The following is a 54,593-nucleotide window of genomic DNA, read 5'->3' on the forward strand; positions in this document are numbered from 1 at the left end:
TACGGCGCTTGGTCTTTCGCCGCTCACCGCCAAGGACGAGGCGGACCTGATGAGCGTCGTCGAATGCGCCGACATGATCGGCTATTCCTTCGTCAGCCGGTCAGAGGATATCGATCTTCTGGAGGAAGCTCTTCGCCGCCATGACGGCGCAGAGGCTGGCCGCGCAGAGGGTGCGGGGGCCAGAAAAGGCAGGCTGGGTCTCGTGGCCAAGATCGAACAGCCGGCTGCGGTGCGCAACCTTCCCGTCCTGATCGCCACGGCGCTGCGCCACCAGCGCCCCTTCGGCGTGATGATCGCGCGCGGGGACCTGGCGGCTGAAATCGGCTTCGAGCGCGTGGCGGAAATGCAGGAGGAAATCCTGTGGATCTGCGAATCGGCCTCCGTGCCGACCATCTGGGCGACCCAGGTGCTGGAAGATCTGGTCAAAACCGGCCTTCCCTCGCGCGGAGAAATGACCGATGCGGCAATGGCGGCGCGGGCCGAATGCGTCATGCTGAACAAGGGGCCGGCGGTGGCTGAAGCCGTCACCCTGCTCGACACTCTCCTCGCGCGCATGGACGGCCATATTTTCAAGAAAACGCCGATGCTGCGGGCACTGCAATCCTGGCCGGACTAACCGCGTCCCGTCTCCAAGGCGCCGCCGTCAAAACACCTTGGCGGCGGTCACCTCTACCTCGACCAGAAATTCCGGCCGCGTAAAGCCGCCAACGATAATCAGCGTGGATACCGGCTTCGGGTCCAGCGTGTAGCGATCGCGCACCGCCATATAGGGCGCAAAATCCTCCCGCCTGGTGACGAAGCCGGAAATGCGGATGACATCGGCAAAGCTCATCCCGGCCTCATCGAGAATCGCCCGGATCGCCTCGAAACACAGCTCCACCTGCCCCGTCACATCCGGGGGAATGCTGTCATCGGTCGCGATGCCGAGCTGCCCCGACGTGACGAGAAGCGACGCGCCCGGCGGCACCAGAAGGCCGTGGTTATAGTGTCCGAACGGCTTTCGAACCGAAGGAGGGTTGAAGACCTGTTTTGCTGCTGACGTCATGCCGTTGCCTTATCGATTCCCGGTGATCAAGCACCACTATAACCGGGTCGGGAGGCTCTGGAAGAGCTTCCGCACTCAAATGCACCCGCCTTCAGGCCCGCGTCGGCATCGCCGGGAATGCGGTCAGCGCAGGATCGATGACGTCCCAGGCTTGGGCTGCATCGGTCCAGGTCACCATGGAGGGCGTGTAGCGGGCGGGATCATCGAGACTTGCCGCACGGATGATGAAGATATCCGGCATGGATGGAAAGGTCATGTAGACGGGCGAGCCGCACACCGGGCAGAAGGCGCGCCGCTTGACGGTACCGCTGTCTCCGGTCAGTTCCCACTCCGTTGCATCGCCCCCTTTTAAGACTTCGGCAGCCTGAAAGACCAGATGCGATTGGTGACCGGTTCCACTTTCCCGCTGGCACTGCCGGCACTGGCAATCGACCATGGCGGCCGGCTGGCCTTCAACACGGTAGCGAAGCGCGCCACAGGCGCAGCCTCCTGTATAGGCATCGCTCATCACTGTTCTCCTTCGTCGGGGGCTTGCTGAACGTCGTCAAGCAGCGGAGAGATGCGGGGAACCACCGTCTTCCATCCTCCGCTCATGTTTGCGTAGGCCGTTTCGTTGCGGGGAAGGTCGAAGCCCGAGTGGACAAGCCGCAGCCGCGTGCCTTGCGTGGTCGGGGCAAGCGTCCAGGTCACGACCGTATCGAGGCGCGAGCCATAGCCTGTATTGGCGTCGTCGCCGCCTTTCCAGGAGTAGGAGAAGCGCTCGTTCGGAACGACCTCCAGCACCTCGCAATGGATGGTGCCGTCCCAGGCGCCGGCCGCTTTCGTGTGAAAGGTAAAACGCGTGCCCGCAACGGGGTGGAAACCGGTTGGCGGCATCAGGAAGCGGGCAATCAGTGCGCCATCGGTCAGCGCGCGCCAGATCACCTCGGGAGAGTGCGGAAAGTTTTCCTCCACGACGATGCTCCGGCTGCCCGGCATTCCACCCATCCCGTTCATGGATCGATCTCCTTCAGGATATCCCTCAGATGTGTGAAGCGTTGGCGCCAGAAGGTGTCGTAATGGCTCATCCAGTCGGCAAGAGAGGCAAGCCCCTCCGGTTCCACGCGGTAGTAAACATTGCGCCCGTCGGGCCTTTCATTGACGAGGCCTGCCAGTTTCAACGTCTTGAGATGCTGCGAAACCGCTCCTTTGGTCACGCCGCTGCCAATGGTCAACTGCGAGACGGAAATCTCGTCGCTCCTGGCAATTCGTTCGAAAACCGCCCGGCGGGTAGGATCTGCCAGAGCGCGCAGGATGCTGTTGATTGGATCGGGCTGGTTCATTCTAAAAAGATAGTGGGCGCTAAACGTTTAGTCAATACTAAACTTTTAGCGCCCACTCGCAGGCTTGGGAATCGGCGGGAATGGCCTTGCAAAAGCACCCGAACGGCGCGCGAACCGTTACGCGCCGTAGGGCAGAAGAAAAGCCTTCAGCGCGTCGATCTCGTTCGGACGGATTTCGTGGCCGCCCGGGTGCCAGTCCAGCGTCACGTCCTCGCCCTGAGCGGTAAAATAATCCGCCAGCGCCTTGGTGAGCGGCACCGGGCAGATCGGGTCCCTCTCACCCGCGGTGATCAGCACCCGGGATGTGCCGGGGCGCGGCGCGGGGTGGAAGGGGATCAGCGGATGCATCAGCACGGAGGCGGCAAAGAGGTCCGGCTGTTCGATGACGACATTGGCCAGAATGTTGGCGCCGTTCGAAAAGCCGAGGCCGATGACCGGTCCCGCCTGGTATTTGTCGCGGTTGGCGGCAACGAAGTCCGCCATCCGCTTGGTTGCGCGGGAAAGGTCATCGAGGTCGTAGAGGCCCTCTGCCTTGCGGCGGAAGAAGCGCGCTGCGCCGTGTTCGGAGACATCGCCTCGCGGCGAAATCACAGTGGCTTCCGGCAAAAGCCGGCCGCCGAAATCGAAGAACTGGTTTTCATCGCCCCCCGTGCCGTGAAACACGAAGAGGATGGGAGCGCCCGGTTTTCCCGGGCGCACGCGGTGCAGATAGCTTTCGGTGCTCATGACAGCGTCCTCTTAGCCTTCCAGCTTTTCCAGATGCTCTTCGAGGTAAGAGCGCAGGTGGCGGTGCTGGTTCGGCAGCTGCAGGGCTTGCCCCAGATGCGCGGTATCCTCGTCGCGGTCAAAGCCCGGCTCGTTGGTGGCGATTTCGAACAGGACGCCGCCCGGCGTGCGGAAATAGATCGCCCAGAAATAATCACGGTCGATGACCGGGGTCACCTGGTAACCGGTATCCATCAGTGCCTTGCGCACTTCCAGCTGCTTTGCGCGGTTCTCAACGGCAAAGGCAATGTGATGCACGGAGCCGGCGCCCTGCTGGGCACGGGCAATGTTCGGCATGGTTTCGATGTCGATCGTATCGGCGCCATTGCCGCCGGGGATGGCAAGACGGGTGACGCCATCCTTGCGATCGACTTCCTGATAGCCCATGAACTTCAACAGTTCCACCGTTGCCCCTTCGTCGCGAAGACGCATGGAGGCGGAATGAAAGCCGCGAATGGCGTGATCGGCATCGACGCCATTGCCGGTCCAGCCGGTTCGGGCATCGTTCTTGACTTCGGCAAGCGCAAAGCCGTCGCCATCCGGACCGAAGAAGTTCAGGCGCTTTTCGCCGAACGCCTCGTCGGCCTTCATTTCCAGGCTGCCCTTGGCGGCCAGGCGGTTTGCCCAGTAGCCGAGCGAGCCTTCCGGAACGGCAAAGACCGTGGTGCCCACTTCGCCGGTGCCCGGACGACCCCTGGCGATGTGCGGGAACGGAAAATAGGTCATGACGGAGCCGGGCGTGCCGACCTCATCGCCATAGTACAGATGGTAGACATCCGGTGCGTCGAAATTGACCGTCTGCTTGACGCGGCGCAGGCCGAGCGTATCGGTGAAGAACTTGTTGTTGCCGCGGGCGCTGGCGGCCATGGACGTAACGTGATGCAGGCCCTTGATCTGGTCAATCATCTTGAAAACCCCTTTGTTCCTGCGAGACCGTCAACCGGCTCGCTTGTCTGGGGTGAAGATGGCCCTCTTCCGCCAAATTGGATAGAGTGAACAATCAGAACGCATTGTTCACAAAACAGAGCTAGACGGTGTCAGGCACTCTCGGCAGCGATGGCGGGCAGTTGCCAGTCGATGGGATCGCGGCCGTTGGACATCAGATAGGCATTCGCCCTGGAAAAATGACCCGAGCCGAAGAAGCCGTTATGGGCAGACAGCGGCGAGGGATGCGGCGCCTTCAGCACCAGATGCCGGCGCTGATCGACGAAGGCTGCCTTCTTCTGCGCATAGGCGCCCCAGAGAAGGAAGACGACATGCCTGCATTCGTCATTCACCGTGCGGATGACGGCGTCGGTAAAGCGTTCCCAGCCCTTGCCCTGATGGGCGGCAGCGCGCCCCTCCTCCACCGTCAACACGCTGTTCAGGAGCAGCACCCCCTGGCGCGCCCAATGCTCCAGAAAGCCGTGCGCCGGCTGTTCGATGCCGAGATCGCTGCGCATTTCCTTGTAGATGTTGACGAGCGACGGCGGCACGCGCACGCCGGGGCGCACGCTGAAGCACAGGCCATGCGCCTGCCCTGCCCCATGATAGGGGTCCTGCCCGAGGATCACGACCTTCACCTCTGCCAAGGGCGTGAGATCGAGCGCGCGGAAGTAATCGGAACCCCTGGGAAAGATATGTTTTCCCGCCTGTTTTTCTAAGAGCAGGAATTGGCGAAGTTCGGCCATATAGGGCGCCTCGAACTCGCCCCTCAGCGCCTTTTTCCAGCTTTCCTCCAGCTTGACGCTGCCCATATCCGCCATCGCGGGTCCCCGTCTCAGTTCAGATGAAAATTCGCCTTGGAATGCCAGTCCCAGGCCGAGCGGATGATGTCGTGCAGCGTGTATTGCGGCTCCCAGCCGAGCACGGCCTTTGCCTTGTCATTGTTGGCGACAAGCGTGGTGGAATCGCCATCGCGACGGCCGACATATTCGACCGGGAACGGCTTGCCCGAAACTTCGGAGATCGTCGCCAGCAGCTCCTTCACCGTGGTGCCGGTGCCGGTGCCGAGGTTCAGTTCCACCGTCTCGCCGCCATTCAGCAGGTAATCGACGGCGCGCACATGGGCGTCAGCGAGATCGAGCACGTGGATATAGTCGCGCACGCAGGTGCCGTCACGCGTGTCGTAATCATCGCCGAACACCTTGAAGCCCTGGCGGCGACCAAGCGCTGCCTCGATGGCAAGCGGAATGGCGTGGGTTTCCGGCGTATGCCATTCGCCGATGCGGCCTTCGAAATCGGCGCCGGCCGCGTTGAAATAACGCAGCATGACCGAGCGCAGGCCCTTGTAGGTGCCGTAATCCTTCAGCGCCTGCTCGATGATGAATTTCGTGCGGCCATAAGGATTGATGGGCGCCTGCGGATGGGTTTCATCCATCGGCACCTGCACCGGCAAGCCATAGGTGGCGCAGGTGGAGGAGAAGACGAAGGCTTTCACGCCAGCATCCATGGCGGCCGAGAGAAGCGTCAGCGCCCCGATGACATTGTTGTCGTAGAAGGCCACCGGGTTCTTCACCGATTCGCCGACTTCGATCAGGGCCGCAAAGTGCAGGACGGCATCCGGCTTGTACTTTTCAAACACCTCGTCCAGCCGTGCCCGGTCGCGGATATCGCCCTCTTCCAGCGGTCCCCATTTGGCAAATTCCGCATGGCCGTTCGACAGGTTGTCGAAGACGATCGGCAAATAACCGCGCTCTGCAAGAAGAAGGCAATTATGCGAACCGATATACCCGGCACCACCGACAACCAGAACCTTCTTTTGCGACATGGGCACTTGCAACTCCGTTGATGTTGCGCGGCAATATAACGGTCCGAAACAGGATTACCAGCCGGCAGTTCCACTGAGCCGGTTCGTCATCATCCGAACAGGCCTTACAGCAACACACTCGTGACAGCGCCCTGATCGGCCACCGGTGAAAGGAACCGCAGAGCGTGCGGACGGTTTCGCAGGCCCGATGTTTCCGCTAGGGTGCGGACCTCAGGTTTTGGGATTTATCCACCATGCGTTGGTTGTTTATGGGCCTTGGCTGGCTGTTCGTGGCACTGGGCGTGATCGGTGCGTTCTTGCCGGTGATGCCGACCACGCCGTTTCTGCTGCTGGCCGTTGCCTGCTTCACGCGCTCCTCGCCGCGGCTGGAAGCCTGGCTCCTCAATCATCCACGGTTTGGAAAGCCGCTGCGCGACTGGCGCCGGAGCGGCGCGATTTCGCGCAAGGCCAAGATTGCCGCCGTCTCGCTGATGAGCGTCAGCTACGCCATCTTCTTCTTCGGCACGGCGCCACCGCTCTGGCGGGCGCTGCTGGTGGCAGCGGTGATGGTCGGCTCATCGATCTTCATCCTGACGAGGCCGGATGCGGCCTGATCTCTACAGCGCTGCGCGGTGGCGCGATTGCGGCAGCACGAAGGGGATATGGGCGGCCGGCATGCGCCCGACGGCACCGGCAATACCATAGACATCGGCAACGACCGTATCGTTCAATGTTTGCGCCGCCGGTCCTTCCGCAACTACCCTGCCCTTTGAGAGCACCACGACCTGGTCGGCAAATTCGGCGGCGAGGTTGAGATCGTGCAGGATGGCAAGCACGGCCCCACCCTCGCGGGCAAAGCGGGCGGCAATTTCCAAAACGGAAATCTGGTGGCCGAGATCAAGGCTTGCGGTCGGCTCATCAAGGAAGAGCGCCCGCGGCCGGCCGCCTTCCACCGGGTGAGGCACCTGCGCCAGCGCGCGCGCAAACTGTACGCGCTGCTGCTCGCCGCCGGAGAGCGACGGATAGGGCCGCCCCTCGAAACCGGCAAGACCGACACGGGCAAGTGCCCGCCGCGCTTCGGCTGCCGGATCAAGCGCCCCTCTTGCGACCGCCCCCATGCGCACGATTTCAAGCGCGGAAAACGGAAAGGCCAGTTCGCTTGCCTGCGGCAGCACGGCCCGGCAGGCCGCAAGCTTTCTCGGGTCGAGCAGCGACACATCGATGCCATCGTAACGGACATGCCCGTCGGACACCGTGATCTCGCCGGAGAGCGCCTTCATCAGGGTCGACTTGCCGGCGCCGTTCGGGCCGATCACCACGGTCACTTCGCCGGGGCGAAGGGTGAGCGACACCGCGTCAATCAGGCGGCGGCCAGCACGTTCGACCGTGAGCGCGTGAGCACGGATCATCACAAACCTCCCATGCCGGCGCCGCCCTTGCGGCCCAGCAGCAACATCAGGAAAACCGGCGCACCGAACAAAGCGGTGATGATACCGATTGGCAGTTCGGCGGGCGAGACGATGGTGCGTGCGACACTATCGGCAATGAGAAGCAGCGCCGCCCCGCCAAGGACCGAGCCCGGCAGCAGGAACCGGTGCGACGGGCCAATCACCAGCCGCAACAGATGCGGCACGACGATGCCGACAAAACCGATGGAGCCGGCAACGGCAACCGTTGCACCACAAGCGGCAGCAACGGCCAGGATCACCAGCCGCTTCAGCCGCTGCACCGGAATGCCCATGTGAAAGGCGGCCGCATCCCCCAGAATCAGCGCATCGAGCCCGCGCGCGACGAAGGGAATGATGCCGGTGACGACCGCAACGAAGGGCAGGATGGAAAGGACGCGGGTAAAGGTGGCGCCGCCGAGCGAACCGAGGTTCCAGAAGGTGATGTCGCGCAATTGCCGGTCATCGGCCATGAAGATCAAGAGCCCCATGGCGGCAAGGCTCAATGCCCCGACAGCGATGCCGGAAAGAATGAGCTTCGACGTGCTGGTCTCGCCATCGCGGGTGGCGATGAGGTAGAGAACCCAGGTATTCAAGAGCCCGCCGAGAAAGGCCATCAGCGGCAGGAAATGGCTTCCGAGCAGCATCGAGACGGGCGCCAAAACCGACGCGCCGAGCACGATGCCGGCAACCGCAAAGAGGGCAGCACCCGAGGTGACGCCGACAATGCCGGGATCGGCGAGCGGATTGCGAAACAGGCCCTGCATCATGGCGCCGGAAACGCCAAGACCGGCACCAACAAGAACGCCAAGCGCCGTGCGCGGCAGGCGCACCGCCTCCAGGACCACCCGCTCCTGCACCGCAAGCTCTGCGCTTCTGCCGGTAAGATAAAGCCAGAGATGGCCAAGATCGGCGCCGGTCGGGCCGCTGCCGAGCGAAACGAGACAGGCGATCACCAGAAGCAGCGTCAGAACGACCAGCATGGCCATGCCAAGCCGCGAACGGTCGCCGTTATCCTCGCCCAGATGGAAGGGAAGCGTCAGGCTTTTCATCCCGGAAACGCTTCCGGGTAAAGATGGGCGGCAAGGGCGCGCCCCGCTTCCGGTGTGCGCGGACCAAAGCCTAGGAGCAGCAGGCCATCCATCTGGATCAGCGATCGGGTTGCGGCTGCCGGCGTCGACTGGAAGGCGGGCAGCGCAAACACCTCGTCCGGCTTTACGCCGTGGTTGCCCGATTGCATCACGAGGATGACATCGGGACGGGCGCCGATCACCGCCTCGTCGGTCAGCGGCTTGTAGCCGGAAATGCCGTCGGCCGCATTGATGCCGCCGGCCATTTCGATGATGGCGGCCGCTTCCGTCTCCTTGCCGCCGGCCATGATGCGCCCACCGGCAAGCGACAGAACAAACAGCACGCGCTTGCGCTTTTCGGGCAGCTTTGCCACCGTTTCGGAAAGCGCCTTCAAATCGCGATCGGTCTTGTCGGCCAATACGGCCGCCTTCTCGTCCAGCCCGACGGCGTGGCCGACATCGCGGATCTTCTTGGCGATGGCAGATCCTTCCGGCGGCGTGTCGATGGTGACGACCGGGATTTCGCTGGCCTTCAGGATGGACAGAGCATCGGGCGGACCGGCCCCGTCTTCGGTGAGGATGAGATCCGGCGTCTTGCCCAGAATGCCTTCGGCCGAGAGCGCACGCATATAGCCGACATCGGCCTTGCCCCTGGTGCCCGGCGGATAGCTGCTGGTCGAATCCACCGCGACAATGCGGTCCTCGGCGCCGAGCGCGTAGAGGATTTCGGTGACCGTGCCGCCGATGGAGACGATGCGCTGCGCCTTCGGATTTTGTCCGTCCGAGGCAAACGCCGCCGCGCCCGGGAGCGGTGCTGCCAAAAGAAGCGCCAGAAAACCTGTTTTGAGAAAAGCCTGCATCGTCCTATCATCCAGCACAATTCGGAGGCGCCCCAACCGACCCGACCGCGACGCCCCCACATAACATGAGTGTTGGCGACAAGAATTAGGGCTTTTCAACCGACGGGGCAACAGATATCTTGAGCCATTCGCACTAGTTTAAAGGATCTGCCATGTACATCGCCATGAACCGTTTCCGCGTCGTGCCGGGTTTCGAGGAGGCTTTCGAAGAGATGTGGCGCAGCCGCCAGCGTCATCTGTCGACCGTGCCGGGCTATATGGAATTCCACATGCTGAAGGGGCGCACGCACGAAGATCACACGCTCTATGCGTCGCACACGGTCTGGGAAAGCCAAGAGCATTTCACCGCATGGACCAAGTCGGAACAGTTCCGCGCCGCCCATGCCCGCGCCGGTGAAAATCGCGGCAAGGTGGAATATCTGTCGGGCCCGCATTTCGAAGGCTTTGACGTGATCATCCACGAAGGTCGTGACGGAAACGCTGCGGAGGCCGCATGAGCGCGGCGCTCTCCCCATCCCTCGACGAGGCCGAGACACGCCGGACGCGCGCCATGGCAGCCCTTGGCGAGAAGCCGGATGGCGTGGTGGAGGCGATTGCCGCAACGGCTGCGGTAACGCCCGCCGAAATTCTGGCGCTGCTGCCAGCGGGCGCCGCCACCCAGGCGCCGGAAGCTGCATTCGAAGCGATCTGGGCGGCGATGACCGGCTGGGGCGAGGTTCTCTTCATCGTCCACACCGACGATATCGTTCTGGAGGCCGAAGGATCTCTGCCGGCCGGCAGCGAGGGCCATGGCTGGTTCAACATCCATGGCGACAGCCCGATCGGCGGTCATATCCGCAAGGAGAACTGCGCCGGCATCACCTTTGTCGACCGCGCCTTCCATGGCCGCCGTTCCTGTTCGGTCTGGTTCATGAACCGGAAGGGGGCCGCCATGTTCAAGCTCTTCGTCAAGCGGGATGCCGCCCGCGAACTGATCGCCGAACAGCTCGCCCGTTTCGAGGCGCTGCGCGACAGCTATGCCTGAACGCGTCCGGAGCGGTTCTGCCGCTCCGGCATGCATTTAAGGTCAGGCACCGACGTCTTCCGACGTCCTGTTCTCCAGGATATCGGAAAGAACCGCGCAGTTCGGATCGTTCCGGTCGAGGAAGGACGACGGCGCCGTCCAGCCGAAGGTGACGCCGAGCGCCGTGGTCACCGCCCAGACCGGTTCCTGGCCGGCGCGTTCGATGAGGCGCGGGCCCTGCGTTGCAAGGCACTGCTGGGCCTGACGCACAGTCTGCGTCGAGGCGTTCATCTGCTGCAGATGCGACTGCAGTTCAGCCTGCACCGGGGTGATGACGAACATGGTCATGAACCACGCGAAAATATCGGAAATCATGTCTGGCTCTCTCAATCGACGGAAATGTCGTTATGAGGTCCGACATCGTGAAAGCGTCGATCCCTTTCACCAGAGGGGCCCGGACCACCGGGTCCGCTCAGATATGGGGATTGCCGCTTGCCGTTCAAGATGATGATCGGATGTCATTACCGACCTGAAAGCCAGCCTAAAGCGCCGGCACCCACTTCCACATCACCGCTTCCTTACGCTCGGGATAGTGCTTGAACTCGCAGTCATGGCGCCTTGCAAAGGCAGCGGCCTCATCGAGCGCTGCCGCGGTGACCGGATCCATTCCCGTCCCCGGCGCGAACCAGTCCTCCAGCAGGTCATCGGGCACGTAAAGCCCGATCCGGAGCGGCAGCGCCTCGAGCGCCCGTGACAGGGCAGACAGTTCCTCTTGCGTTGCCGGCACGTTCATCGCCACCGTCATGATTTCCCCGCATGCTGCGGCTTGCCGGTGCGTTTGGTGGCGGCCATGTCGTGCAATTCCTTTTCCGACATGGATTTTTCCATGCTCTTCGAGGCGCCCTGAAGCGCGCTCTTCTTGATATCGCCGCGTTTGGCGGCAAGCGCTGCCCCTGCTGCCTTCTGCTGTGCCTTGGATTTTGCCGGCATCGTCTTCTCCTTTGGCTGCCCGCTCTTGCCCTCAAAACTTCCCGCCGCAATCGTGGTTCCATTGCGCCGCCCGCGGCATAGGGAACCGCAAGGCCTGTCGACGGGTTTCTCTGGCAACCGGCGATTTTCGGCCGTGCCTCGAAAGGATCAAAGATCATGACTGCACAAGACAACCAGGACGCCCGCGACAAGATGACAGAAGATGGCTCGCGCCGGTTTTCCCAGGACGACCGGGAGCGGGCGGAAGATGCCTTGCAGGGGCAGGTCGACGAGACCAACCTGAAAGCCCAGCAGGAGGCATCGCGCCTCGGCGGCGATGTGTATCTCGTCAAGAGCGACCTTGAAGACCAGGACGAACGCCTCGGTGAAGACCAGCTGGATGGCCGCCCAAGCCCGATGGCCAATGCCGACAATCCGGAACGCTGACTGCCGACGGCCGACACGCCATGACCTCTCCAGCACCTGCGCCGCCTAAGCGCAGGTGCTGTTGTTTTCAGCCAATGCTTGCGTTTTTACGAGACGGAACCGAAAGGGCGGAACCGGCGTGCCGCCCCGACGTTAGAGGGGGCTTGACCTCACCATGGATTGATGACCTCGACCATGAACACGCGTCGGAGGCGCATTTCGCTTGACAATTCCCAGCTCGACCTACCGGATCCAGTTCCGCAACGGCATGACCTTCGATCGCGCGGTGGAGCTTGTGCCCTACCTCAACCGGATGGGCATCAGCCATCTCTATGCCTCGCCGATCTTCACGGCCGCGGAAGGCTCGACGCATGGCTATGACGTGGCCGATGCCAACGAGATTGCCGAGGAAATCGGCGGCCGCGAAGGCTTCGAGCGGCTGAGCGCTGCACTCAAAGACCATGGCCTCGGCCTTATCCTGGATATCGTGCCGAACCATATGGCCGCGGCGCTGGAAAACCGCTGGTGGCGCAGCATCATCGAATGGGGCAAGGAAAGCGCGTTCAGCCATTTCTTCGACGTCAACTGGCAGCACCGGCTGACGCTGCCGGTGCTGGGCGACGATTTCGGCACCGTGGCCGAAAAGGGCGACCTCACCGTCAGCCTCGACACCAAGGCCGCCTGCCTGACGCTGTCCTATTTCGACAGCCACTATCCGCTGTCACCTGCAACCTATGACCTGGCGCTTCAGGGCATCGACCTTGCACTCGCCGACAAAATCCGCGCGGCCGCCGTCTCGGCTACCCCCGCCGGCGAAGAGGACTTTCATGAAACGATGCGCAGGCTCTGCGCCGATCCCGAAGCCGCAACGCTTGCCCAGAGGCTGAAGGACCGCGCGCTTGGGCCAGAAAAGCTGGCGGCTCTTCACGAGGCGCAGCCTTACCGCCTGATGAACTGGCGCGACGCACCGAGCGAGCTGAGCTACCGCCGTTTCTTCGAAATCACCGGTCTTGCGGGTCTGCGCGTCGAGACGGAGGAAGTTTTCCTAGAAAGCCACCGGCTGATCCTCGACCTCGTGCGCTCCGGCAAGGTGGACGGGCTGCGCATCGACCATGTCGACGGGCTTGCCGATCCGCGCGCCTATCTGCAGCGGCTGCGCGAGGCCGTGGGGCCGGCCTGCTACCTGGTGGTCGAAAAGATCCTCGCCCATGGCGAGCGTCTGCCGTCCGACTGGCCGGTATCCGGCACAACCGGCTATGAGTTCATCGCCAGCCTGTCGGATGTTCTGGCCGAGCCGCAGAACCTTGCCGCCTTCCACAGCCATTACAGCGAAACCCTCGGTCGCCCCCTCGACCTGGAGGCCGAGATGCACAAGGCCAAGGGGCTGATGGTCGATGTCAATTTTGCCGGCGAAGTGAGCACCCTCCTGTCGATCGCACTTGCCATCGTCGCCGGTCATGAGGACAGCGGCCGGTTTGGCGACGATGCACTGCGAGAGGCGCTGCGGGCGCTGCTGATCGCGTTCCCGGTCTACCGCACCTATGGCACCGCGCTTGGGCTGGAGCCTGCCGACAGCCAGCGATTAAGCGATGTTCTCTCAGACGTGCGCGCCGGCGAAAATCCGCCGCAGCCGCAGCCGCTCGGCTTCCTGGCCCGCATTCTGGTCGGCGATGTCAGCGAGGAATTCGATGCGCGCGCGGCAGAATTCCGCACCCGCTTCCAGCAGCTGACCGGGCCTCTGATGGCCAAATCGCTGGAAGATACGCTGTTCTTCCGCATCAACCCGCTGATTGCGCTGAACGAAGTGGGCGGCGAGCCTCTGCCGCCGCTGGCCGGTCTTGCGCAATTCCATGACGAAATGCAGTCCCGCCTGGAAGACCAGCCGCACGGACTGTCGGCAAGCTCCACCCATGATACCAAGCGCGGAGAAGACGCCCGTGCCCGCCTGTATGCGCTCTCCGAAGCGCCCGATCTCTGGCGCGAAGCCTTCAATCACTGGCGCCAGATGAACGGCAAGGCCCTGCGTCAGCTGGATGCCGGCGCCGCGCCGGAGCCGGAGCTGGAATGGCTGATCTATCAGGCCCTTATCGGTGTATGGCCACACGATCTGGCACCCGAGGATACGGATGGGCTGAAGGCGCTCGAAGAGCGGTTCGTATCCTATCTCGAAAAGTCCCTGCGCGAAGCCAAGCTGAGGACGAGCTGGAACGATCCGGACAGCGCCTATGAGGAGGCGGTCATCGACTATGCCCGCCATCTGCTGGGCCCCGACGGCGGAGAGTTTCGGCGTGACTTCGTGGCCCGCATGAAGCCGGTGTTTGCCGCAGGTGGCCTCAACAGCATCACCCAGACCCTGATCAAGCTTGCGGCGCCCGGCATTCCCGATATCTACCAGGGAAGCGAAGGGACCGACTTAAGCCTTGTCGACCCCGACAACCGCCGCGCACCGGACTTCACCGCACTGATGGCCGGGCTCGACTGCAGCTGCGATCCAGCCGATCCTGAGGCATGGCTCGACGGGCGGCTGAAGCAGCGCCTGATCGCCACCATCCTGCCCCTGCGCGACCAATGGCCGGATCTGTTTCTGGAAGGCGACTATGTTCCGCTCGACGTGTCCGGCTCAAACGCCGACCATCTTGTCGCCTTCGCGCGCCGCCAGGGGGACAAGGCGGTCATCATCGTTGCACCGCGCCTGATGCTGCGCACTCTTCTGGCCGACACGGAGACGCAACTGCCCTCCCCCGCGCTCTGGACGGAAAGCCTCTTGAAGCTGGATGTCGGCCTTGCCGGCCATGGCTATCGGGATCTGCTGACCGACGCTGTCATCCAGCCGGCCGCCGAACTTCGCCTGGGCGACCTGCTCGCCCGCCAGCCCTTCTGCGTGCTGATCTCGGCCTGATAACTCTCTGCGGCCACGGGGACCTCCCCTGTGGCCGCAGATCCGTATCTGCCGTTTGCTGTCACCCGCGTACGAAAAAAGGTGCCGCCCGAGGAAGGCAGCACCTTTTAAACAACGTCCTTGACTGTCGTTAAAACCTCAGGCGAGGCCGACGAAAGACAGGATTGCGATGACGATGACGACGGCTCCAACGAGCCAGACGATGCTGTTCATGTTTTCTCTCCTTTGATCAGTTCGCCACCTTCACAGGGGTGGCCTTCGGGGTTCAGGATCAGGCGAACCCGACCAGATTGAGGACCGCAATGACGATGACGACGGCTCCGACAAGCCAGACGATGCTGTTCATACCCAGGCTCCATTTTGTTTCGCTGCTTCAACGATGGCGCGCAGCAAAGGTTCCATTCGCCACGCAGGAACCTTTGACGGAACAATGGGTTCGGATCCGCATCCGGTCCTTTCGCAACCGGAGACGGAGAGAGTACCCATGAGCTTCCACCCCTATACCAGCACGCTGCAGACCGAACGGCCGCAACAGACGCCAGACGGTGCAGCACGCGGCAGGCCCCTTCGGGTGGTCATTGTCGGGGCAGGCTTTGGCGGGCTGGCGGTTGCGCGCGAGCTTGGCAATACGGCAATCGACGTGACGGTCATTGACCGGCGCAATCACAATCTCTTCCAGCCTCTGCTTTACCAGGTGGCAACCGCCGCCCTGTCCCCCGCCGATATTTCCGAGCCGATCCGCCGCACGCTGGGGCGCTATCACAATATCCAGGTGATGCTGGCGGAGGTCACCGGTATCGATGCGAGTGCCCGCATGGTGCTGCTCGATCAGGCGCTTCCGGTGCCTTACGACCGGCTGATCATTGCGACCGGTTCGGACTACAATTACTTCGGCCATGACGAGTGGCGGGCGCTTGCCCCCGGTCTTAAAACCATCCACGAGGCGCGCCAGATCCGCCACCGGCTGCTTGTCGCCTTCGAGCGGGCCGAGATGTCGCAGGACCCCGAGGAGAAGAAGGCGCTGCTCACCAGCGTCATCATCGGCGGCGGGCCGACCGGCGTGGAAATGGCCGGCGCCATTGCCGAGCTTGGCCGCTTCATGATCACGCGGGATTTCCGCAAGCTGGCGCCCGAGCATTTTCGCGTGCTGCTGGTGGAGGCGGGTCCGCGGATTCTCGCTGCCTTCCCGGAGGAACTCACCACCTATGCCAGGCGCGAGCTTGACCGCATGGGCGTGGAAGTGATGACCGGCCACATGGTCGAAGACATCTCGGACGGGATCGTGATCGCCAATGGCGAGACGATCCGCACCGCCAATGTCATCTGGGGCGCCGGCGTCAAGGCTTCGCCGGCCGCCGGCTGGCTTGGCGTCGAGGGCAAGGCCGGCGGGCGCATTCCGGTCGATGGCACTCTGAGGGTATCCGGCCATACCGACATCTTTGCGCTTGGCGACACGGCACTTGGCACGGACGAGACCGGAAAGCCTCTGCCGGCGCTTGCGCAGGTGGCAAAGCAACAGGGCCAGTATCTCGGCAAGGCGCTACGCCATGAACTCCTCGATGGCAAAGCGTCTGCGCCCTTCCACTTCAACAATCGCGGCAATACCGCCGTGATCGGCCGCCATGCCGCCATTTTTGATTTCGGAAAGTGGAGACTGAAGGGCCGTATCGCCTGGTTCCTGTGGGCGCTGGTCCATGTCTATCTGCTGGTGAATTTCGAAAAGCGGCTGCTCGTCACCATCCAGTGGATCTGGCGCTATCTCACCCGCCAGCGCGGCGCACGCCTGATCGACGAAAACGTCACACGATCGATCACGCCGGACAGGCAGTCCTGACCGCCCAAGGAAAAAGGCGGCAGGAAACCCGCCGCCTTCCAAAACCTCGTAGATCTCGCGGCATCCTTCTGCAGCCGACAAGCGACCGATCAGATGATCGGCTTGCCGCCGGTCACCGCAATGGTTGCGCCGGAGACATAGCTGGAGAGCGGATCGGCGAGCATGACATAGGCCGTCGCCAGTTCCGCCGGCTGGCCCGGACGCTTCATCGGCACCTGCTGGCCGAAGGATTTGACCGACTCCTCCGGCATGGTGGAGGGGATGAGCGGCGTCCAGATCGGGCCGGGTGCAACCGCATTGGCGCGGATGCCCTGTTCCGCGAGCATCTGTGCAAGGCCTGCGGTGAAATTCTGGATCGCGCCCTTCGTCGTTGCATAGGCGAGCAGGGACGGGTTGGGGCTATCGGCATTGATCGACGTGGTGTTGATGATGGCGCTGCCCGGCTTCATATGCGCGACAGCCGCCTTCGTCAGATAGAACATCGCATGGATGTTCACCTTGAACGTCAACTCCCATTCCTCGTCGGAAATCTCGGAAATGGAGGGAAATGTCGCCTGATGCGCGGCATTGTTGACCAGGATGTCGATACCGCCCAGCTGCTGGACGGCCGTGTCGATCACCTTGCGGCAATGCTCCGGCGACTGCAGGTCGCCGGCCACCAGCACCGCCTTGCGGCCGGCCTCTTCCACGAGACGTGCCGTTTCCGCCGCATCCTCGTCTTCGTCGAGATAGGAGATCACGACGTCCGCGCCCTCGCGGGCAAAGGCGATGGCAACCGCGCGGCCGATACCGCTGTCGGAACCGGTAATGACGGCCTTCTTGCCGGCGAGCCTGCCCGAACCGCGATAGGAGCTTTCACCGTGATCCGGCACCGGCTGCATCTCTTTGGTGAGGCCAGGCATGGCAATCTTCGGCTGGGAAAAGGGCGGCGTGGGATGGTTTTGTGACATGCGTCAACCTCACTTTCATGATGGGATTCAAGGGTCGAACTCTGCGCAAGGGGCAGATGTTCCCGTTATCCGTACGCGCCAGATCCGGGCCATGCGGTCGCAGGTGATCTGATCACGCCCGCATCGGCTGCGTGAACGATGCCATTCCCCCTCATTTGCATGGACATCGGGTGGATCGCCATGTCACTCCTGCTGCCTGACCATCGGCCTTGAAAAATTCTGTCATCCGGCCGTGCTACGGCATCGACATCCAGGCCCTCCGCCCTGTGCCGGGGGCAAACGTTACAGGTGAAGGTATCCTCATGCACACATCCGCGCCCGGTCTCGACATTCTCCATGACGGGCATCGCACCCGGCTCAAATGGCACCGGCTTCGGCTGACGCTTTCGGCCCCGCTATTTTCCGCCGAAACGATGGCGCTCGGCTTTTCGCTCGGCGCATCCATGGAGCTCGATCTCAGGGTGCGCGGCGATGGCGGCTTCGTGGTGCTGCATGATGCCGATCTGGAAGGAGAGACGAATGGCCATGGCCCGGTGCGCGCGGCATCGGCAGACGATCTGCGCCAGCTTGCCATGAAGGCCGGCGGCACGCCGCCCATTCTCAGCGAAGACCTTGCCCGGATGCTGACCACCGCCCATCCGCAAGCGCTGTTGCAGTTCGACATGAAGGATGATCTTGCAACAATCGGCGAACGCGGCCTGTCGCATCTCGTCGAGCATTTCGGCAGTGCCGACCGCTCGATCATCGTCAGCGCCGGCGATCTCGACCTGATCGTTGCGATCGGACACCGCCTGCCCAATCTCGCCCGCGGCATCGACCCGACCGACAAGCTGCTGGAACTCCTTCACGCCCGCGGCCCGGCAGCCGTGGAGGCCGAACTTCTGTCGGATCTGCAGGGGCCGACGCAACCTGACACGATCTATCTGTCCTGGCCGCTGGTGCTGAAGGCCTCGGCGCAGGGCCTCGACCTCATCTCCCTCTGCCACGCCCATGGCTGCAAGGTGGATGCCTGGACCTTCAACCTTCATAACGCCGAGACCGGTTTCAGCGATGAGGAATGGGCGCATTTCTCTTCCCTCATGGCGCTGAAGCCCGACCAGGTAACGACCGACGAGGCACCGGCGACCGAACGCGCCTGGGCTGCCCGAATGGGCCTTTGACCCGATTGCCAGATGCGCCTGCTGGGGCAGGTTTGCCGGCCGGTGGTAAAGGCGGCGCCATGAAAAACCCCGGAAAGCTGCCTTGAGCGTTCCGGGGTAAAACCGACGATATTTGGCCGAGAAGGATGCCGCTCAGATTTCCGGACAGCCGCGCTCATTGGCAAAGGTGATGCGGCTTGGGCCACGACGGGTAAAGCCCTGCACCACGACGCGGCCGGGCGTTACGCGCACCACTTGCGGATCGCGCAGACCGGAATCGCGGGCGGCGGCGCGGGCTTCGCGTTCGCTGCAGCCGCGGCGCGGCGGGCCGCGGCGGTCACGGTCGTTGTCGCGAATGACCGGACGGATGCCATCCGGGCCAACCCGCAGCTCCATCTGTTGCGCCTGCGCCGACGTCGCAGCGCTCAGGCCCGTCACCGCCATGGCAAGCGCAAGACCCGCGCTCTGGATCACCTTCAGCATGATAGTCTCCTTGTCGCCCGCCCGTTGCGGCAGGCTCGTTATTAAGCCAGCACCCAACGTCAATCCCGCCGTTTGGTTCCAGATGACCAGACGGCAGTATCGGCTAAGATAAGCATTAAAAGGTCAGGAGACGGTGCGGTGCGGCGGCCGCTATTACTATAGTTTGTCACTTTGGCTATACCCGGACTTAACCAATTTGCCGGACTGTCCATGCCGGGCAGGATGGAAAAATTTCTTTGATCGAGACAATTTGCTGCCTTTTCCCGGGCAAGGAGGAGACAGGAGGTCGCCTTACTTCAGCCTTTGCGCTTTCAATAGGTCAAAGATGTTACGACACTTGTCGATCCGGACGAAGATCCTGTCCGTCATCCTGTTTCTCGGGCTGGTTTCCCTGAGCGGTATTTTCTACATCAGCAATCGCTTTGACAGCGTCAATGATCGCTATGCGAACTTCATCGCCAACAATGCAGCGGCCGCGGTTCTCGGCGCCCGCTCGTCGGCCGGCATGTGGACGGCGGTCAATGCCATCACGCGCGTTGCACTGAGCGAAACCGGTTCGCCGGCCTATGACGAAGGAAAAGCCGCCTTCGTGCGCAATCTCGACGGCGCCAAGACGAAGATGGTCGATATCGGCCGCATGGTGCCGGCCCTGAAGCCGCCGTCGGACGAACTGATGGACCTGATGGACCAGTTTGGCGTCGTCTACGACAAGGTCATTGCCGCAAAGCAGGCCGGGCGCAATGACGAGGCGATCGCGCTGGTGCGCTCGCTCGACCAGCTGTCCCCGGTCTTCTCGACCAAATCGGGCGCCAATAATACCGCGCTCAACGAAATGGTGGCCAATGGCGGCAAGACCATCTCCAGCGACACGTCCTCCATCATCACCACGAGCGTCGTAACTCTTGTGATCAGCGTGCTCGCCACCATTGCGCTTGCCTTCTACATGTCCCGCGCCGGCATCACCCGACCGATGGAATTGCTGCGGCAGCGCATGACCGCGCTTGCCGACGGCGAAACCGAGACAGAAATTGCCGGAACGGACCGGAAGGACGAAATCGGCGCCATGGCCAAGACCGTCGACATTTTCCGCACCAATGCCCAGGAACGGGCCCGCCTTGCGGCAGCCGCCGAAGCCACGCGCCGCCAGGCCGATGCCGAAAGGGCCGCTAATGAGGCGATCCGCTCGGAAGAAGCGGGCACGCTCGCCGAAGTGGTGCAGGCGCTGGCAGGCGGACTTCGCGCCCTGGCCGATGGCGACCTGTCGCACCGCATCGAGCGCCCCTTTACCGCCAAGCTCGACACGCTGCGCAACGACTTCAACCATTCGGTGGAAAAGCTCAACCAGGCCATGCAGCTGGTCGGCACCAATGCGCAGGCCATCACCGCCGGCGCCAACGAGATCCGCACCTCCAGCGACGATCTTTCCCGCCGCACCGAACAGCAGGCAGCCTCCGTCGAGCAGACGGCAGCAGCCCTTGAAGAGATCACCACCACCGTGCGCGATGGTGCAAAGCGGGCGGAAGAGGCCCGCAAGCTGGTGGTCGCAACCGGCGAGGATGCCCGCAATTCCGGCACCGTGGTGCGCTCGGCCGTCGATGCCATGCATGCCATCGAACAGTCTTCCGGCGAGATTTCCAACATCATCGGCGTGATCGACGAGATCGCCTTCCAGACCAACCTGCTTGCCCTCAATGCCGGCGTCGAAGCCGCGCGTGCCGGGGAAGCCGGCAAGGGCTTTGCGGTGGTGGCGCAGGAAGTGCGCGAGCTTGCCCAGCGCTCGGCTCAGGCTGCCAAGGAAATCAAGGGGCTGATCAATACGTCGAGCGCCCAGGTGGCCAATGGCGTGACGCTTGTCGGCAATACCGGCAAGGCGCTGGAAGGCATCGTCAACCAGGTGCAGCACATCACCGGTCACGTGCAGGCGATTGCCGACGCCTATCGCGAACAGTCACTCGGCCTTCAGGAAATCAACACCGCCGTCAACACCATGGACCAGGGCACCCAGCAGAACGCCGCCATGGTGGAAGAGGCAACCGCCACAGCCCATCAGCTGTCAACCGAAGCCGAAACGCTGACCCGCCTTCTCGGCCAGTTCCGCCTGGCGGAAGCACAGCGCTCCGGCCAGTACGCCCGCGCCGCCTGATCATCCAAGGTTGCCGCCGACAAAAGGACCCTGGATCCGCCCGATCCAGGGTCTTTTCTATTCAGGCAGCAGAACGGTTATCTAGACGTCCAGCGCATCCTTCAGCGCCAGCCCCTCGCGCACGCGCAGATCAAGATCGGCTTCGATATGGTCGATATGGTGCAGCATCAGCGCTGATGCGCGGGTGGCATCGCGGCGTTCGAGCGCGTCGAGGATCTCGCCATGTTCGCCATGGCCGCAGCGCGAGACGCCGGTGCTGCCGTAAAGCGCAATGACGAGCGAGGAGCGGGCGACAAGCTCATCCATGAAGCGCTGCAGGATGGCGTTGCCGGCAACGCTTGCCAGCATCAGGTGAAAATCGCCGGAGGCCTTGATTTCCGCCCGCCGCGCGGCCGGCCCATGCTCGCTCATATAGCGCGCCTCTTCCTGCAGCTGGTGGCGGAAGGCATCGAGATCGGCGCTGGTGATACGCTCGATGGCAGCCGTGACGATGCCGGGCTCCAGAAGACGCCGTGAGGCAAACACCTGGCGGGCCTCTTCCGGCGTCGGATTGGAGACGAAGGCGCCGCGGTTGCGCTCCGCCCGCACCAGCCCCTCGAAAGCCAGCATCTGGAGGGCAGCGCGCACCACCGTGCGGCTGGCATCGAAAAGCGCGCCCACTTCGCTTTCCGACAATTTGGTACCCGGCACCAGGCGCCGGTCGACAATGGCGTTGCGAAGTGCCTCGCGAATGGCAAGCGCCCGATCGTCCGGCACCAGGTCGAAGGGGCTGATTTTGTCGCTGATCTGCATTGCAGGTTCCCGTTTTGCTCTTGTGTAACGCGAACAGCCGTCACTGCAAAGCGGGAAGCGTGCTTCTCCTGCACGATGGATACAATCGAGCGGTAGCATCGTACACAATCGTCTATTTTTTGCGCAGCCATAGCTCAGTCCATGTGCATCCAGATTGAGCACTGCCCGTCGACACCAATTAAGTGCCCGAGATTCCAGATGAAGCAGCACTTGGCACGGCGCATGCATTGCTGTTGGCCAAGACAAGGGAGTCCCCATGACGAAAGCCGCAGAAATAGACATCGCTTCGGTCTCGAAGGTCTACGGCACCACAACGGCCGTCCACTCGATCAGCCTCAAAATCCCCGCCGGCAGTTACTGCTGCCTGCTCGGCCCCTCCGGCTGCGGCAAGACGACGACGCTGCGCATGATTGCCGGCCATGAGACGATCACCAGCGGCGATGTGCTGCTGGGCAACAAGAACGTCACCGATCTGGCTCCGGCCGAGCGCGGCACGGCGATGATGTTCCAGTCCTATGCGCTGTTTCCCCATCTCGATCTTGTCGACAATGTTGCCTTCTCGCTGAAGATGAAGGGCGTCGACAAGGAGACCCGCCGCGCCAAGGCGCTCGACATGCTGAAGCTGATGCAGCTCGATGCCTATGCGACGAGACGGCCTGCCCAGCTTTCGGGCGGCCAGCAGCAGCGCGTGGCGCTTGCCCGCGCACTGATCACCGATCCGGAGGCGCTGCTGCTGGACGAGCCGCTGTCGGCGCTCGATCCCTTCCTCAAGGTGCGCATGCGCGCCGAGTTGAAGAAGCTGCAGACCTCGCTCGGCATCACCTTCGTGCATGTCACCCACAGCCAGGAAGAAGCGATGGCGCTCGCGGACATTGTCGTTGTGATGAACGATGGGCGCATCGAGCAGGCGGCGCCGCCGCGCACCGTGTTCGAACGCCCGGCAACCGCTTTCGTCGCACGCTTCATGGGCGATCATAACGTGATTTCCGGCCGGGTGACTGAGGTCAGCGAAGGCCGCCTGACGCTTGCCGTCGCCGCCGGCGCAAGCTTTTCGGCACCGGCAGACACCGCCGAGATCGGCGCTCCGGCCGATATCGCCATCCGCACCGACCGCGTTCAGGTGGGTGTGGACGCCGCAGACGGTTACGGCTTTACCGGCACCATCAACAATATCGAATATCGTGGCTCCTCCGTGAAGCTCGCCGTCAGCGGCGCCGGCATCGAGGATTTCACGGCCATCCTCAGCGACAAGGTGTTCTTTGCCAATCCCGTCAAGGTCGGCGAAGCCATCCAGCTGTCCTGGAACGCCGAGGACGTGATCGTTCTCGGGCGCCCCTCCTAACCACGAGCCAAAACACAAACAACAACCTTCAGAGGAGACATGGCATGACCAATACAACGAGCAAGCCTTCGGGCATCAGCCGCCGCAGCCTGCTGAAAACGGCCTCTGCCGCCGCCGGTCTCGCCGCCGGCTCGGGCGCCATCACCGGCTTCCCGACCATCTGGGCGCAGAACCCGATCACGCTGCGCCAGTTCGGCACCGGCGTGTCGAACATCAATGCCATTGCCGAAAAGTGCAAGGCAGACCTCGGCATCACGCTGGAAATGACGGCAACCGATTCGGATGCGGCCGCCCAGCGCGCCGTCACCCAGCCGAATTCCTACGACATCGCCGATATCGAATACTGGATCCTGAAGAAGGTCTTTGCCGCCGGCGTCATCCAGCCGATGGACGTGAAGAAGCTGAAATATTACGACAAGGTCGTTCCGCTGTTCAAGACCGGCAAACTGAAGCCGGACAGCGTCATTGCGCAGGGCACGGCCCCGCACACGGTCGGCTTCGTCGAAAAGCCCGGCGACAAGAAGTTCGCCAAGGGTGAGACCCAGTGGTTCACCATGATGCCGACGATCTACAATGCCGATACGCTTGGCATCCGCCCCGACCTCGTCGGCCGCGAGATCACCTCCTGGGCCGATATCATGGACCCCGCCTTCAAGGGCAAGACCTCCATCCTCAACATCCCCTCCATCGGCATCATGGATGCGGCCATGATCATGGAAGCCATGGGCAACATCAAGTACAAGGACAAGGGCAACATGACGAAGGAGGAGATCGACAAGACGATCGACTTCCTCATCAAGGCCAAGCAGGGTGGCCAGTTCCGCGCCTTCTGGAAGTCCTTCGACGAATCGGTCAACCTCATGGCATCGGGCGAAGTCGTCATCCAGTCCATGTGGTCGCCGGCCGTTGCCGCCGTGCGCTCCAAGGGCATTGCCTGCAAATACCAGCCGCTGAAGGAAGGCTATCGCTCCTGGGGCGGCGGTCTGGGTCTGGCCTCCCACCTCAAGGGGGCGCAGCTCGATGCCGCCTATGAGTATATCAACTGGTACACGTCAGGCTGGGTCGGCGCCTATCTCAACCGCCAGGGCTACTATTCGGCCGCCATGGAAACGGCAAAGGGCCATATGTCGGCCGACGAGTGGGGCTACTGGATCGAAGGCAAGCCTGCCCAGGGCGACATTCTCTCGCCGGAAGGCAAGGTCATGGAAAAGGCCGGCGCCGTGCGCGATGGCGGTTCCTTCGAAGACCGCATGGGCAAGGTCGCCTGCTGGAACTCCGTGATGGACGAAGACCGCTACATGGTCCGCCGCTGGAACGAGTTCATCGCGGCCTAACGTCTGACATCGCGGCTGGCAGGTTCGTGGAGGCACATGGCCTCCTCTTCAAAAACGCCCCTCCCGGCCTGCCGGCCACCCTCCCCACAAGGGGGAGGGAGATCCGCGGACCTGCTTCGGTCTTGAAGCGGGATCCGGACAAGGAGACGCGCCGGACGACAAACCCGCTCCGCGGCTCGCTGCGGAGTATTCCCTCCACGGAGGGCAGGACTTGGCCGCTTGCGGTCTCCCCCCTTGTGGGGGAGATGGCCGGCAGGCCAGAGGGGGACTTTCCCGACAGGAGACGATATGACCACAGTACGCTTCATCGGTGTTGGCGAACCGAAGCCGAAACGCAGCCTGCGGCTGCCGCTCAAGCTCGTCTCCTACCTGCAGGCAACGCCGCTCACCCTCATTCTGGCGGCCTTCCTGCTTTTGCCGCTTCTGATGATCATCACCGTCAGCTTCTGGGATTATGACTTTGCCCAGATGTATCCGGATTTCGTCACCTTCAACTATACCGAGACGCTGGGCTCGTGGGTGACCTGGAAGACCTATCTCAATACGCTGAAATTCGCATTTCTGGTCTGGGCTATCACGCTGTTCATCGGCTTCTGGGTCGCCTATTTCCTTGCCTTCCACATCCGCACCGCCGCCATGCAGATGGTGCTGTTTCTCGTCTGCACCGTGCCCTTCCTGACCTCCAACATCATCCGCATGATTTCCTGGATCCCGGTGCTCGGGCGAAATGGCCTGATCAATTCCGGACTGATCCATGCGGGCCTGATCGCCGAGCCAGTGGAATGGCTGCTCTATTCGGATTTCGCCGTGGTGCTTGCCATGGTGCATCTCTACACGCTGTTCATGGTGACGCCGATCTTCAATACGCTGATGCGCATCGATAAAAGCCTTGTCGAAGCCGCGCGCGATGCCGGCGCCTCCAGCGTTCAGGTGCTCACCAACGTCATCCTGCCTCTGGCAAAGCCGGGCATGGCGATCGGCACCATCTTTGTCGTGACGCTGGTGATGGCGGATTTTTCCACCGTGCAGGTGATGTCCGGCGGCCAGAGCGCGTCCGTCGCGCTGATGATGAAGAACCAGATGTCACTTCTGCAATATCCGGCAGCGGCCGCCAATGCTGTGGTGCTGCTCGTCCTCGTTCTCCTGATGGTCGCGGGCATCCTGCGCATCGTCGATATCCGCAAGGAGCTTTAACCGATGTATGCCGACAAGCGCTCCCGCGAATTCTATATCCTCGCCATCTTCTTCGGCCTCTTCGTGCTGTTTCTCTACGGGCCGCTGTCGGCCATCCTCATCCTGTCCTTCCAGGGACCGAACGGGGGGCTGACCTTTCCGCTGAATGGCGTATCGCTGCGCTGGTTTGCCAATCTTCTCGAAACGCAGGCGGTGGGCGATTTCGGCGGTTCGTTCCGCCGCTCGCTGATGCTCGGCATCATGGTGATGCTGGTGACCGTTGCCGTGTCGCTGCTCGCCGGCCTTGCCTTCCGGCGCAAGTTCTTTGGCGCAACCGTGCTGTTTTATCTGTCGGTCGCAAGCCTCGTCGTGCCCTCCATCATCATCTCGCTCGGCATCGGCGTCGTCTTCCAGCAGTTCGGCATCCAGCCGGCCTGGTATTCCTCGGCCTTCGGCGCGCATCTCACCTGGACGCTGCCGTTTGGCGTGCTGATCATGTTTGCCGTGTTCAACCGCTTTTCGCCGTCCTATGAGGAAGCCGCGCGCGACCTTGGCGCCACATCCTGGCAGACGTTCCGCTATGTCGTCCTGCCGATGATTGCCCCATCCCTCATCGGCGTCGGCCTGTTCGGCTTCACGCTCTCCTATGACGAATTTGCCCGCACCCTGATGACGGCCGGCACCTACAATACGCTGCCGCTCGAGATCTATGGCATGACGACCAATGTGACGACGCCGGTGCTCTATGCGCTCGGCACCGTCACCACCGTCTTTTCCTTCCTCGTCATTGCCGGAACGCTCGGGCTCATCATCGCCATGAACCGTCGCCGGTCCAAAGGCTGATCGATGCGCATTCTCCTGATCAATCCGAACACCACAGAAAGCATGACGGCGACTGCCGCGGATGCCGCCCGCCGGGTCGTGGCCATCGGCACCGAGATCATGCCCGTCACCTCGAAGATGGGTCCGGTCTCCATCGAAGGCTATTATGACGAGGCGCTGGCCGTGCCCGGCCTGCTGGTGGAACTTGCCGAGGGCGAAAAGGCCGGCGCCGATGCCGCCATCATCGCCTGTTTCGACGATACCGGGCTTGATGCGGCGCGTGCGCTGGCCTCCATTCCCGTCATCGGCATCTGCGAGGCGGCGCTTGCCTCTGCCGCCTTCATTTCCCAGCGCACCACGATCGTCACCACCATGGAACGCTCGCGCTTGCCCATCGAACATCTGGTGCAGCGCTATGGTATGGCAGGGCGCGTCAAGGTGCGCGCCGCCGATATTCCGGTTCTGTCGCTGGAAGATCCCTCATCGAACGCGCGCGAAAAACTGCGGGCCGAAATGGCGGCGGCTTTGCGCGACGACCGGGCGGATGCCATCGTGCTAGGCTGTGCCGGCATGGCGGACCTGACGGCAGAGCTTTCCCGCGAGTTCGGCGTGCCGGTGGTGGATGGCGTGGCGGCGGCCGTCAAGCAGGCTGAAGCACTGGTGACGCTAAAACTCTCCACCGCCAAGCGCGGTGCCTATGCCTTTCCGGTGGAAAAGCCCTATCTCGGTCTTCTGGAAGGGTTTCGGCCCAAGGCGATGACCGCATGACGGCGGCCAAGATCCGGGTGCTGACGCCGGCAGAACTCAGCCAGCTCATCGGATGGGCAGAGGCGGAAGGCTGGAACCCCGGACTTGACGACGCGGCCGCCTTTCACGCCGCCGATCCGTCCGGCTTCTTCGGCTGTTTCGTCGATGGGCAGATGGTCGCCGGCATCTCCGCCGTGGCTTACGGCGAAACCTTCGGCTTCATCGGTCTCTACATCAGCCAGCCGGATCATCGCGGCAAGGGCTATGGCCTGAAGGTGTGGGATCAGGCCATGACCTATCTTGCCGGTCGCAGCATCGGGCTCGATGGGGTGCCGGCGCAGCAGGCAAACTATGCCCGCATGGGCTTCGTGCCGACCTATGGCACCCTGCGCTGGAGCGGGCGCTATCCGGCGCTGCCGCCGCGCCATTCCCCTGTTGTCGCGGTGACCCCTCAGCATTTCGACGCGATCGAAGCCTTTGATGCCCTCGCCTTTCCGGCCCCGCGCACGGCTTTCCTGCAGGAATGGCTAAAGCCGCCGCGGATCGCGCGGGCGATCTTTTGCGGGCAAGACCTTGCCGGCTACGGTGTCGCGCGCCGCTGTCATGAGGGGGTGAAGATCGGGCCGCTGTTTGCCAGCACCGATCAGGATGCGGAAGCCCTGTTTTCGGCGCTCGCAACGGCGGCCGGACCAGAAACGCTGTCCATCGACGTGCCGGAAAGCCAGACGGCGTTCTCCACCCATCTCGCCGGCCTTGGCTTTGCAAAAGGCTTTGAAACGAAACGCATGGTTCACGGCGCTCCCCTCATCTGCGAGGAGCGCCTTGTCTTTGGCGTCACGACGCTGGAGCTCGGCTGATCAGCGGGCGAGAAGGACTGGCACCGGCGCCTCTTCGAGAAGCGCCTGGGTGACGCCACCAAACACCCGTTCGCGCAGGCGTGAATGGCCATAGGCGCCCATGACGATCAGGTCGGCGCCGATCTCGCCCGCATGGCTTTTCAGCACATCCTCGACGGGACGGCCACCACTCGGCAGCTGGTCTACCACGACGGTCACGCCGTGGCGCGCCAGAAAGGCTGCGACATCCGCCCCCGGTTCACCGCCATTGACCGTATAGGACGCATCCGGATCGATCAGCGTCACATGCACGCTTTCCGCCTGGGTGAGGATCTCGATCGCTTCGCGGGCCGCCCGCCCGGCTTCGGCACGGGAATTCCACGCCAGAAGCACCGTCTTCACCTTGACCGGCGCCTGCCCGGCCGGCAGCAGCAGCAGGGGACGCCCGGCATCGAACACGGCGCCGTCCACCACGGCATTGATGAGGGCCGACTGCGCCCGGAGCTTCGGCCCCACCACGACGAGATCGGCATATAGCGCCCGCTGGAAGATCGTATCGGCGAGGAAGGACCGCTCGGTATAGAAGCGGTCGATGTCGAAGGGAATTTCGGCGGTTTCGCAGTGGGTTCGCGCCAGATCGGCGACCGCATGAAGCGTCTTCAGATCTTCGACGCGCTGGTCGAGCCAGGCGGTGCCGACCGGATAATCGCCCACCGTCGGGGGCGCTGCGATATCCACCACCAGAAGCGAAAGATGGGCGCCGAGCTGGCCTGCAAGATCGGTCGCGCGGTTGATGTCGGCGGCGTCTTCATGGCTGCCGATGATGGCCAGAACTGTCTTGAACAACATGATGGTGCTCCCTTTGCCAAGGCCGCGTCGGCCTCGTTGAAAGGGAGCTTAGGCGCATCACACCCCGCCCCATATGATCTCTGTCAAAAACAGGGGGCAAAAGCCGCAGGCTTCGCCCCTTTGCGCCTCACGCGGTCACGCGCTCGCCAGCCAGGCAGCCGCCTGCTCCTCGTGGCGGGCAGCGCAGGCATCGCCATACAGTTTCAAAATATCTGCGCGTTGGCAGAGTTCGGTTCCCTCGGTCATCACGGCGGCGGCGCCGGCTGCAAGGCCGAAGCGGAAGGCCTCGCGGATATCCTGTCCCTTCGACAGCGCCCAGACGATTGCGCCGACAAAACTGTCTCCGGCACCGACGGCCGAGCGCACCGTCACCCTGATCGCCGGCATCAGAAGGCGCCCTTCCGGGCCAACCAGCAGGGCGCCCTCCTCCCCCAGCGTCAGCGCCACATAACGGGTCACACCGCGGGCGACGAGGTCGGCGGCAAAGGCTGCGGCCGTCTCGATATCCAGCCCATGGCCGACGAGCCGTTCCAGTTCGCTGAGGCTCGGCTTGAAGAGAAAGATGCCGCCCTCGGCAATCGCTGCCGACAGCGCCTCGCCGGACGCGTCCAGCACGAAACGCCCCCCGTTTGCCGCCGTCAATCGCGCCATGCGGGCGTAAGTGTCAGATGAAACGCCGCGGGGCAGGCTGCCGCTTGCGACCACATAGGCCCATCTCCGCTCTCCGACGAGGTCCATCACCGGTTCCACTTCGAGCGGCGAAACCGCGGGACCTTCTGGCACGAAGCGATATTCTAGCCCGCTCTCGTCCTCATGAACCATGAAGGCGATGCGCACGGAGCCCTTGATGGGAAAGATATGCAGCCCGAGCGGCAGCGCCCTCAGCGCCTCGACGAGAATGGTTCCGGTGGCGCCGCCTGACAGCACCGCCACATCCGCCTCGCCGCCCATTTCGGCAATGAGCCGCGCTACGTTGACGCCGCCTCCCCCCACTTCCTGGCGCTGGTTGCGCACCCGCATCTTGTGGGTCGGCACGATGCGCGTGACGTCGTTCGACAGATCAAGCGTCGGGTTGAGGGTGATGCACAGAATAGCGGGCGGAGACATCGGTTGGGACATCGGCGGAGCGCTCCAGGGCGAGGATCATCGAACGCAACCACACCAAGTCGCGTCAGGCTTCAAGGAGCTAACACGCAAGGCGGCAAATCGTTTGATCCAGCGCATCCACGGCCGAATATTTCTCCGCCCGCCGCCCTCATGGCCATAGTGCAATGCGGCAATGCGGGCATGCGTTCAGATCAGGCGTCAGTAGATCGGGTACATGCCCCAGAAAAAGGCATCCGAGGGCAGATCCCTCTCTTCGGTCGCATCGGCCTTTTTGTCCGGCCCATTCCCTTCGCGTGCAACCGCCTGATCACTTTTGCGTTCATGGCTGAGCGTGGATTTCTGCCCCAAGCCAAACAGGTCGAAACCAAACTGCATAAAGCCTGCTATCATCATTCAAGCCTCCAGTTGGAAGGGCATCATGCCCATATTGATTTCACCGCAAGTCGAAGCGGTCGTCAAGATGGCGAAATGCCGGCAAAAATCCGGCAGAAAACCGTCCATGACGCTCCTGCAGGCTCCGTTCCGCTGTGATTGCCGCCTTTATGCAAGATATCTCTAATTTACATCAATCGGCCAGCATCTCGCTAACCGGCGCGGTGTATACAAGGATGACGGGTGGCCGATCCTTGGTGCGGACCGAAATACGCACGGCTTCGGCGACGTGCCCTGCGCAAAACCTTGGACTCTGCGGCAGAAAGGACTATCTATGTTGCGCTGCAGCAAGTTCACCGCGTATCGCGCAGCGTCCTTTGAGCTGATGCCCAAAATTTCCGACCTTGGTCGGCACTACCAAAGGAGTTGATAATGACAATGTCCCAGACCAATTTTGATAAAAGCCAGCCTGTCTCCATCGCCGGCGCGATCGCCGAAGGGCGTCGTGCATCCGGCTATAGCCTGGAAGACCTGGCCATCACCTGCGGCTTGACGGTTGAAGAACTGGAAGCCATCGAAGCCGGCGCGGATCAGGATCCCGCCCATGTCCGCCGCGTCGCCGCAGCGCTCAAGCTGCAGACGCTTGCCCTCTGACCAGACTGAAGCTTGCCGTAGAGCGGGTCAAAAGCCCGCTCTCACGCCTCCTGCAAGGCGGACATCTTTGTCGAACATCTTGATAAATTGGAGATTTTGGTAGCGGGGGGCGGAATTGAACCGCCGACCTCAGGGTTATGAATCCTGCGCTCTCACCAACTGAGCTACCCCGCCAAGAGCGACTTCCGTGTGTCAACTGTGTGACCCGTCCGGCGCGCTGGAGGGCTTATAAAGGGATGCTCCGACCAAAGTCAAGCGCGCTTGCGGCAAAAAGCCAGGGCTTTCTGCGCGCGAATTTTCAAACGCTGCTCAGGCTGCCGCCGGCGTCGAAAGAAGCGCCTTCAGCGATGCTTCTGCTGCCGCATCCCGCTCCGAGCGGTCGATGAAACCGCCGCCATAGACGCGGGCATCCGCCCCTTCCGCCGAATAGAGCACGCAGGCCTGGCCGGGCGCGACGCCTGCTTCGCCGATCGCCAGATCCACATAGATGCCGTTTTCATCCGCATGCAGCGTGGCAGGCGTTGGCGGGCGCGTGGAGCGCACCTTGGCAAAACAGTCAAAGCCGGTGCGCGCATCGTCGGCCAGTGCCTTGTCGCCGATCCAGTTGACATCGCGCAGATAGACCCGGCGCGTTTCCAGCGCCTCCCTTGGCCCGACGATCACGCGTCGACCGCGCGCATCGAGATAGACCACGTAGAGCGGCTCGCCGGTCGCAACGCCGAGCCCCTTCCGCTGGCCGATCGTGTAATGCAGGATGCCTTCGTGGCGGCCAAGCACCCGACCGTCGATATGGACGATCTCGCCGGACAGCGCGGCATTCGGCTTCACCTTGTTGATGATATCGGCATACTTGCCCTGCGGGACGAAACATATGTCCTGACTATCGGCCTTCTTGGCAACGACCAGCCCCATGTCTTCGGCGAGAAGCCGCACATCCGCCTTCGACATGCCGCCGAGCGGGAAGCGCAGGTAATCGATCTGCTCCTGGGTCGTGGCAAACAGGAACCAGCTCTGGTCGCGATCGGCATCGATCGGCCGAAACAACGCGCGACGGTTCGGATTGTCCGGCGACGGATTGCGGCGGGAGCGGATGTAATGGCCGGTTGCCAGCGCATCGGCGCCCAGATCCTTCGCCGTTGCCAGAAGATCGGCAAACTTGACGGTCTGGTTGCAGGCAACGCAGGGGATCGGCGTTTCGCCCATGGCATAGGCTTCGGCAAACGGGTTGATCACCGTTTCCCGAAACCGCTTTTCATAATCCAGAACGTAATGGGGAATGCCGAGCGTCTCCGAGACGCGGCGTGCATCGTCGATGTCCTGGCCGGCGCAGCAGGAGCCGGCGCGGTGCACGGCGGCACCGTGGTCGTAAAGCTGCAGCGTGATGCCCAGCACATCATAGCCCTGGCGTTTCAAAAGGCCCGCGACCACGGAGGAATCCACGCCGCCCGACATCGCCACGACGACGCGCGTATCCTCCGGCTTCTTGTCAAAATCCAGCGTATTCACAGGAACTCTCTTCATCATCAGCCGGGGCCTGGCCTGCGCTGAGGCAGCGCCGCCCCGCAACGGTCGGGTCTCGCCGTCAGGAATAGACTGTGGATATAGAAAGAGCGCGGCAAAAACGCAAGGTTTACCGCGTTCTCAGAGGCGCGCGTGCGGTCTGCTACTGCTGCATCGTGCGCCCATCGGCCGTGGCAACCACCCCTGCGGCGCGCGCCTCTTCCACAATCGTGCCCGACGCCCGCACCTGCGGCAGGGCATGCGGATACTCCCGCTGGATGAAGTCCACTAGTTTTTCGCGCACTTCGCAGCGCAGGTCGAAGGCCTTGCCGGCATCGGGCGCCGAGACGAGGATGCGGATTTCCATGACATTCTGCTTGAAGTCCGTCACGGCGACATTCACCACCTGGCGATCCCAGAGCTTTGACTTGCCGGCGATTTCCTCCACCTTATGACGCAGGACCGAAACGGGAACCGTATAATCGAGATAGATCATCACGGTGCCGATGAGGGCTGCCCCTTCCCGCGTCCAGTTCTGGAAGGGGTTTTCGATGAAATAACCGAGCGGCAGGATCATCCGGCGCCAGTCCCAGAGCTTGACCACCACATAGGTCGAGGTGATTTCCTCGACCTTGCCCCACTCGCCTTCCACCAGCAGCGCATCATCGATGCGGATCGGCTGGGTGATGGCAAGCTGGATGCCGGCAAACAGGTTCTTCAAGACCGGCTGCAGCGCAAGGCCCAGCACGATACCGGCAACACCCGCCGATGCCATCAGCGAAACGCCATACTGGCGCACCGCCGGAAAAGTCATCAGCGCGAAGGAGAGCGTAAAACCAATGATCAGCGTCGCCGCCACCCGCTCCAGGATCCGCGACTGGGTGACATGCTTGCGCGCCAGAAGATTGTCTTCCGCATCGAGCTTGAAGCGGCGCAGATAGACGGTCGTCCAGATATGCAGCGTCGTGCGCGCCATCCAGCCGATGAGAAGGATGAAGCAGAGAAGAAGGCCGTGACGCAGGAGGCCGGTCTGCTGGTCGCTGAGCGGCGCAATACCGATCGCCGGCACCATGACCCAGGCAACGATGGCCAGCCTCATGGGTTGTTCGGTGCGCGAGACGAGCGACCGCCAGAAAAGATCCCGTTGGGCAACGATCCGGGTAAGGATCCGGAAAACGAAACGGTGGATGAGAGATCCCACCAGCACCGCGGCCACGAGCACGATCATCGCCAGCAGCCAGTTGGGCAACCAGCTGATCACGAAAGAGAGATAGTCTTCAAGACGCTGTTCCATCCACAGGCACTTAGGGTGCAGTGCAGCAGAAGAAAGGGAAACGGGCTGAATTTCCCGTGAGGCGGATACAACTGAACGGCGAAACCCAAAGCGTGCCGAAGCGTTAGGGGCAGGTATCGATCATGCACATCAAGAAGGAGCCATCCATTATGGCGGACGAAAAATCTCTGCGACGGTTCATCGAAGCGCAGGCGCCGGTCTATGCCGAGGCGCTGGCAGAACTGCGCCGCGGCGCCAAACGGTCGCACTGGATGTGGTTCATCTTTCCGCAGATCGCGGGGCTTGGCCATTCACCGACGGCGCGCTTCTATGCGATTGCCGACCGCAAAGAGGCGCAGGCCTATCTTGCCCATCCTCTGCTTGGCAGCCGGCTCGCCGAATGCACGCAAGCCATGCTGATGCACCCGGACAAAACGGCAAACGCCATCCTCGGCTCGCCGGACGACCTGAAATTCCGCTCGTCGATGACGCTGTTTGATGCGGTGTCGGAAGCGGATACAGAAAAGGGCTCGCCTTTCGGACAAGCCCTTCTCACATTCTACGATGGCAGGCCGGACGAAGCGACGCTTGCCCGGCTCTGATCTTAGTTGACGCCCTGGATAGCAGACAGCTTCCAGGCCTCGCCGCCCTTGCGCACAAAGGTCCAGATTTCAGTCGCCTCGGTCGGATGCGTCGCATCGCCGGAAACCACCTTGCCCGTGTCACGGTCGCGCATCACGTCGATGCTCTGGTAACGCATGGCAACGGTTGCGTATTCCAAGCCATTTTCGCGCCAGGCTTCCGACAGGTCACCCTGCAAGAGCTGCACGTCCTTCACCTCGTTGCGCTGGCCGTTCGTGGCATTCTCGCCCAGTTCCTCGGCGAGATATGACATGGCTTCGGGCGTGGTCAGCGCGCGCAGGCGGGCATAATCTTCCGCACCATAAGCGCCCTGCACCTCGGTCAGCATCTTTTCGAACTGGTCGAAATCACGGTTTGTGATGCCGATCTCATCCGTGCGGGCCGAGGCGGCACGGGGCTTTTGCGCAGAGGCTGCAGCGCTGCCGCCGAGCGACCCCATCTGCGGGATCTTGAAGCCACCGAAATTATTGCCCTGCGGCGCCTGCGTTTCATAGCGACCAAGACCGCCGGCCGGACCGCTGGCGGCCGGCTGCTGGCGACGGGCAAAGAAGCGCATGGCCAGGAAGATCAGGCCACCGATCAACAGCATCTGGAACAGCATGCCGAACATGCCGGCCATGCCGCCGAAACCATTGCCCATCAGCATGCCGAACATGCCGCCAAGGAAAAGGCCACCCAGAATGCCGCCGCCGAAGCCGCCGAACAGGCCGCGGCGCTGGCCGCCTGCCGCCTGAGCGCCAGCCGCCGTGGCCGGATTGGTCGCCTGGCTATTGGGCGTCATCGAACGCTGGATCGGCGCGGCGGTCGTCGGTGCGGTGCTGGTGGATGGCGGGGCGGAATAGGTGCGCGTGCCGCGGCTGCCGAAACTGCTGCCGCCACCGGCGCGACGCGCCTCGGCAAAATCCACCGCCGAAAGCGATACGACCATTCCGAGCGCCAGCACGGACAGAACGTGCCTGTAGCGTCGAAGCGTTGAAAACATTTCTCTCTCCTCACAGAAGCGCCTTTTGAGGGCGTTGCTTCCTATATAGAGAGCATGGGTTGCAGCTGTTAGGTGATCGGATGGAATTTTTCGAAATCGTGATCACTGTTGATCGGCGATTTGAGTGAACCACCCTCCCCTAAAACACAAAAGACCCGGCGCGGAAACGCTCCGGCCGGGTCCCGATGGCTAAGAGGCCAGAACGATCAGTCGACGTTGAACGTCAGCGGCTTGGCCTGCTTGATCGCCGGGTTTGCGGTCAGCTGGTCGAGAACGGCCTGCTCGACGGCACCATCGACATAGAGCAGCGCGATGGCATCGCCGTTTTCCTTCTCGCGACCAAGCTGGAAGTTGGCGATGTTGACGCCGGCATTGCCGAGCGTCGTGCCCATGAAGCCGATCATGCCGGGAACGTCGGTGTTGGAGATGTAGATCATGTTCGGACCGACATCCGCATCCATGTTGATGCCCTTGATCTGGATGAAGCGCGGCTTGCCATCGGAGAAGACGGTACCGGCAACCGAGCGGGTCTGCTTGTCGGTGGTGACCGTCAGCTTGATGTAGCCGTCATAGACGCCGGTCTTGTCGCGCTTGACCTCGGAGAGCACGATGCCCTTTTCCTTGATCATGATCGGGGCCGAAACCATGTTCACATCGGCAACCTGATTGCGGATGAGACCGGCCAGCAGCGCCGAAGTGAGCGCCTTGGTGTTCATGCCGGCGGTGGCGCCGTCATAGAGGATTTCGATCGCCTTGATCGGGCTTTCGGTCACCTGGCCGGCAAACGAGCCGAGGACGTCGGCGAGACGAATGAACGGCTTCAGGATCGGTGCTTCTTCCGCGGTGATCGAGGGCATGTTGATGGCGTTGGACACCGCACCCTTCACCAGATAGTCCGACATCTGTTCGGCAACCTGGAGGGCGACGTTTTCCTGGGCTTCCGTGGTGGATGCACCAAGATGCGGCGTGCACACGACGTTCGGCAGGCCAAACAGCGGGCTTTCCTTGGCGGGTTCGACTTCGAAGACATCGAAGCCGGCACCGGCAACATGGCCGGACTTGATGGCTTCGGCAAGGGCTGCCTCATCGACGAGACCGCCGCGGGCGCAGTTGATGATGCGCACGCCGGGCTTCGTCTTGGCGATGTTTTCCTTGCCGAGGATGCCGCGCGTCTTGTCGGTCATCGGCACATGCAGGGTGATGAAATCGGCGCGCGGCAGAAGCTCCTCGAGCTCAACCTTCTCGACGCCCATTTCCTGGGCGCGTTCGGCCGAGAGGAAGGGGTCATAGGCAATGACATGCATGCCAAGGCCGATCGCCTTCTTGCAGACGATGCCGCCGATATTGCCGGCACCAATGACGCCGAGCGTCTTGCCGGTGATTTCGACACCCATGAACTTCGACTTCTCCCACTTGCCGGCCTGGGTCGAGGCATCGGCCTGCGGCAGCTGGCGGGCAACGGCAAACATCAGCGCGATGGCGTGTTCGGCCGTCGTGATCGAGTTGCCGAACGGCGTATTCATCACGATGATACCGCGCTTGGAGGCGGCCGGAATATCGACATTGTCGACGCCGATGCCAGCGCGGCCGATGACCTTCAGGTTGGTCGCGGCAGCGATCAGCTTTTCCGTCGCCTTGGTGGCGGAGCGGATGGCCAGGCCATCGTAATTGCCGATGATTTCGGCAAGCTTATCCTTGTCCTTGCCGAGCTGCGGCTGGAAATCAACGTCTACGCCGCGATCGCGGAAGATCTGGACGGCGGTTTCCGACAATTCGTCGGATACGAGAACGCGAGGTGCCATGAGAGGCCTCCTTCAGAAGGGTTCAATCTGTATGGGGAAAGCGGCTTCGCCGTATGGCGAAGCCGAAAGCACTCAAAGCTTTATGCGGCGGCCTTGGCCAGCGCTGCCTTCTGGGTCTGATAAGCCCAGGTCAGCCACGGCATGACAGCCTGCATGTCGGCAGTCTCGATGGTGGCGCCAGCCCAGATGCGAAGACCGGACGGGGCATCGCGATAGGCGCCGATATCGAGCGCGACGTTTTCCTTCTCCAGAAGCGCAACGACGCCCTTGGCAAAGGCCGCCTGCTGGTCGGCATCAAGCGCTGCAACGGCCGGATCGACGATCTTCAGGCACACCGAGGTGTTGGAGCGGGTGGCCGGATCAACCGCAAGGTTGGCGATCCAGTCATTGGCATCGACGAAATCGAAGATGACCTTGGCATTGGCATCGGCACGGGCGATCAGGGCTTCAAGTCCGCCGATCGATTTTGCCCAGTTCAGAGCATCGATATAGTCTTCCACGCAGAGCATGGAGGGCGTGTTGATGGTTTCGCCGACAAAAATGCCTTCGATCAGCTTGCCGCCCGAGGTCATGCGGAAGATTTTCGGCAGCGGCCAGGCCGGAACATAGGTGGTGAGGCGTTCGACAGCACGCGGGCTCAGAATGATCATGCCGTGACCACCCTCGCCCCCCAGAACCTTCTGCCAGGAGAAGGTGGTGACATCGAGCTTGGCAAAGTCGAGCTTCTGCGCGAAGGCCGCCGAGGTGGCGTCGCAGATCGTCAGGCCCTTGCGGTCGGCCGGGATAAAATCGGCATCGGCGACGCGCACGCCGGAGGTCGTGCCGTTCCAGGTGAAGACGACGTCACGGTCGAAATCGACCTGCGTCAGATCGGGCAGCAGGCCGTAATCGGCATTGAACTTGCGCACATCGGCAAGCTTCAGCTGCTTGACCACATCGGTGACCCAGCCGGCGCCAAAGCTTTCCCAGGACAGCATGTCGACGCCGCGTTCGCCGAGCAGCGACCACAGGGCCATTTCCACAGCGCCCGTATCGGAAGCCGGCACGATGCCGATGCGGTAATCCGCCGGCACGTTCAGAATTTCGCGGGTAAGATCAATGGCCTGCTTCAGCTTCATCTTGCCGACCTTGGCGCGGTGCGAGCGACCGAGCGGGGCATCAGAGAGAGCCTCAAGCGACCAACCGGGGCGCTTCGAGCAAGGGCCAGAAGAGAAATGGGTATTGTTCGGACGGGTGTCCGGCTTTGCGATGTTCGCCATCTTGGCTATCCTTCCAGATAGAAAGCCCTTCGTTGGGGAAGGGTGTCCCGCCGCTGGTGTTAGTGGATGGCCGGATTTCGGTCAAGTCGCAAATCAAACGATCTCTGTCTTTTTTGCGTTGGCACCGGCGCGCAACGAAAACTTGACCTGGATCAACGTGTTTTGTTCGACGCCGATTATGATCGGCTATCGGTTGTGAATGCAGCGGAGATGAATGTTCCGCTTGCCCGTTCCGCCCGCTGGACCGTGGATCCGCTTTCCGGTCCGATGACCAATTCATATTCAAAAACAAGGATCTGTATCATGGCCATGCAAAGCATCTATACTCCCGTGCAGCAGCAGGAAAAGAGCCATTTCTATCTGCCGTTCCTTGCCGGCTTCTACGAGCATTTCGCCCAGCCCTTCGCCTTCACGGCCTTTCGCGTCGCCATTGGCGGCATGCTGATGGTCGAGGGCTATCCGAAGATCATGGCGCCCATGGCGCAGGTGGGATTTGTTGAAAATCTCGGATTTTATCCGGGTTGGATCTGGTCGCCGACGCTGGCTGCCATGCAGTTCTTTGGCGGCCTGATGATTGCGCTCGGGCTCCTCACCCGCCCGGTGGCACTTGCCAATGCGGTGATGCTGACGATCACGCTTTGGTTCCACTTCGCCCACCCCTACGGCCACGCCCTGCTGACGGATGGCGGCATTGCCGCGCTGAAAGCCGGCAGCGACCTGTTCACGCCCAATGCGGCTGTGCGCCTCGTGGATGGCGGCGCGAAATTCCTCGAACAGGTGCAGACCAAGGCCGAGCTTGCCTCGCTGTTCTGGACCGGCGGCGCCTTCCTGTTTGCCGCCTGCGGCGCGGGCCAATGGTCGCTCGACCGGCTGGTGCTGAAGCGCGAGTTCTAAGGAATTTTAGCAGTCCGGACTTTTGCCGGACATGCGTTGGAAGACGGTCTTCAAGCAGAAATGCCGCCTCGGGCAACCCGGGCGGCTTTTGTTATCGGACGCGTGGTGCAGCTTATTTGTAGACCAGCGGCGGCTGAGGTTCGTCATAGGTCACGGACGCCTGCGGGCAGCCGCCGAACAGATAGCGCGCGCCAACGCGGGCTTCGTGCACGTCAAACCCCTTGTCGGAGCCCGGACCGCCGTTCGAGGCGAAACCGAACATGTCTCCGCCTTCCACATGGCGGTAACGATAGCCGATATCGGCCTTCAGGTTGCAGGTCACATCGACCGTTGCACCGGCCATCAGCGCATAGGTGAAGCGCCAGCTGCCCTTGCCGCCGTGCTCCACGGTGCTGTCGCAGCCGCTGCCATTGTCGGCGCAGGATGTGTTTTTCAGCTTGTCCCATTTGACATAGGTGCCGCCGAGGCCGCCGCCGACGTAGGGCGTCACATATCCGAAGGTGCCGAGATCGACATAGGCGTTGGCCAGCAGGCTATAGGCCCGCATATGGGAAATATCGCTGGAGGTGCAGTTCCCGACGCAGGCGCCGAAGGCCGCGCCACTGCCGTGGGTGGAGCCCTCAAACTTGCTCCTGCTCAGGTAATCGAAGGTGAGATCGGTGCGCAGCGCGCTGTTGATCTGGTAGCCGACGCCTGCCCCGAGCAGAAAGCTGTCCTTGAGGTGGGCGCTGGAGAAATCCGTCGTAGAGGCGGAAGACCCGCCCTGATAGAATTTCGCGCCCTTCATGTCCTTGAAGGCATAGCCGGCATCGCCGCGCAGATACCAGCCGGTCGCGGCCTCCTGCACGGTCACTTCCGGGGCACTCATCAGCACAGGATCCATGGCCGGCTGGGCAACATCGGCGGCATGGGATGCGCCAGCGGCAAGCATCACGGCGAAAGCGCCGAACAGGGTTCTTCTCATGGAATCAGGCTCCGCATTCCAAAATCGTCACGCGCGCAAGATGGCGTCGTTCTTCAAATCTGGAGCGATCATTAACCAAAAAGGTAAAGGAGCAATTAAGCCTAACAGAATATAAATATTTGTAAAATAAAGCCTTTCGGCATTTACTGATCGTTAATCCGAATCCGTCAGCGCATGAAAAAACCCGCAGAAGAAGCTCCTGCGGGCCTCGGGTAGAGCAGTTAGACAGGCTCAGGCGGCGCTGCGCACATTGGAAATCACGCCGACGAGATCGCCGACGATGCGCTCGATCTGGCCGCGGTCGTCGCCTTCGGCCATGACGCGAATCAGCGGCTCCGTGCCGGAGGGGCGAATCACCAGACGGCCGCGGCCACCGAGTTCGGCCTGCGCGCTGTCGATGGCCTGGCGCACGATGATATCCTCCAGCGGCTTGCCGCCGGCAAAGCGGACATTGCGCAGAAGCTGCGGCACCGGCTCGAAACGGCGGCAGACTTCGCTCACCGGCTGGCCGAGCCGCTTGACGCGGGCAAGCACCTGAAGAGCTGCCACAAGACCATCCCCCGTGGTGCCAAAATCCGACAGCACGATATGGCCGGACTGTTCGCCGCCGACGTTGAAATCATGGTGGCGCATATGCTCGACCACGTAGCGGTCGCCAACCTTGGTGCGGGCAAGCGTCAGGCCCTTGTCGCCGAGGAAACGCTCAAGGCCGAGATTGGACATGATGGTGGCGACGATCCCGCCGCCGCGCAGCTTCTCGTCATCGGCCCAGCTTTCGGCAATGACGGCCATCAGCTGGTCGCCATCGATGATCTCGCCGCGCTCGTCGACGATGATGACGCGGTCGGCATCGCCGTCCAGCGCAATGCCGATATCGGCGCGCACTTCATGCACCTTCTTGCGCAGCGCATCCGGGCTGGTGGACCCGCAGTCGAGGTTGATATTGGTGCCGTTCGGCGTGTTGCCGATCGTCACCACATCGGCGCCCAGCTCCCAGAGAGCCGTGGGAGCCACCTTGTAGGCCGCACCGTTTGCGCAGTCGATGGCAATCCGCAAGCCCGCCAGCGTGACATCGCGCGGCAGCGTGCGCTTGACGAATTCGATATAGCGATAGATGTCGCCATCCACGCGCTTGGCGCGCCCGATCTCGTCGGGCTTGGCCAGCTGCGAATACAGATCCTTGTCGAGAAGCTCCTCGATCTCCTGCTCCAGCTCGTCCGACAGCTTGTAGCCATCCGGACCGAAGAGCTTGATGCCGTTATCGGCAAAGGGATTGTGCGAGGCCGAAATCATCACGCCGATGTCGGCGCGCAGCGAGCGCGTCAGCATGGCGACGGCCGGCGTCGGGATTGGCCCGAGCAGGAAGACATCGAGACCGGCAGCCGTAAAGCCTGCCACCAGGGCGTTTTCCAGCATGTAGCCCGACAGGCGCGTGTCCTTGCCGATCACCACCCGATGGCGATGATTGCCACGCCGGAAGATGGTGCCGACGGCGATGCCCACCCGCATGGCAAGATCCGGCGTCATCGGAAAAACATTCGACTGTCCGCGAATACCGTCAGTGCCAAAATAGCGGCGTGTCATGCGTGCTCCTTGGGGCTGGCGCAGTTTGCCTTGCGCCTCTCAGTCTCGGGGTAGATGCCCGCCTCGTCGTGAGGGCGGGACCGCATTCCTGCTGGCTCATGCCATACCTTGTGCCGGCAGGCACCTAAATTACCGTCAAAATCCATTACATCCCGTTACCGAAGCGTAAAGCATACGGCAGGGCAGATGATGAAAGACCGCCCGGGAGGCCCGGACGGTCTTGATGCGACAGAGATAGCGCAGCCTTTCATTTCGGCCACGGTCAGCGCGAAGTTTTAATGCGGCTGGGGTTCCAGCCCGCCTTCGGCTTCGCCGTCGCCCTTCGGCTCGTCCTTCTTGGCGCCGGCCTTCGGAACAGCCGAACCACGCGCAGGGGGTGCATCGTCGCCCAGATCGCGCGACGGCTTCTGACCGTTGATCAGGGCCTTGATTTCCTCGCCCGACAGCGTCTCGTATTCCAGGAGCCCTTCCGCCAGCGTGACGAATTCGTCATGCTTTTCGGTGAGGATGCGGCGGGCTTCCGCATAGGCCTCATCGATCAGGCGGCGCACTTCCGTATCGATCTTCTGGGCGGTGGCTTCCGACACGTTCTTCGACTGCGACACGGAATGACCGAGGAAGACTTCCTGCTGGTTTTCGCCGTAGGAGACCTGACCGAGGATGTCGGAGAAGCCCCACTGCGTGACCATGGCGCGGGCAAGCTTGGTGGCCTGCTCGATATCGGAGGACGCGCCCGAGGTGATGTTTTCCTTGCCGAAGGTTAGCTCTTCCGCCACGCGGCCGCCCATCATGATGACGAGACGCGACACCATCCACTTGTAGCTCATGGAATAGCGGTCGCCTTCCGGCAGCTGCATGACCATGCCGAGCGCACGGCCGCGCGGAATGATGGTGGCCTTGTGCAGCGGATCGGCCACCGGCACTTCCAGTGCCGTGATGGCATGGCCCGCTTCGTGGTAGGCGGTCAGCTTCTTTTCGGCCTCGGTCATGGCAGACGAACGGCGTTCGGCGCCCATCATGATCTTGTCCTTGGCGTCTTCGAACTCCGCCATGGTGACGACGCGCTTGTTGCGGCGGGCCGCCATCAGCGCTGCCTCGTTGACGAGGTTCATGAGGTCGGCACCGGAGAAACCGGGCGTACCGCGCGCCAGAACCTTGAGGTCGACATTCGGTGCCAGCGGCACGTTGCGCGCATGCACCTTGAGGATGCGTTCGCGGCCGACGATATCCGGGTTCGGCACGACGACCTGACGGTCGAAGCGGCCGGGACGCAGCAGCGCCGGGTCAAGAACGTCCGGGCGGTTCGTGGCGGCGATCAGGATGATGCCTTCATTGGCCTCAAAACCGTCCATCTCGACCAGCAGCTGGTTCAGCGTCTGTTCGCGTTCGTCATTGCCACCGCCAAGGCCTGCGCCACGGTGACGGCCAACGGCGTCGATTTCGTCGATGAAGATGATGCAGGGCGCATTCTTCTTGGCCTGCTCGAACATGTCACGCACGCGGCTTGCGCCGACGCCGACGAACATTTCGACGAAGTCCGAACCGGAAATCGTGAAGAAGGGAACATTGGCTTCGCCGGCGACCGAGCGCGCCAGAAGCGTCTTACCAGTGCCCGGAGGGCCGACCAGCAGCACGCCACGCGGAATACGGCCGCCGAGGCGCTGGAATTTCTGTGGGTCGCGCAGGAATTCGACGATTTCCTCGAGATCCTGCTTGGCTTCGTCAACGCCGGCGACATCGTCAAACGTGACGCGACCATGCGCTTCGGTGAGAAGCTTTGCCTTCGATTTGCCAAAGCCCATCGCACCGCGCGAACCACCCTGCATCTGGCGCATGAAGAACAGCCAGACGCCGAGAATGAGCAGCATCGGCAACAGCGTGCCGAGATAGCTCAAAAAACCCGAGGAGCCGTCCGATTCGGGCCGTGCCACGATGGTGACGTTCTTCGACTGAAGACGCGACATCAGCGAATCATCGATGACAGGCGAATAGGTCTGAAAGCCCGTCCCGTTCTCGGCATAGGTGCCGAGAACGCGATTGCCGGTCACGACCACGTCGCGCACACGTCCCGCATCCACATCGCGCAGGAACTGCGAGTATGGAACTTCCCGCGAGCTCGTCTGCGTCGGCGCCGACTGGAACATGCTGAACAGGGCGATCAGCAAGAGGGCGATTATCGCCCAAAGGGCGAAATTACGAAAGTTTGGGTTCATCGAACTCCCCGGACAATGACGGCTCGCTCATCGGCAGCCGCCTTACTTGTCGCTTAACATAGGATTGCCGCGGGGCCTTGCCAAGGCAACACGACCCGCCGATCACCTTTTACGGTCGAAAACGTTAAATGGTAATGGCGCAAATGCACGTAATCCCATCGCGATGGCCAAAGAATTGGCAATATCCACGTCAAAGGCTGGCAGGAACGCGTGGAAAGGCTGCAGGACAGGCTCGATCAACACCGCGTCAGGCGCCTGAAACTTCCGCTCCAGTTGCGGCAGGCTGCGATAAGCTGCAAGCGCAATGGCCGGCGGGGCATCAGCGAACCGCGCCTGCGCTGCCATCCGATCCGGCGCACCGGGTCGCACGTCCACGCCGCACGCTGCGGATGTTCGAATGCGAAAGCGACCGTCCCAGAGCATTTCGGGCGCGGGCGCGACGGCGGGGTTCGGCAGGTCCCGGCTCTCGCGCGTCATGAACAGCGCCTGCCTGTGCCTCTGGAACAGGACACGCCCCACCGTCAACCGACCCGCCCCCCCTTCCCCGACAAAGGCTGCGATGCGTCGCAGGCTGTCGCGACCGGGCCCATGCGCCCGCCCGCCGAGTACGGCGGTAAGATTTGACAGCGCGCACAGCAGCACCGCCGGTTCGGCGTCCAGTGCCGGCGCCTGAAGCCGGGCGAGAACAGATCCCTCGATCGTCAGGTGGCGGGCAAACAGCTCGGCCACTGCCGCCCCGAGGCGGGCCCTCTCGGCGCCGATTCGTGCGGCGGATTGCAGCAGCGCTTGCCCATCCCCTCCTCCATCAGCCAGCCGCTGCCGCGTGCGGGCGCGCTCGAAGCGCGGATCGACATTCGACGGATCATCGATCCAGCCGATCGCCGATCTCTGGAGCATCCGGCGGATCTCGGCGCGCTGAACATCCAGAAAGGGTCTGAGAAGCCAGTGCCGTCCCTCGACAAGGACTGCGCTTGCCATCCCGGCAAGGCCGGGGTTGAACAGGTATTCGGCCGACAGTTCCGACGTGTCGCAGGCGGCGGCATCCGCCAGAGAGCCCTGCTTGCCGTGCAGGCGGGCGCAGCGCATGACAAGCGTCTCGATCTGATCGTCCCGCGTGTGGCCGGTAAGGATCGCCGTTGCACCGAATTCATCTGCCGTGTCGCAGATGAGGCGGTAACGGGCGGCGCGCGCGGCGGCGGAGAGCCCGGTTGCGGGTTTTTCACCGTCCCAGCGGCGGATGACATGGGGAATGGCAAGTTGCCGGCAGAGTTTGGCGACGCAGAGCGCTTCATCGGCGGAATTGGGTCGCAGCGCATGATCGACCGTCACGGCCAGAAGTTCGATGGAGCCGGACGGACAGGCTTTGAGGATAACCTCGCGCAGCGCGACCAGCAGGCCGGTCGAGTCGCTTCCGCCGGAAATGGCGACCAGCAGGCGGGCGGGTTTTTCAAGGCGCGTCAGAAAGGTGGCAATCGCCGCTTCGGGCGATACGAGGGTGGGATGTGCGGTGGCGGATGCCGCCACTGTCAGCAGCCCAGACGCTTCTGCTCGCTCGTCACCTTGCCCAGCACGGCGCGGGCGGCATTGGGGTAACGCTTGGGCACTTCGCGAAGCGTGGCGCAGGCGGTTTCGCGGTTATCCAGGGCGGCAAGCGACATGCCGAGCTTCAACAGCATTTCCGGCGCCTTGGTGGAGGTGCCATAGGCCTGGTGCGCATTGAGGAAGGTTTTGGCCGATTCGTTATACTTGCCCTGCGAGAACTGCGCTTCGCCCAGCCAGAAATTGGCATCCGCCGCGCGCGCGCTGCTCGGATAGGCCTGCAGATAGGCGTTGAATTCGGTTTCAGCGAGCGGATAGTCGCCCGAAAGCACATGGTTGTAAGCTGCCCGATAGGCATCGCTTTCGTTGCCCAGCGACGCCGTCTTCGTCGAATCCGGCGTTGCAGGCTTCGAGCCGAGATCGACGCCCGGCAGAGCCGAGGAATTGCGTCCGGTATTGTTGGCCGTGGCCCGCACGGGCGCACCATTCTTGTCCATCTCGATGGACCCGAGCGTGGTTTCGGCCGGAGCCGTTGTTTTGTTCGATGCAACGGAGCCGGGCAGATCAGACGCGCCAGCCGGGGAGGACGACGCGCCCGGATCGATCAATCGGCCAATTTCATCGTTTTTTTTTGAGCCGGCTGCCGGCGCGGCAGCGACAGAGGGAGTTGCTGGGGCAGCTCCGCCGGAGCTTTTTTCAAGCTCCTGGAAGCGGAATTCATTATCGGCCTGCGTCTTGCGCATCTGTTCCTGCATCTGCAGCAACTGGAAGCTCATTTCCTCGACGCGGCCGTTCAACTGGCGCACGACTTCCTCCAGCTGCTGGATGCGCACCGCATCACCGCTGCTCTGGGCCAGGATGACCGGCCGTTCTGCCGCCTGACGTGGCGACGGCGCCGATCTCGCCGAACCGGGAACCAGTTCGGACAAGGAAAAGGCGCCGGCCTGCCCGCTCGTTGCCGCAAGCCCCAGCATCGCTGCCAAGACAAGTTTCTTCATATCGTTCGTCCTGCTTTATCTTAAGCTGTGCCCTTCAAGGCGACAGCAGAGTTTTCCAAATATCGGCAAAAAGCAATCGCGTTAACCTTAAAAGAGAACGCAAGTTCGGCCAAACTATGAACGAAGGCAAGAAAAGAAAAGGGCGGCCCAATGACCGCCCTCTTTAGTTGCCTGAGCGTCCGATCAGGAGCCGGCGCCGCCGAGAACGGTAACGGCGCGGCGGTTCTGCGACCAGCACGAGATGTCGTCGCAGACGGCGACCGGGCGCTCCTTACCGTAGGAGATGGTCTTCATGCGGTTGGCCGGTACGCCGCGCGAAGCGAGGTAATCGCGGGTCGCTGCAGCACGGCGGGCGCCAAGCGCCAGGTTGTATTCGCGCGTGCCGCGTTCGTCGGCATGGCCTTCGATGGTGATGGCGTAGCGCGGGTAACGCGACAGCCACTGCGCCTGGCGGTCAAGCGTCTGCTGCGCATCGGCGCGGATCGAGGTGGAATCGGTGTCGAAGAAGATGCGGTCGCCGACATTGACCGTGAAGTCCTGGCTGGAGCCCGGCGTTGCGGCACCGGCACCACCGGCACCAAGGCCCAGATCACCGGCGCTGTTGGGCATGTTCTTCTTGTTGGCGCAACCGGCCAGTGCCAGCGCCAGCGTCAGCGCGATGACAGCGGGGTTGCGTGCGAGGCTCTGCATGCGGCTCATCGCCGGGGTAATCGTGCGGCTCATGGCCGGTCTCTCCTTGATCAAGATTTCAGCGTTGCCAGACCGTAACCGTTTCTGGTTAACCCTAGTTCAACAATTATGGTTAACGATCCGCTACCAAACTACATTTCTTCGCAATTTCAGCCGATTGCGGCGACACCGTGGCAGGAGGCCATAAGGTCCGGTCGACTGGACCGGTCACGCCCCGCTCGGCTGACCTTGAGGGCGTTCAGTCAGAAAGGCCGTGCATCTTTCGATGCACGGCCATCAAGAGGCGCTATTCGAGCAGGGGAGACCAGGCCGGGTCGGAGCCGTAGCTCGGGGTCTTCACCAGCTGTTCGTTATAGCCGGTCAGATCGATCGAATAGAGTTGCGGACCGCCGGCGCCGGCAGCCTGCCGGAAGAACATCAGCACGCGGCCATTGGGCGCCCAGGTGGGACCCTCATTGTGGAAGCCCGTCGTCAGGATGCGTTCGCCCGAACCGTCCGGCTTCATCACGCCGATCGAGAACTTGCCGCCCGACTGCTTGGTGAAGGCGATGAGATCGCCGCGCGGCGACCAGACCGGCGTCGAATAGGACCCGTCACCGAAGGAGATGCGGGTCTGGCCCGAACCGTCGGTGTTCATGACGTAAAGCTGCTGGCGGCCGCCGCGATCACTTTCGAACACGATGCGGGCACCATCCGGCGAATACGAGGGCGAGGTGTCGATGGCGGCCGTGTTGGTGAGCCGGGTCGTCGTGCGCGAGCGCAGGTCCATCGTATAGATGTTGGCATTGCCGTCCTGCTGGAGGCTCATGATGACCTTCTGGCCGTCCGGCGAAAAGCGCGGCGCAAAGGTCATGCCGGGGAAATTGCCGACCACTTCACGCTGTCCGGTTTCCAGCTGCAGCAGATAGACGCGCGGCTGCTGGCCCTCGAACGACATGTAGGTGACTTCCTGGCGGTTCGGCGAGAAGCGCGGCGTCAGCACGATGTCCTTGGCGTTGGTGAGCATGCGCACGTTGAAGCCGTCCTGATCCATGATCGCCAGCTGGCGCTGACGCGCATTCTTCGGACCGTTCTCCGAGACGAAGACGACACGGGTATCGAAATAGCCGTCTTCACCGGTGATCTGCTTGTAGATCGCGTCGGCGATGATATGGGCGACGCGGCGCCAGTTTTCCGGCTGCGTAAAGAACTGCTGGCCAGTCATCTGCGAACCGGCATAGGTGTCCCACAGGCGAAACTCGGCGCGCAGGCGGCCATCGTTTTCGCGCGTCACGCGACCCGTCACCAGGGCTTGCGCATTGATGACCTTCCAGTCGTCAAAGCGCGGAGCCTTGTTGGGATCGGTGATCTTTTCGATGAACGCGCTGCGGTTGACCGGAGCAAACAGGCCCGAGCGCTGCAGGTCTGCGGCGATCACCGCGGAGATCTGCGGCCCCAGTTCGTTGCCGGAGAGAAAGTCGGTGACTGCAATCGGCAGCGGCTCGACATTGCCCCGGTTGATATTGATTTCAACGCGGGCCTGTGCCGGGGCCGTGAACATCACGGTCATCCCGGCCAATGCAACAAGCACACGGATGAAAGTCCGTTTCATCATGATAACATAGCCTTTCAAAGCAGTTCGCTTGGATCGAAGTTGACGACAACTTCGCTCCAGGAGTCGTATTTGTCGGCGGGAAGGTTCTTGAACGGCGAGGAGCGCATGACGGCGCGAAGCGCGCTGCCCTCCAGCATGCGACGGGCGCTGTCCGATCCACCGGTGGTACTGACTTGCGGTCGGCCGATAATGGCGCCGGACTCGTCAAGCTTCATGGTCACGGTGATCACCATGCCCTGAGCGCCCTCGATCCCGGCAATCACCGACCAGTTGTTCTGGATCTGCCCCTTCAAGGCATCCATTTCGCTCTGGCTGAGCGAGGAGCCGCTTGTGGTCTTCTTGCCGCCGAGTGCTGCCGGCTGGGCCGAGCGCTTGGCGCCGCCGCCTGCGGCATCTTGCTTGTTGAGCAGCGATGCAATCTCGTCGGCATTGAAATCGCTCTGCTTCGACGACGCGGACTTGGCCGTTTCCTGCTTCTTGTCCGCCACCTTCTTGTCGGGCGTCTTTTCAGCGGCCTTGGCCGTTTCGGTCTTCTTCGGCTCCGGCTTCTCTTCCGGCTTGGCTTCGGCAGGCTTGGGCAGTTCCGGACGCGGGCGCGCGGCAGGCACCGGCACGCTGTCCGGCAGCGGGATCTCCTCGGCCTGCTGTTCAGCCGGCTTGGCATCGGGCTTGGGCTGCGGCTCGGGTGTCGGTGGCGTCGGCTCGGGCCTTGGCTGCGGCAAGGCTGCCACTTCCTGAGGTTTTGGCGCGGTTTCCTCCGGAACGACGTCCTTGACCTTGTTGGTTTCGGGCGTCGGCTTCGGCAGCGGCTTTTCGGCCTTTTCGGGCGCGGCGGCGGTTTCCGTCTGGACGGGTTTCTTCACCGGCGTCGGCGGGTTCTTCAGGTCGACATCGTTGTCGCCGGCGTTTTCGGCATGCTCGACAATGTCGGGCCGTTTCGTCGGCGTCGGCGCTGCCTTTTCGGCCAGAGGCGCCTTCTTGTCACCCTGCTGGATCTGGGTGATCGATTCCACCGGCACGATATCGACAGGCAGCGCTTCCACATCGGCAACGTTCAACGCCGCCGGCGCGCTCAGCGAAAAGAGCGCCCAGGTCAAAACCAGCGTGTGCAGAACCAGCGATGTACCAAGGCTCGTCTTCATCGAAAAACGATCACTTCTCCTGTTCCTGCAGCGTCACAAGACCGATGTTCTTGAAACCTGCTGCAGAAATGCGCGCCATGACCTTCATGACCACGCCATAGGCCGCGGCCGTATCGCCACGCACATAAATCCGCTCGTTATAACCGGTCGTGGCAATCGCCTCGAGCTTCGGCACCACTTCCTCAAGCGGAATGGCGCTTTCCTGCAGATAGATCTCACCGGCCGGATTGACCGAGATGGTGATCGGCTGCGTATCGGAATTCATCGCCTTCGCCTGCGTCTGCGGCAGATCGATCGGCACGCCGACCGTCATCATCGGAGCCGCCACCATGAAGATGATGAGCAGCACGAGCATGACGTCGACGAGCGGCGTTACGTTGATTTCGCTGATGGCGCCGCCGCGACCGCGACCGCCACGACGACGGCCGCCGCGACCACCGCCTGAGCCTTTGCCTCCGCCTGCAGACATACCCATATCATCTACTCCTGCGCGTCACGCTTTACTGCGCAGCCTGACGCGGCTGCAGTTTCTCATCGATCTGGCGCGAAAGAATGGCGGAAAATTCGTCGGCAAAGCCTTCCATGCGCGCCGACAGCTTGCCGGCATCGCCCATGAACTTGTTATAGGCCATGACGGCTGGGATAGCGGCGACGAGACCGATGGCCGTCGCCAGCAGCGCTTCGGCGATACCGGGGGCAACGACGGCAAGATTGGTCGACTTCGACCCGGCAATAGCCTGGAACGAGGTCATGATACCGACCACGGTGCCGAAAAGACCGATGAAGGGACCGGCAGAGCCGATGGTGGCAAGCGAACCGAGGCGCGCCTCGAACACCTCGCCCTCACGGGCAATCGTCACGTCCATGGCGCGGTCGATGCGCATCTGAAGGCCGATCGGCGAGCGGGCGCCTCGTTCGAAACTCTTCTTCCACTCGCGCATCGCTGCCACGAAGATGGCGGCAAGACCGGTGTTCTGGCGTTCCGCCAGCGTGCGGTACAGTTCTTCCAGCGACTGGCCCGACCAGAACACCTGTTCGAACTGGTCGAACTGGCGCTTGGCCTTGGTGAAGCTCATATATTTGTCGATGACGATTGCCCAGGTCCAGACCGAGGCACCCATAAGGCCAAGCATGACCAGCTTGACGATCAGACCGGCCTGCATGAAGAGCGACAGGAGGCTTACCGAGCCTGCGGCCGCAGCCAAATCCGCGTGTTCCATCTATCCACTATCCCCGAATCCAATCGCCCGGCACGTCAACAACGAGCCGGTTCGCAAGCGCAGTATTTGAATGCGCGCAAGCGCTGAAATGCCCGTTTACCTTGAGGTATCTGAGGCCTTCTCGCCTTCAATTTTGGTTAAACGAAGGCGTGCAGCGCACAATTCCATGAGCGCCAGTAAGACAATATTATCGTTAAGAATGTGTTACAGCGGCGGGAAGATGATCGCGTCACGCCGGGCGGAAGGCCTCGGCTAGACTGTCCGGCAGGCGTCTTGGACGACCCACGCGATTGATGACGGCGATGATGACGCGCGCAGCAATGAGAAGCGTGTCGCCGCGACGGATCTCCTGCACCAGCACCATCTTGGCGCCGCCCGCCTTTTCCGTGCGGGTATGGATGACAAGGACATCATCCATGCGCGCCGGCGCCTTGAAATCGATCTCCATGCGGTGGACCACGAACACCAGCCCTTCGTCATCGACCGAAAGCAGAGCACTCTGCTCGCAGCCAAGGCAGCGCAGGTAATCGGTGCGGCCGCGCTCAAGGAAATGCAGATAGCGGGCGTGATACACAAGGCCAGAAAAATCCGTATCCTCGTAATAGACTCGCTGAACAAGGCGATGGGCCCCCTCGATCAGTTCCCCGGCAAGGCAAACACTTATCTGGTTCATCAAAACATTCCCATCGACATCCAGTTGGTCGCGGCCGTTCTAGCGGCAGTTCCGGCTGATGGCCAGTGCGCACGGACCGCGGACAATCAGGATTTTGCGTCGAGATTGCGGTCGTCCCAGATGAGATGTCGCGGCGCCTCCGGCAGATTTTCGATTTCGTCGGCGATGAAATAGGGCGGGATATCGAGCGCCTTCAGGGCGCTTGCCGTCGCCTCCACCCATTTGAATTCGAGATCGTTATCGCCATCGCGGATGCGGTGCACGATGCCGTCTGGCGCGAAGGGGAAGCTGTCCGGCACGCTCATGCGGTAATAGATGCCAAGCTCGTGCCAATCGCGGCCTTCATAGCGAAAGAAGTTCTCGACGATCCAGAGAAGGCGATCGACGGTGACGTGGACGCCCAGTTCCTCGACCATTTCGCGCTTCAGCGTTTCCTCGGACGTCTCGCCGATTTCCGCGCCGCCGCCCGGAAAGGTCCAGAATTTTTCGTGGGTGGCGCGATGGACGAGCACATGGCCATTGCGGAACCCGAGCCCTGCGACCCGCATCTGAAAAGTGCGCTTCGGCTTGGTCTTGATGCGGACGCGGGTCATGGCGCTATTCGTCCTCAAGGCTGAGGCGAAACTGCGCCGCTTCCAGATCCTTCGGCGGCTGCAGGCCGAGATGTTTCCAAGCGGTTGCCGTCAACACCCGGCCACGCGGCGTGCGCTGGATAAAGCCCTGCTGGATCATGTAGGGTTCGATGATATCTTCGATCGCATCGCGCGGCTCCGACAGGCCCGCGGCGATGGTCTCGATGCCGACAGGACCACCGGCAAAATTGACGGCGATCATCGAGAGATAGCGCTTGTCGAGCTGGTCGAGCCCCATATTGTCGACGTTGAGCCGTGTCAGTGCCTCGTCGGCGATCTGGCGCGTCACCGCTTCGGCGCGCGCCACTTCGGCGAAATCGCGCACGCGGCGCAGCAGACGCCCGGCGATACGGGGCGTGCCACGGGCACGGCGGGCAATTTCGCGGGCGCCATCTTCGGTGATGCCGAGGCCCATCAGCCGCGCACCGCGCCGGACAATGAGTTCCAGTTCCTCGACCGTATAGAAATTGAGGCGCACCGGAATGCCGAAGCGGTCGCGCAGCGGCGTCGTCAAGAGGCCAAGCCGCGTGGTGGCCGCCACCAGCGTGAACTTCGACAGGTCGATTTTCACCGAGCGCGCCGCCGGCCCCTCCCCGATGATCAGGTCGAGCTGAAAATCCTCCATGGCCGGGTAAAGAATTTCCTCGACCGCCGGGTTGAGGCGATGGATCTCGTCGATGAACAAAACATCGCGATCTTCCAGATTGGTGAGAAGTGCCGCCAGATCGCCGGCCTTGGCGATCACCGGACCGGAGGTGGAGCGGAAATTGACGCCGAGCTCCTTGGCCATGATCTGGGCGAGCGTCGTCTTGCCAAGGCCCGGCGGGCCGACGAACAGCACATGGTCCAGCGCCTCACCGCGGTTCTTTGCCGCCTCGATGAAGATCTTCAGATTGGCACGCGCCTCCGCCTGGCCGGTAAATTCGTCCAGTGTCTGCGGGCGAAGCGCCACATCGAGGTCTTCCCCCTTTTTTTCCGGTGACAGGATGGAGTTGGGGAGGGTCATGCAAGCAGTTCCATTCCAGGCACGCGGGCCGCGGCTTTCTGGTCGAAGGTTTTGACGGAGAGGCAGCCTGCGCCCAACGAGCAGGCGGCAATCAGGCTGTCTGCGAAATCGGCATTCTTGCGCAGCGCCAATTGAAGGGATTGTACCACGAGATCATGATGTTCGACATGCAGGCCACGCGTACGCAACAATTTGTCGATCGCATCGAGGGATGTCTTGCGGCTGAAGCCCAGGCGGGACCGTAGCGCCCAGTCGAGTTCAAGGAGAGCAATCAACGACACAAATGCACTATAGTCGCGCCCGATGCCAGCGCCGAACTGCAGGGCAGCCCGCCGCTGCTGCGGGTCATCATCCGTCAGAAGTCGGATGAGAACATTGGTGTCCAGCCCGTAGACCGTCATGCCGCGACATCGTCCTTGCCCGGATGCGACAGGTCAAGCGCGTTGGCGCCGGCTGCATCCAGCACGGCCTTATCGATCTCCTCAAGCGAGGCTAAACCGCCCGGTGCCTTGCCCAGATAACCTACAAGCTCGGTGAAATCGACGTTCTTCGGCGTGATGACAACCTCTCCGTCGATGAGGCTGTAGACCAGCGTATCGCCTGGCCTGAGGTTCAGGGCTGCCCGCATTTCCTTCGGGATGGTCACCTGCCCCTTGGACGACAAAACGCTTTCCCAACTCGACATCGCTGTCTCCGATCAGAGCACTCTGCTCTCTGCAGTCCGATAATAACATGACTTTCCGACAAACGGAAAAATATCCGCCTCAGCGCGAAAGCTCCTTCAGCCCGAGCCGGATCAGCTTGGCGCTGTCGGCGCCCTCGCCGCCATTTTTCAGGGCGGCTGCGACCGCATTGGCCGCCTGGTCGCGCGAGTAAC

At 62.3% G+C, this 54,593-nt stretch carries 59 protein-coding genes and 1 tRNA gene (2 of these 60 running past the window's edge); 18 read left to right on the plus strand and 42 right to left on the minus strand.

All coding sequences use genetic code 11. From position 1 onward, the window contains the following. Positions 1-616, plus strand: partial view of a pyruvate kinase gene (locus ACEXP3_RS06600; protein WP_377296535.1) — the 3' portion only. It extends 884 nt beyond the left edge of the window; only the last 616 of its 1,500 coding nucleotides appear in the window; its start codon lies off the left edge, out of view; it ends in the stop codon at positions 614-616. Between the two features lie 27 nt (positions 617-643). On the opposite strand, the gene ACEXP3_RS06605 is transcribed toward ACEXP3_RS06600, so the two are convergent. From ACEXP3_RS06605 to galE, 8 genes are all read right to left on the minus strand, one after another. After that, positions 644-1,045, minus strand: a complete 402-nt coding sequence (locus tag ACEXP3_RS06605) for a RidA family protein (protein ID WP_377296536.1) — start codon at positions 1,043-1,045, stop codon at positions 644-646. A gap of 91 nt (positions 1,046-1,136) precedes the next feature. Next, a complete protein-coding gene (locus ACEXP3_RS06610) occupies positions 1,137-1,553 on the minus strand; it encodes a GFA family protein (protein WP_377296537.1) in 417 nt (138 codons plus the stop codon). Continuing rightward, entirely contained in the window at positions 1,553-2,041 is a 489-nt protein-coding gene (locus ACEXP3_RS06615) for an SRPBCC family protein (protein WP_377296538.1), read from the minus strand. Before ACEXP3_RS06615 ends, ACEXP3_RS06610 begins: the two co-directional genes overlap by 1 nt. After that, positions 2,038-2,367 (minus strand): ArsR/SmtB family transcription factor, encoded by a 330-nt coding sequence (locus ACEXP3_RS06620; RefSeq protein WP_377296539.1) that lies wholly within the window; start codon positions 2,365-2,367, stop codon positions 2,038-2,040. The genes ACEXP3_RS06615 and ACEXP3_RS06620 overlap by 4 nt, the downstream gene beginning before the upstream one ends. 117 nt (positions 2,368-2,484) lie before the next feature. After that, complete coding sequence (locus ACEXP3_RS06625; RefSeq protein WP_377296540.1) at positions 2,485-3,093, minus strand: alpha/beta hydrolase; 609 nt, start codon at positions 3,091-3,093, stop codon at positions 2,485-2,487. A gap of 12 nt (positions 3,094-3,105) precedes the next feature. Beyond that, positions 3,106-4,038, minus strand: coding sequence for a VOC family protein (locus ACEXP3_RS06630; protein WP_377296541.1), 933 nt, complete (start codon positions 4,036-4,038; stop codon positions 3,106-3,108). A gap of 131 nt (positions 4,039-4,169) precedes the next feature. Next, a complete protein-coding gene (gene ung / locus ACEXP3_RS06635; RefSeq protein WP_377296542.1) occupies positions 4,170-4,877 on the minus strand; it encodes a uracil-DNA glycosylase in 708 nt (235 codons plus the stop codon). A 14-nt stretch (positions 4,878-4,891) separates the two neighbouring features. Further along, the gene (gene galE, locus ACEXP3_RS06640) at positions 4,892-5,881 is read right to left on the minus strand and encodes a UDP-glucose 4-epimerase GalE (protein ID WP_377296543.1); all 990 of its coding nucleotides are present in this window, start codon (positions 5,879-5,881) and stop codon (positions 4,892-4,894) included. A 233-nt stretch (positions 5,882-6,114) separates the two neighbouring features. Between galE and ACEXP3_RS06645 the strand changes: the two genes are divergently transcribed. Next, positions 6,115-6,474, plus strand: a complete 360-nt coding sequence (locus tag ACEXP3_RS06645) for a YbaN family protein (protein WP_377296544.1) — start codon at positions 6,115-6,117, stop codon at positions 6,472-6,474. Positions 6,475-6,477: 3 nt separating this feature from the next. Here ACEXP3_RS06645 and ACEXP3_RS06650 read toward each other — a convergent pair whose 3' ends face one another. From ACEXP3_RS06650 to ACEXP3_RS06660, 3 genes are read right to left on the minus strand one after another with little or no spacing between them, the layout of a single operon-like run. Then, positions 6,478-7,269, minus strand: coding sequence for a heme ABC transporter ATP-binding protein (locus tag ACEXP3_RS06650; RefSeq protein WP_377296545.1), 792 nt, complete (start codon positions 7,267-7,269; stop codon positions 6,478-6,480). After that, a complete protein-coding gene (locus ACEXP3_RS06655; RefSeq protein ID WP_377296546.1) occupies positions 7,269-8,357 on the minus strand; it encodes a FecCD family ABC transporter permease in 1,089 nt (362 codons plus the stop codon). The genes ACEXP3_RS06650 and ACEXP3_RS06655 overlap by 1 nt, the downstream gene beginning before the upstream one ends. Beyond that, a complete protein-coding gene (locus ACEXP3_RS06660) occupies positions 8,354-9,235 on the minus strand; it encodes a heme/hemin ABC transporter substrate-binding protein (RefSeq protein WP_377296547.1) in 882 nt (293 codons plus the stop codon). The genes ACEXP3_RS06655 and ACEXP3_RS06660 overlap by 4 nt, the downstream gene beginning before the upstream one ends. A gap of 152 nt (positions 9,236-9,387) precedes the next feature. Here ACEXP3_RS06660 and hmuQ point away from each other — a divergent pair, with 152 nt between their 5' ends. Further along, the gene (gene hmuQ, locus ACEXP3_RS06665; protein ID WP_210104227.1) at positions 9,388-9,732 is read left to right on the plus strand and encodes a heme-degrading protein HmuQ; all 345 of its coding nucleotides are present in this window, start codon (positions 9,388-9,390) and stop codon (positions 9,730-9,732) included. Continuing rightward, positions 9,729-10,259, plus strand: a complete 531-nt coding sequence (gene hutX, locus ACEXP3_RS06670) for a heme utilization cystosolic carrier protein HutX (RefSeq protein ID WP_377296548.1) — start codon at positions 9,729-9,731, stop codon at positions 10,257-10,259. Before hmuQ ends, hutX begins: the two co-directional genes overlap by 4 nt. Before the next feature lie 42 nt (positions 10,260-10,301). Here the strand turns inward: hutX and ACEXP3_RS06675 are convergent, their stop codons facing one another. The 3 genes from ACEXP3_RS06675 to ACEXP3_RS06685 form a co-directional block, all read right to left on the minus strand. After that, entirely contained in the window at positions 10,302-10,613 is a 312-nt protein-coding gene (locus tag ACEXP3_RS06675; RefSeq protein ID WP_377296549.1) for a hypothetical protein, read from the minus strand. Positions 10,614-10,779: 166 nt separating this feature from the next. Further along, positions 10,780-11,025, minus strand: a complete 246-nt coding sequence (locus ACEXP3_RS06680; RefSeq protein WP_377296605.1) for a hypothetical protein — start codon at positions 11,023-11,025, stop codon at positions 10,780-10,782. Between the two features lie 14 nt (positions 11,026-11,039). Continuing rightward, positions 11,040-11,228 carry a DUF3008 family protein gene (locus ACEXP3_RS06685; RefSeq protein WP_377296550.1) on the minus strand — a complete coding sequence of 63 codons (189 nt, stop codon included), beginning with the start codon at positions 11,226-11,228 and terminating at the stop codon, positions 11,040-11,042. Between the two features lie 156 nt (positions 11,229-11,384). On the opposite strand from ACEXP3_RS06685, the gene ACEXP3_RS06690 reads away from it, so the two are divergent. From ACEXP3_RS06690 to ACEXP3_RS06700, 3 genes are all read left to right on the plus strand, one after another. Next, a complete protein-coding gene (locus ACEXP3_RS06690; protein WP_377296551.1) occupies positions 11,385-11,654 on the plus strand; it encodes a hypothetical protein in 270 nt (89 codons plus the stop codon). A gap of 202 nt (positions 11,655-11,856) precedes the next feature. Beyond that, positions 11,857-14,532 (plus strand): malto-oligosyltrehalose synthase, encoded by a 2,676-nt coding sequence (gene treY / locus ACEXP3_RS06695; protein WP_377296553.1) that lies wholly within the window; start codon positions 11,857-11,859, stop codon positions 14,530-14,532. A 484-nt stretch (positions 14,533-15,016) separates the two neighbouring features. Next, entirely contained in the window at positions 15,017-16,366 is a 1,350-nt protein-coding gene (locus ACEXP3_RS06700) for an NAD(P)/FAD-dependent oxidoreductase (protein WP_377296554.1), read from the plus strand. Positions 16,367-16,455: 89 nt separating this feature from the next. On the opposite strand, the gene ACEXP3_RS06705 is transcribed toward ACEXP3_RS06700, so the two are convergent. After that, positions 16,456-17,268, minus strand: coding sequence for an SDR family oxidoreductase (locus ACEXP3_RS06705; protein WP_210104220.1), 813 nt, complete (start codon positions 17,266-17,268; stop codon positions 16,456-16,458). 350 nt (positions 17,269-17,618) lie between these two features. On the opposite strand from ACEXP3_RS06705, the gene ACEXP3_RS06710 reads away from it, so the two are divergent. Then, positions 17,619-18,476 (plus strand): glycerophosphodiester phosphodiesterase, encoded by an 858-nt coding sequence (locus ACEXP3_RS06710; RefSeq protein ID WP_377296555.1) that lies wholly within the window; start codon positions 17,619-17,621, stop codon positions 18,474-18,476. Positions 18,477-18,608: 132 nt separating this feature from the next. Here ACEXP3_RS06710 and ACEXP3_RS06715 read toward each other — a convergent pair whose 3' ends face one another. Then, positions 18,609-18,938 (minus strand): hypothetical protein, encoded by a 330-nt coding sequence (locus ACEXP3_RS06715; protein WP_377296556.1) that lies wholly within the window; start codon positions 18,936-18,938, stop codon positions 18,609-18,611. Between the two features lie 337 nt (positions 18,939-19,275). Between ACEXP3_RS06715 and ACEXP3_RS06720 the strand changes: the two genes are divergently transcribed. After that, a complete protein-coding gene (locus ACEXP3_RS06720) occupies positions 19,276-21,081 on the plus strand; it encodes a methyl-accepting chemotaxis protein (protein WP_377296557.1) in 1,806 nt (601 codons plus the stop codon). An 81-nt stretch (positions 21,082-21,162) separates the two neighbouring features. Here ACEXP3_RS06720 and ACEXP3_RS06725 read toward each other — a convergent pair whose 3' ends face one another. Then, positions 21,163-21,873, minus strand: a complete 711-nt coding sequence (locus ACEXP3_RS06725; protein WP_377296558.1) for a GntR family transcriptional regulator — start codon at positions 21,871-21,873, stop codon at positions 21,163-21,165. A gap of 256 nt (positions 21,874-22,129) precedes the next feature. Here ACEXP3_RS06725 and ACEXP3_RS06730 point away from each other — a divergent pair, with 256 nt between their 5' ends. The 6 genes from ACEXP3_RS06730 to ACEXP3_RS06755 all read left to right on the plus strand — a co-directional run bounded on the left by ACEXP3_RS06730 (position 22,130) and on the right by ACEXP3_RS06755 (position 28,148). Continuing rightward, positions 22,130-23,215 (plus strand): ABC transporter ATP-binding protein, encoded by a 1,086-nt coding sequence (locus ACEXP3_RS06730; protein ID WP_377296559.1) that lies wholly within the window; start codon positions 22,130-22,132, stop codon positions 23,213-23,215. 44 nt (positions 23,216-23,259) lie between these two features. Continuing rightward, a complete protein-coding gene (locus ACEXP3_RS06735; protein ID WP_377296560.1) occupies positions 23,260-24,549 on the plus strand; it encodes an ABC transporter substrate-binding protein in 1,290 nt (429 codons plus the stop codon). A 288-nt stretch (positions 24,550-24,837) separates the two neighbouring features. Beyond that, entirely contained in the window at positions 24,838-25,743 is a 906-nt protein-coding gene (locus tag ACEXP3_RS06740) for an ABC transporter permease (RefSeq protein WP_377296561.1), read from the plus strand. 3 nt (positions 25,744-25,746) lie between these two features. After that, complete coding sequence (locus tag ACEXP3_RS06745; RefSeq protein WP_377296562.1) at positions 25,747-26,565, plus strand: ABC transporter permease; 819 nt, start codon at positions 25,747-25,749, stop codon at positions 26,563-26,565. Between the two features lie 3 nt (positions 26,566-26,568). Continuing rightward, positions 26,569-27,312 (plus strand): aspartate/glutamate racemase family protein, encoded by a 744-nt coding sequence (locus ACEXP3_RS06750; RefSeq protein ID WP_377296563.1) that lies wholly within the window; start codon positions 26,569-26,571, stop codon positions 27,310-27,312. Then, a complete protein-coding gene (locus ACEXP3_RS06755) occupies positions 27,309-28,148 on the plus strand; it encodes a GNAT family N-acetyltransferase (RefSeq protein WP_377296564.1) in 840 nt (279 codons plus the stop codon). Before ACEXP3_RS06750 ends, ACEXP3_RS06755 begins: the two co-directional genes overlap by 4 nt. Here ACEXP3_RS06755 and ACEXP3_RS06760 read toward each other — a convergent pair whose 3' ends face one another. From ACEXP3_RS06760 to ACEXP3_RS06770, 3 genes are all read right to left on the minus strand, one after another. Beyond that, positions 28,149-28,976, minus strand: a complete 828-nt coding sequence (locus tag ACEXP3_RS06760; protein WP_377296565.1) for a universal stress protein — start codon at positions 28,974-28,976, stop codon at positions 28,149-28,151. A 135-nt stretch (positions 28,977-29,111) separates the two neighbouring features. Further along, positions 29,112-30,095: a 1-phosphofructokinase family hexose kinase gene (locus tag ACEXP3_RS06765; protein WP_377296566.1), complete on the minus strand. Its 984-nt coding sequence runs from the start codon at positions 30,093-30,095 to the stop codon at positions 29,112-29,114. A gap of 186 nt (positions 30,096-30,281) precedes the next feature. Next, on the minus strand, positions 30,282-30,476 hold the full coding sequence (locus ACEXP3_RS06770) for a hypothetical protein (RefSeq protein WP_210104208.1): 195 nt from the start codon (positions 30,474-30,476) through the stop codon (positions 30,282-30,284). A 411-nt stretch (positions 30,477-30,887) separates the two neighbouring features. Between ACEXP3_RS06770 and ACEXP3_RS06775 the strand changes: the two genes are divergently transcribed. After that, positions 30,888-31,109: a RodZ family helix-turn-helix domain-containing protein gene (locus ACEXP3_RS06775; RefSeq protein WP_210104207.1), complete on the plus strand. Its 222-nt coding sequence runs from the start codon at positions 30,888-30,890 to the stop codon at positions 31,107-31,109. Between the two features lie 97 nt (positions 31,110-31,206). On the opposite strand, the gene ACEXP3_RS06780 is transcribed toward ACEXP3_RS06775, so the two are convergent. From ACEXP3_RS06780 to ACEXP3_RS06790, 3 genes are all read right to left on the minus strand, one after another. Then, positions 31,207-31,283 (minus strand) — tRNA-Met (locus ACEXP3_RS06780). A 135-nt stretch (positions 31,284-31,418) separates the two neighbouring features. Then, positions 31,419-32,615 (minus strand): tRNA 2-thiouridine(34) synthase MnmA, encoded by a 1,197-nt coding sequence (mnmA, locus tag ACEXP3_RS06785; RefSeq protein ID WP_377296567.1) that lies wholly within the window; start codon positions 32,613-32,615, stop codon positions 31,419-31,421. A 157-nt stretch (positions 32,616-32,772) separates the two neighbouring features. After that, on the minus strand, positions 32,773-33,903 hold the full coding sequence (locus ACEXP3_RS06790; protein ID WP_377296568.1) for a mechanosensitive ion channel family protein: 1,131 nt from the start codon (positions 33,901-33,903) through the stop codon (positions 32,773-32,775). Positions 33,904-34,052: 149 nt separating this feature from the next. Between ACEXP3_RS06790 and ACEXP3_RS06795 the strand changes: the two genes are divergently transcribed. Further along, the gene (locus ACEXP3_RS06795; RefSeq protein ID WP_377296569.1) at positions 34,053-34,484 is read left to right on the plus strand and encodes a DUF1810 domain-containing protein; all 432 of its coding nucleotides are present in this window, start codon (positions 34,053-34,055) and stop codon (positions 34,482-34,484) included. Between the two features lie 2 nt (positions 34,485-34,486). Here ACEXP3_RS06795 and ACEXP3_RS06800 read toward each other — a convergent pair whose 3' ends face one another. From ACEXP3_RS06800 to ACEXP3_RS06810, 3 genes are all read right to left on the minus strand, one after another. After that, positions 34,487-35,506, minus strand: a complete 1,020-nt coding sequence (locus tag ACEXP3_RS06800; protein ID WP_377296570.1) for a Tim44 domain-containing protein — start codon at positions 35,504-35,506, stop codon at positions 34,487-34,489. A gap of 206 nt (positions 35,507-35,712) precedes the next feature. Beyond that, entirely contained in the window at positions 35,713-37,308 is a 1,596-nt protein-coding gene (serA, locus tag ACEXP3_RS06805; protein WP_210104203.1) for a phosphoglycerate dehydrogenase, read from the minus strand. 80 nt (positions 37,309-37,388) lie between these two features. Then, positions 37,389-38,567, minus strand: a complete 1,179-nt coding sequence (locus ACEXP3_RS06810; RefSeq protein ID WP_377296572.1) for a phosphoserine transaminase — start codon at positions 38,565-38,567, stop codon at positions 37,389-37,391. A gap of 303 nt (positions 38,568-38,870) precedes the next feature. On the opposite strand from ACEXP3_RS06810, the gene ACEXP3_RS06815 reads away from it, so the two are divergent. Continuing rightward, on the plus strand, positions 38,871-39,461 hold the full coding sequence (locus ACEXP3_RS06815) for a DoxX family protein (protein ID WP_377296573.1): 591 nt from the start codon (positions 38,871-38,873) through the stop codon (positions 39,459-39,461). A gap of 112 nt (positions 39,462-39,573) precedes the next feature. Here ACEXP3_RS06815 and ACEXP3_RS06820 read toward each other — a convergent pair whose 3' ends face one another. The 16 genes from ACEXP3_RS06820 to ruvA all read right to left on the minus strand — a co-directional run. Beyond that, positions 39,574-40,425: an outer membrane protein gene (locus ACEXP3_RS06820; protein WP_377296574.1), complete on the minus strand. Its 852-nt coding sequence runs from the start codon at positions 40,423-40,425 to the stop codon at positions 39,574-39,576. 231 nt (positions 40,426-40,656) lie between these two features. Next, complete coding sequence (gene glmM / locus ACEXP3_RS06825) at positions 40,657-42,009, minus strand: phosphoglucosamine mutase (RefSeq protein WP_377296575.1); 1,353 nt, start codon at positions 42,007-42,009, stop codon at positions 40,657-40,659. 275 nt (positions 42,010-42,284) lie between these two features. Then, a complete protein-coding gene (ftsH, locus tag ACEXP3_RS06830) occupies positions 42,285-44,222 on the minus strand; it encodes an ATP-dependent zinc metalloprotease FtsH (RefSeq protein ID WP_210104198.1) in 1,938 nt (645 codons plus the stop codon). A 102-nt stretch (positions 44,223-44,324) separates the two neighbouring features. Continuing rightward, the gene (gene tilS, locus ACEXP3_RS06835) at positions 44,325-45,746 is read right to left on the minus strand and encodes a tRNA lysidine(34) synthetase TilS (RefSeq protein WP_377296576.1); all 1,422 of its coding nucleotides are present in this window, start codon (positions 45,744-45,746) and stop codon (positions 44,325-44,327) included. A 2-nt stretch (positions 45,747-45,748) separates the two neighbouring features. After that, entirely contained in the window at positions 45,749-46,759 is a 1,011-nt protein-coding gene (ybgF, locus tag ACEXP3_RS06840; RefSeq protein WP_210104196.1) for a tol-pal system protein YbgF, read from the minus strand. Between the two features lie 183 nt (positions 46,760-46,942). Beyond that, positions 46,943-47,482 carry a peptidoglycan-associated lipoprotein Pal gene (gene pal / locus ACEXP3_RS06845; RefSeq protein ID WP_210104195.1) on the minus strand — a complete coding sequence of 180 codons (540 nt, stop codon included), beginning with the start codon at positions 47,480-47,482 and terminating at the stop codon, positions 46,943-46,945. 253 nt (positions 47,483-47,735) lie between these two features. Further along, positions 47,736-49,043, minus strand: a complete 1,308-nt coding sequence (gene tolB, locus ACEXP3_RS06850) for a Tol-Pal system beta propeller repeat protein TolB (RefSeq protein WP_210104194.1) — start codon at positions 49,041-49,043, stop codon at positions 47,736-47,738. 14 nt (positions 49,044-49,057) lie between these two features. Then, positions 49,058-50,185 (minus strand): cell envelope integrity protein TolA, encoded by a 1,128-nt coding sequence (gene tolA, locus ACEXP3_RS06855; protein ID WP_377296577.1) that lies wholly within the window; start codon positions 50,183-50,185, stop codon positions 49,058-49,060. A gap of 10 nt (positions 50,186-50,195) precedes the next feature. Further along, a complete protein-coding gene (gene tolR / locus ACEXP3_RS06860) occupies positions 50,196-50,660 on the minus strand; it encodes a protein TolR (protein ID WP_210104192.1) in 465 nt (154 codons plus the stop codon). A gap of 25 nt (positions 50,661-50,685) precedes the next feature. After that, positions 50,686-51,405: a protein TolQ gene (gene tolQ, locus ACEXP3_RS06865; protein WP_210104191.1), complete on the minus strand. Its 720-nt coding sequence runs from the start codon at positions 51,403-51,405 to the stop codon at positions 50,686-50,688. A gap of 229 nt (positions 51,406-51,634) precedes the next feature. Beyond that, on the minus strand, positions 51,635-52,078 hold the full coding sequence (gene ybgC, locus ACEXP3_RS06870) for a tol-pal system-associated acyl-CoA thioesterase (RefSeq protein ID WP_377296578.1): 444 nt from the start codon (positions 52,076-52,078) through the stop codon (positions 51,635-51,637). Between the two features lie 86 nt (positions 52,079-52,164). Further along, positions 52,165-52,671 carry an NUDIX hydrolase gene (locus tag ACEXP3_RS06875; protein WP_377296579.1) on the minus strand — a complete coding sequence of 169 codons (507 nt, stop codon included), beginning with the start codon at positions 52,669-52,671 and terminating at the stop codon, positions 52,165-52,167. A 4-nt stretch (positions 52,672-52,675) separates the two neighbouring features. Continuing rightward, a complete protein-coding gene (gene ruvB / locus ACEXP3_RS06880) occupies positions 52,676-53,716 on the minus strand; it encodes a Holliday junction branch migration DNA helicase RuvB (protein ID WP_210104188.1) in 1,041 nt (346 codons plus the stop codon). Beyond that, positions 53,713-54,117: a type II toxin-antitoxin system VapC family toxin gene (locus tag ACEXP3_RS06885; RefSeq protein ID WP_377296580.1), complete on the minus strand. Its 405-nt coding sequence runs from the start codon at positions 54,115-54,117 to the stop codon at positions 53,713-53,715. The genes ruvB and ACEXP3_RS06885 overlap by 4 nt, the downstream gene beginning before the upstream one ends. Then, positions 54,114-54,401: an AbrB/MazE/SpoVT family DNA-binding domain-containing protein gene (locus ACEXP3_RS06890; protein ID WP_377296581.1), complete on the minus strand. Its 288-nt coding sequence runs from the start codon at positions 54,399-54,401 to the stop codon at positions 54,114-54,116. The genes ACEXP3_RS06885 and ACEXP3_RS06890 overlap by 4 nt, the downstream gene beginning before the upstream one ends. A 79-nt stretch (positions 54,402-54,480) precedes the next feature. Continuing rightward, on the minus strand, positions 54,481-54,593 hold the 3' portion of the coding sequence (gene ruvA, locus ACEXP3_RS06895) for a Holliday junction branch migration protein RuvA (RefSeq protein WP_377296582.1). It continues 505 nt past the right edge of the window; the window shows 113 of its 618 coding nt (coding positions 506-618); the start codon falls outside the window, past its right edge; the stop codon is at positions 54,481-54,483.

The organism is Neorhizobium fuzhouense, assembly GCF_042611105.1.
In the GTDB taxonomy this organism is placed as follows: Bacteria; Pseudomonadota; Alphaproteobacteria; order Rhizobiales; family Rhizobiaceae; genus Neorhizobium; species Neorhizobium galegae_A.

Coding starts and splice junctions, on each gene's coding strand:
- ACEXP3_RS06605 (WP_377296536.1), bottom strand. CDS start 1,045: ATGACGTCAGCAGCAAAACAGGTCTTCAACCCTCCTTCGGTTCGAAAG.
- ACEXP3_RS06610 (WP_377296537.1), bottom strand. CDS start 1,553: ATGAGCGATGCCTATACAGGAGGCTGCGCCTGTGGCGCGCTTCGCTAC.
- ACEXP3_RS06615 (WP_377296538.1), bottom strand. CDS start 2,041: ATGAACGGGATGGGTGGAATGCCGGGCAGCCGGAGCATCGTCGTGGAG.
- ACEXP3_RS06620 (WP_377296539.1), bottom strand. CDS start 2,367: ATGAACCAGCCCGATCCAATCAACAGCATCCTGCGCGCTCTGGCAGAT.
- ACEXP3_RS06625 (WP_377296540.1), bottom strand. CDS start 3,093: ATGAGCACCGAAAGCTATCTGCACCGCGTGCGCCCGGGAAAACCGGGC.
- ACEXP3_RS06630 (WP_377296541.1), bottom strand. CDS start 4,038: ATGATTGACCAGATCAAGGGCCTGCATCACGTTACGTCCATGGCCGCC.
- ung (WP_377296542.1), bottom strand. CDS start 4,877: ATGGCGGATATGGGCAGCGTCAAGCTGGAGGAAAGCTGGAAAAAGGCG.
- galE (WP_377296543.1), bottom strand. CDS start 5,881: ATGTCGCAAAAGAAGGTTCTGGTTGTCGGTGGTGCCGGGTATATCGGT.
- ACEXP3_RS06645 (WP_377296544.1), top strand. CDS start 6,115: ATGCGTTGGTTGTTTATGGGCCTTGGCTGGCTGTTCGTGGCACTGGGC.
- ACEXP3_RS06650 (WP_377296545.1), bottom strand. CDS start 7,269: ATGATCCGTGCTCACGCGCTCACGGTCGAACGTGCTGGCCGCCGCCTG.
- ACEXP3_RS06655 (WP_377296546.1), bottom strand. CDS start 8,357: ATGAAAAGCCTGACGCTTCCCTTCCATCTGGGCGAGGATAACGGCGAC.
- ACEXP3_RS06660 (WP_377296547.1), bottom strand. CDS start 9,235: ATGCAGGCTTTTCTCAAAACAGGTTTTCTGGCGCTTCTTTTGGCAGCA.
- hmuQ (WP_210104227.1), top strand. CDS start 9,388: ATGTACATCGCCATGAACCGTTTCCGCGTCGTGCCGGGTTTCGAGGAG.
- hutX (WP_377296548.1), top strand. CDS start 9,729: ATGAGCGCGGCGCTCTCCCCATCCCTCGACGAGGCCGAGACACGCCGG.
- ACEXP3_RS06675 (WP_377296549.1), bottom strand. CDS start 10,613: ATGATTTCCGATATTTTCGCGTGGTTCATGACCATGTTCGTCATCACC.
- ACEXP3_RS06685 (WP_377296550.1), bottom strand. CDS start 11,228: ATGCCGGCAAAATCCAAGGCACAGCAGAAGGCAGCAGGGGCAGCGCTT.
- ACEXP3_RS06690 (WP_377296551.1), top strand. CDS start 11,385: ATGACTGCACAAGACAACCAGGACGCCCGCGACAAGATGACAGAAGAT.
- ACEXP3_RS06700 (WP_377296554.1), top strand. CDS start 15,017: ATGAGCTTCCACCCCTATACCAGCACGCTGCAGACCGAACGGCCGCAA.
- ACEXP3_RS06705 (WP_210104220.1), bottom strand. CDS start 17,268: ATGCCTGGCCTCACCAAAGAGATGCAGCCGGTGCCGGATCACGGTGAA.
- ACEXP3_RS06710 (WP_377296555.1), top strand. CDS start 17,619: ATGCACACATCCGCGCCCGGTCTCGACATTCTCCATGACGGGCATCGC.
- ACEXP3_RS06715 (WP_377296556.1), bottom strand. CDS start 18,938: ATGCTGAAGGTGATCCAGAGCGCGGGTCTTGCGCTTGCCATGGCGGTG.
- ACEXP3_RS06725 (WP_377296558.1), bottom strand. CDS start 21,873: ATGCAGATCAGCGACAAAATCAGCCCCTTCGACCTGGTGCCGGACGAT.
- ACEXP3_RS06730 (WP_377296559.1), top strand. CDS start 22,130: ATGACGAAAGCCGCAGAAATAGACATCGCTTCGGTCTCGAAGGTCTAC.
- ACEXP3_RS06735 (WP_377296560.1), top strand. CDS start 23,260: ATGACCAATACAACGAGCAAGCCTTCGGGCATCAGCCGCCGCAGCCTG.
- ACEXP3_RS06740 (WP_377296561.1), top strand. CDS start 24,838: ATGACCACAGTACGCTTCATCGGTGTTGGCGAACCGAAGCCGAAACGC.
- ACEXP3_RS06745 (WP_377296562.1), top strand. CDS start 25,747: ATGTATGCCGACAAGCGCTCCCGCGAATTCTATATCCTCGCCATCTTC.
- ACEXP3_RS06750 (WP_377296563.1), top strand. CDS start 26,569: ATGCGCATTCTCCTGATCAATCCGAACACCACAGAAAGCATGACGGCG.
- ACEXP3_RS06755 (WP_377296564.1), top strand. CDS start 27,309: ATGACGGCGGCCAAGATCCGGGTGCTGACGCCGGCAGAACTCAGCCAG.
- ACEXP3_RS06760 (WP_377296565.1), bottom strand. CDS start 28,976: ATGTTGTTCAAGACAGTTCTGGCCATCATCGGCAGCCATGAAGACGCC.
- ACEXP3_RS06765 (WP_377296566.1), bottom strand. CDS start 30,095: ATGTCCCAACCGATGTCTCCGCCCGCTATTCTGTGCATCACCCTCAAC.
- ACEXP3_RS06770 (WP_210104208.1), bottom strand. CDS start 30,476: ATGATGATAGCAGGCTTTATGCAGTTTGGTTTCGACCTGTTTGGCTTG.
- ACEXP3_RS06775 (WP_210104207.1), top strand. CDS start 30,888: ATGACAATGTCCCAGACCAATTTTGATAAAAGCCAGCCTGTCTCCATC.
- ACEXP3_RS06790 (WP_377296568.1), bottom strand. CDS start 33,903: ATGGAACAGCGTCTTGAAGACTATCTCTCTTTCGTGATCAGCTGGTTG.
- ACEXP3_RS06795 (WP_377296569.1), top strand. CDS start 34,053: ATGGCGGACGAAAAATCTCTGCGACGGTTCATCGAAGCGCAGGCGCCG.
- ACEXP3_RS06800 (WP_377296570.1), bottom strand. CDS start 35,506: ATGTTTTCAACGCTTCGACGCTACAGGCACGTTCTGTCCGTGCTGGCG.
- serA (WP_210104203.1), bottom strand. CDS start 37,308: ATGGCACCTCGCGTTCTCGTATCCGACGAATTGTCGGAAACCGCCGTC.
- ACEXP3_RS06810 (WP_377296572.1), bottom strand. CDS start 38,567: ATGGCGAACATCGCAAAGCCGGACACCCGTCCGAACAATACCCATTTC.
- ACEXP3_RS06815 (WP_377296573.1), top strand. CDS start 38,871: ATGGCCATGCAAAGCATCTATACTCCCGTGCAGCAGCAGGAAAAGAGC.
- ACEXP3_RS06820 (WP_377296574.1), bottom strand. CDS start 40,425: ATGAGAAGAACCCTGTTCGGCGCTTTCGCCGTGATGCTTGCCGCTGGC.
- glmM (WP_377296575.1), bottom strand. CDS start 42,009: ATGACACGCCGCTATTTTGGCACTGACGGTATTCGCGGACAGTCGAAT.
- ftsH (WP_210104198.1), bottom strand. CDS start 44,222: ATGAACCCAAACTTTCGTAATTTCGCCCTTTGGGCGATAATCGCCCTC.
- ybgF (WP_210104196.1), bottom strand. CDS start 46,759: ATGAAGAAACTTGTCTTGGCAGCGATGCTGGGGCTTGCGGCAACGAGC.
- pal (WP_210104195.1), bottom strand. CDS start 47,482: ATGAGCCGCACGATTACCCCGGCGATGAGCCGCATGCAGAGCCTCGCA.
- tolB (WP_210104194.1), bottom strand. CDS start 49,043: ATGATGAAACGGACTTTCATCCGTGTGCTTGTTGCATTGGCCGGGATG.
- tolA (WP_377296577.1), bottom strand. CDS start 50,185: ATGAAGACGAGCCTTGGTACATCGCTGGTTCTGCACACGCTGGTTTTG.
- tolR (WP_210104192.1), bottom strand. CDS start 50,660: ATGGGTATGTCTGCAGGCGGAGGCAAAGGCTCAGGCGGTGGTCGCGGC.
- tolQ (WP_210104191.1), bottom strand. CDS start 51,405: ATGGAACACGCGGATTTGGCTGCGGCCGCAGGCTCGGTAAGCCTCCTG.
- ybgC (WP_377296578.1), bottom strand. CDS start 52,078: ATGAACCAGATAAGTGTTTGCCTTGCCGGGGAACTGATCGAGGGGGCC.
- ACEXP3_RS06875 (WP_377296579.1), bottom strand. CDS start 52,671: ATGACCCGCGTCCGCATCAAGACCAAGCCGAAGCGCACTTTTCAGATG.
- ruvB (WP_210104188.1), bottom strand. CDS start 53,716: ATGACCCTCCCCAACTCCATCCTGTCACCGGAAAAAAAGGGGGAAGAC.
- ACEXP3_RS06885 (WP_377296580.1), bottom strand. CDS start 54,117: ATGACGGTCTACGGGCTGGACACCAATGTTCTCATCCGACTTCTGACG.
- ACEXP3_RS06890 (WP_377296581.1), bottom strand. CDS start 54,401: ATGTCGAGTTGGGAAAGCGTTTTGTCGTCCAAGGGGCAGGTGACCATC.